The organism is Arthrobacter sp. MOO21, from assembly GCF_057369995.2.
Genome location: NZ_CM170671.2, coordinates 2891167 through 2947355, shown reverse-complemented (window position 1 = coordinate 2947355; position 56189 = coordinate 2891167). Strand labels below are relative to the sequence as shown.

52 protein-coding genes, 1 tRNA gene and 2 pseudogenes (2 of these 55 only partly in view) are annotated in these 56189 nt (G+C 65.5%); 19 read left to right on the top strand and 36 right to left on the bottom strand.

Annotated features, from left to right (window positions below):
• The 9 genes in view from rplP to rpsJ are tightly spaced (at most 38 nt apart) and all read right to left on the bottom strand, a layout consistent with a single transcriptional unit that may run on beyond the window.
• Positions 1–49: the start of a 50S ribosomal protein L16 gene (rplP, locus tag AC2JAJ_RS13695; RefSeq protein WP_043454603.1), read on the bottom strand. It extends 368 nt beyond the left edge of the window; the window shows 49 of its 417 coding nt (coding positions 1–49); its start codon is at positions 47–49; its stop codon lies beyond the left edge, outside the window.
• Positions 50–880: a 30S ribosomal protein S3 gene (gene rpsC / locus AC2JAJ_RS13690; RefSeq protein WP_221386469.1), complete on the bottom strand. Its 831-nt coding sequence runs from the start codon at positions 878–880 to the stop codon at positions 50–52.
• Positions 881–1246: a 50S ribosomal protein L22 gene (gene rplV / locus AC2JAJ_RS13685; RefSeq protein ID WP_009358304.1), complete on the bottom strand. Its 366-nt coding sequence runs from the start codon at positions 1244–1246 to the stop codon at positions 881–883.
• A 38-nt stretch (positions 1247–1284) separates the two neighbouring features.
• On the bottom strand, positions 1285–1566 hold the full coding sequence (gene rpsS, locus AC2JAJ_RS13680) for a 30S ribosomal protein S19 (RefSeq protein WP_003803803.1): 282 nt from the start codon (positions 1564–1566) through the stop codon (positions 1285–1287).
• 12 nt (positions 1567–1578) lie between these two features.
• Entirely contained in the window at positions 1579–2418 is an 840-nt protein-coding gene (rplB, locus tag AC2JAJ_RS13675; RefSeq protein ID WP_221386468.1) for a 50S ribosomal protein L2, read from the bottom strand.
• A 29-nt stretch (positions 2419–2447) separates the two neighbouring features.
• Positions 2448–2753, bottom strand: a complete 306-nt coding sequence (gene rplW / locus AC2JAJ_RS13670; protein ID WP_009358306.1) for a 50S ribosomal protein L23 — start codon at positions 2751–2753, stop codon at positions 2448–2450.
• Positions 2750–3370, bottom strand: a complete 621-nt coding sequence (rplD, locus tag AC2JAJ_RS13665) for a 50S ribosomal protein L4 (protein ID WP_221386466.1) — start codon at positions 3368–3370, stop codon at positions 2750–2752. Before rplD ends, rplW begins: the two co-directional genes overlap by 4 nt.
• A gap of 4 nt (positions 3371–3374) precedes the next feature.
• Positions 3375–4025, bottom strand: coding sequence for a 50S ribosomal protein L3 (gene rplC / locus AC2JAJ_RS13660; RefSeq protein ID WP_013601833.1), 651 nt, complete (start codon positions 4023–4025; stop codon positions 3375–3377).
• 17 nt (positions 4026–4042) lie between these two features.
• Positions 4043–4351, bottom strand: coding sequence for a 30S ribosomal protein S10 (rpsJ, locus tag AC2JAJ_RS13655; protein ID WP_003803825.1), 309 nt, complete (start codon positions 4349–4351; stop codon positions 4043–4045).
• 396 nt (positions 4352–4747) lie between these two features.
• On the opposite strand from rpsJ, the gene AC2JAJ_RS13650 reads away from it, so the two are divergent.
• Complete coding sequence (locus tag AC2JAJ_RS13650; protein WP_221386939.1) at positions 4748–6205, top strand: GH1 family beta-glucosidase; 1458 nt, start codon at positions 4748–4750, stop codon at positions 6203–6205.
• A 34-nt stretch (positions 6206–6239) separates the two neighbouring features.
• Here the strand turns inward: AC2JAJ_RS13650 and AC2JAJ_RS13645 are convergent, their stop codons facing one another.
• The 10 genes from AC2JAJ_RS13645 to AC2JAJ_RS13600 form a co-directional block, all read right to left on the bottom strand.
• On the bottom strand, positions 6240–7490 hold the full coding sequence (locus AC2JAJ_RS13645; RefSeq protein ID WP_486415472.1) for an Nramp family divalent metal transporter: 1251 nt from the start codon (positions 7488–7490) through the stop codon (positions 6240–6242).
• A gap of 108 nt (positions 7491–7598) precedes the next feature.
• Positions 7599–7724 carry a hypothetical protein gene (locus tag AC2JAJ_RS13640; protein ID WP_260323617.1) on the bottom strand — a complete coding sequence of 42 codons (126 nt, stop codon included), beginning with the start codon at positions 7722–7724 and terminating at the stop codon, positions 7599–7601.
• A 29-nt stretch (positions 7725–7753) separates the two neighbouring features.
• Positions 7754–11941 carry a hypothetical protein gene (locus tag AC2JAJ_RS13635; protein ID WP_486415473.1) on the bottom strand — a complete coding sequence of 1396 codons (4188 nt, stop codon included), beginning with the start codon at positions 11939–11941 and terminating at the stop codon, positions 7754–7756.
• Positions 11942–12092: 151 nt separating this feature from the next.
• On the bottom strand, positions 12093–13283 hold the full coding sequence (gene tuf / locus AC2JAJ_RS13630; RefSeq protein ID WP_013601835.1) for an elongation factor Tu: 1191 nt from the start codon (positions 13281–13283) through the stop codon (positions 12093–12095).
• A 258-nt stretch (positions 13284–13541) separates the two neighbouring features.
• Entirely contained in the window at positions 13542–15656 is a 2115-nt protein-coding gene (fusA, locus tag AC2JAJ_RS13625) for an elongation factor G (RefSeq protein ID WP_486415474.1), read from the bottom strand.
• Positions 15657–15725: 69 nt separating this feature from the next.
• Positions 15726–16196: a 30S ribosomal protein S7 gene (gene rpsG, locus AC2JAJ_RS13620; protein WP_003803829.1), complete on the bottom strand. Its 471-nt coding sequence runs from the start codon at positions 16194–16196 to the stop codon at positions 15726–15728.
• Between the two features lies 1 nt (position 16197).
• Complete coding sequence (gene rpsL, locus AC2JAJ_RS13615) at positions 16198–16572, bottom strand: 30S ribosomal protein S12 (RefSeq protein ID WP_009358312.1); 375 nt, start codon at positions 16570–16572, stop codon at positions 16198–16200.
• 387 nt (positions 16573–16959) lie between these two features.
• Positions 16960–20859, bottom strand: coding sequence for a DNA-directed RNA polymerase subunit beta' (locus AC2JAJ_RS13610; RefSeq protein ID WP_221386462.1), 3900 nt, complete (start codon positions 20857–20859; stop codon positions 16960–16962).
• 98 nt (positions 20860–20957) lie between these two features.
• Positions 20958–24467, bottom strand: a complete 3510-nt coding sequence (gene rpoB / locus AC2JAJ_RS13605) for a DNA-directed RNA polymerase subunit beta (protein ID WP_141942688.1) — start codon at positions 24465–24467, stop codon at positions 20958–20960.
• A 302-nt stretch (positions 24468–24769) separates the two neighbouring features.
• A complete protein-coding gene (locus AC2JAJ_RS13600; protein ID WP_486415475.1) occupies positions 24770–25225 on the bottom strand; it encodes a hypothetical protein in 456 nt (151 codons plus the stop codon).
• Between the two features lie 230 nt (positions 25226–25455).
• Between AC2JAJ_RS13600 and AC2JAJ_RS13595 the strand changes: the two genes are divergently transcribed.
• The gene (locus AC2JAJ_RS13595) at positions 25456–26655 is read left to right on the top strand and encodes an acetyl-CoA C-acetyltransferase (protein ID WP_486415476.1); all 1200 of its coding nucleotides are present in this window, start codon (positions 25456–25458) and stop codon (positions 26653–26655) included.
• Positions 26655–27215, top strand: a complete 561-nt coding sequence (locus tag AC2JAJ_RS13590) for an aminoacyl-tRNA deacylase (protein ID WP_486415477.1) — start codon at positions 26655–26657, stop codon at positions 27213–27215. The genes AC2JAJ_RS13595 and AC2JAJ_RS13590 overlap by 1 nt, the downstream gene beginning before the upstream one ends.
• Here AC2JAJ_RS13590 and rplL read toward each other — a convergent pair.
• From rplL to AC2JAJ_RS13545, 9 genes are all read right to left on the bottom strand, one after another.
• The gene (gene rplL, locus AC2JAJ_RS13585) at positions 27208–27585 is read right to left on the bottom strand and encodes a 50S ribosomal protein L7/L12 (RefSeq protein WP_018769123.1); all 378 of its coding nucleotides are present in this window, start codon (positions 27583–27585) and stop codon (positions 27208–27210) included. The genes AC2JAJ_RS13590 and rplL overlap by 8 nt on opposite strands.
• 78 nt (positions 27586–27663) lie before the next feature.
• Positions 27664–28245, bottom strand: a complete 582-nt coding sequence (gene rplJ, locus AC2JAJ_RS13580) for a 50S ribosomal protein L10 (protein WP_221386458.1) — start codon at positions 28243–28245, stop codon at positions 27664–27666.
• A gap of 295 nt (positions 28246–28540) precedes the next feature.
• Positions 28541–29659: a GNAT family N-acetyltransferase gene (locus tag AC2JAJ_RS13575; protein ID WP_486415478.1), complete on the bottom strand. Its 1119-nt coding sequence runs from the start codon at positions 29657–29659 to the stop codon at positions 28541–28543.
• A gap of 7 nt (positions 29660–29666) precedes the next feature.
• A complete protein-coding gene (locus tag AC2JAJ_RS13570) occupies positions 29667–30764 on the bottom strand; it encodes a GNAT family N-acetyltransferase (protein WP_486415479.1) in 1098 nt (365 codons plus the stop codon).
• Positions 30765–30903: 139 nt separating this feature from the next.
• Positions 30904–31611: a 50S ribosomal protein L1 gene (gene rplA / locus AC2JAJ_RS13565; RefSeq protein ID WP_461856115.1), complete on the bottom strand. Its 708-nt coding sequence runs from the start codon at positions 31609–31611 to the stop codon at positions 30904–30906.
• A gap of 179 nt (positions 31612–31790) precedes the next feature.
• The gene (gene rplK, locus AC2JAJ_RS13560; RefSeq protein WP_003803853.1) at positions 31791–32222 is read right to left on the bottom strand and encodes a 50S ribosomal protein L11; all 432 of its coding nucleotides are present in this window, start codon (positions 32220–32222) and stop codon (positions 31791–31793) included.
• Positions 32223–32350: 128 nt separating this feature from the next.
• The gene (gene nusG / locus AC2JAJ_RS13555; RefSeq protein ID WP_473696659.1) at positions 32351–33145 is read right to left on the bottom strand and encodes a transcription termination/antitermination protein NusG; all 795 of its coding nucleotides are present in this window, start codon (positions 33143–33145) and stop codon (positions 32351–32353) included.
• Between the two features lie 113 nt (positions 33146–33258).
• Entirely contained in the window at positions 33259–33543 is a 285-nt protein-coding gene (secE, locus tag AC2JAJ_RS13550; RefSeq protein ID WP_221386453.1) for a preprotein translocase subunit SecE, read from the bottom strand.
• 83 nt (positions 33544–33626) lie between these two features.
• A tRNA-Trp gene (locus AC2JAJ_RS13545) sits at positions 33627–33699 on the bottom strand.
• A gap of 275 nt (positions 33700–33974) precedes the next feature.
• On the opposite strand from AC2JAJ_RS13545, the gene AC2JAJ_RS13540 reads away from it, so the two are divergent.
• The gene (locus AC2JAJ_RS13540; protein ID WP_221386452.1) at positions 33975–35192 is read left to right on the top strand and encodes a pyridoxal phosphate-dependent aminotransferase; all 1218 of its coding nucleotides are present in this window, start codon (positions 33975–33977) and stop codon (positions 35190–35192) included.
• A gap of 83 nt (positions 35193–35275) precedes the next feature.
• Here the strand turns inward: AC2JAJ_RS13540 and AC2JAJ_RS13535 are convergent, their stop codons facing one another.
• Together AC2JAJ_RS13535 and AC2JAJ_RS13530 are read right to left on the bottom strand one after the other, a co-directional pair.
• Positions 35276–35959 (bottom strand): LuxR C-terminal-related transcriptional regulator, encoded by a 684-nt coding sequence (locus tag AC2JAJ_RS13535; RefSeq protein WP_486415480.1) that lies wholly within the window; start codon positions 35957–35959, stop codon positions 35276–35278.
• On the bottom strand, positions 35956–37299 hold the full coding sequence (locus tag AC2JAJ_RS13530; protein WP_486415481.1) for an ATP-binding protein: 1344 nt from the start codon (positions 37297–37299) through the stop codon (positions 35956–35958). Before AC2JAJ_RS13530 ends, AC2JAJ_RS13535 begins: the two co-directional genes overlap by 4 nt.
• Positions 37300–37423: 124 nt before the next feature.
• On the opposite strand from AC2JAJ_RS13530, the gene AC2JAJ_RS13525 reads away from it, so the two are divergent.
• The 5 genes and pseudogenes from AC2JAJ_RS13525 (at position 37424) to AC2JAJ_RS13505 (ending at position 41621) form a co-directional block, all read left to right on the top strand.
• Positions 37424–39109, top strand: a complete 1686-nt coding sequence (locus tag AC2JAJ_RS13525; RefSeq protein ID WP_486415482.1) for a PspC domain-containing protein — start codon at positions 37424–37426, stop codon at positions 39107–39109.
• 1 nt (position 39110) lies between these two features.
• Positions 39111–39365, top strand: a complete 255-nt coding sequence (locus AC2JAJ_RS13520) for a hypothetical protein (protein ID WP_221386448.1) — start codon at positions 39111–39113, stop codon at positions 39363–39365.
• A 3-nt stretch (positions 39366–39368) separates the two neighbouring features.
• Positions 39369–39623 (top strand): PspC domain-containing protein, encoded by a 255-nt coding sequence (locus AC2JAJ_RS13515; RefSeq protein WP_486415483.1) that lies wholly within the window; start codon positions 39369–39371, stop codon positions 39621–39623.
• Between the two features lie 227 nt (positions 39624–39850).
• Positions 39851–40877 (top strand): annotated as a pseudogene (locus AC2JAJ_RS13510) (ATP-dependent 6-phosphofructokinase).
• Positions 40878–40904: 27 nt separating this feature from the next.
• The gene (locus tag AC2JAJ_RS13505) at positions 40905–41621 is read left to right on the top strand and encodes a GNAT family N-acetyltransferase (RefSeq protein WP_221386445.1); all 717 of its coding nucleotides are present in this window, start codon (positions 40905–40907) and stop codon (positions 41619–41621) included.
• Here the strand turns inward: AC2JAJ_RS13505 and AC2JAJ_RS13500 are convergent.
• The 6 genes from AC2JAJ_RS13500 to AC2JAJ_RS13475 form a co-directional block, all read right to left on the bottom strand.
• A complete protein-coding gene (locus AC2JAJ_RS13500; protein ID WP_473697657.1) occupies positions 41583–43163 on the bottom strand; it encodes a DHA2 family efflux MFS transporter permease subunit in 1581 nt (526 codons plus the stop codon). The two genes, AC2JAJ_RS13505 and AC2JAJ_RS13500, sit on opposite strands and share 39 nt — an antisense overlap.
• Entirely contained in the window at positions 43164–43583 is a 420-nt protein-coding gene (locus AC2JAJ_RS13495; protein ID WP_221386443.1) for an ankyrin repeat domain-containing protein, read from the bottom strand. It abuts the gene before it with no gap.
• Positions 43583–44665 carry a CAF17-like 4Fe-4S cluster assembly/insertion protein YgfZ gene (gene ygfZ / locus AC2JAJ_RS13490; protein ID WP_221386442.1) on the bottom strand — a complete coding sequence of 361 codons (1083 nt, stop codon included), beginning with the start codon at positions 44663–44665 and terminating at the stop codon, positions 43583–43585. Before ygfZ ends, AC2JAJ_RS13495 begins: the two co-directional genes overlap by 1 nt.
• A gap of 22 nt (positions 44666–44687) precedes the next feature.
• The gene (locus AC2JAJ_RS13485) at positions 44688–45410 is read right to left on the bottom strand and encodes a flavodoxin family protein (protein ID WP_473696653.1); all 723 of its coding nucleotides are present in this window, start codon (positions 45408–45410) and stop codon (positions 44688–44690) included.
• A gap of 18 nt (positions 45411–45428) precedes the next feature.
• Entirely contained in the window at positions 45429–46037 is a 609-nt protein-coding gene (locus AC2JAJ_RS13480; protein ID WP_221386440.1) for a nitrobindin family protein, read from the bottom strand.
• Positions 46038–46212: 175 nt separating this feature from the next.
• Positions 46213–46980, bottom strand: coding sequence for a permease (locus AC2JAJ_RS13475; RefSeq protein ID WP_486415484.1), 768 nt, complete (start codon positions 46978–46980; stop codon positions 46213–46215).
• Between the two features lie 340 nt (positions 46981–47320).
• On the opposite strand from AC2JAJ_RS13475, the gene AC2JAJ_RS13470 reads away from it, so the two are divergent.
• From AC2JAJ_RS13470 to AC2JAJ_RS13425, 10 genes and pseudogenes are all read left to right on the top strand, one after another.
• Positions 47321–48019 carry a winged helix-turn-helix transcriptional regulator gene (locus AC2JAJ_RS13470; RefSeq protein WP_018769102.1) on the top strand — a complete coding sequence of 233 codons (699 nt, stop codon included), beginning with the start codon at positions 47321–47323 and terminating at the stop codon, positions 48017–48019.
• Between the two features lie 34 nt (positions 48020–48053).
• A pseudogene (mshD, locus tag AC2JAJ_RS13465) lies at positions 48054–49026 on the top strand (mycothiol synthase).
• A gap of 128 nt (positions 49027–49154) precedes the next feature.
• Positions 49155–51404 carry an RNA degradosome polyphosphate kinase gene (locus tag AC2JAJ_RS13460; protein WP_486415486.1) on the top strand — a complete coding sequence of 750 codons (2250 nt, stop codon included), beginning with the start codon at positions 49155–49157 and terminating at the stop codon, positions 51402–51404.
• A gap of 11 nt (positions 51405–51415) precedes the next feature.
• Positions 51416–52384: an NUDIX hydrolase gene (locus tag AC2JAJ_RS13455; RefSeq protein ID WP_486415487.1), complete on the top strand. Its 969-nt coding sequence runs from the start codon at positions 51416–51418 to the stop codon at positions 52382–52384.
• 42 nt (positions 52385–52426) lie between these two features.
• Positions 52427–53230, top strand: coding sequence for a thymidylate synthase (locus AC2JAJ_RS13450; protein ID WP_486415488.1), 804 nt, complete (start codon positions 52427–52429; stop codon positions 53228–53230).
• The gene (locus tag AC2JAJ_RS13445; RefSeq protein ID WP_486415489.1) at positions 53227–53811 is read left to right on the top strand and encodes a dihydrofolate reductase; all 585 of its coding nucleotides are present in this window, start codon (positions 53227–53229) and stop codon (positions 53809–53811) included. The genes AC2JAJ_RS13450 and AC2JAJ_RS13445 overlap by 4 nt, the downstream gene beginning before the upstream one ends.
• Before the next feature lie 4 nt (positions 53812–53815).
• Positions 53816–54034: an NF038396 family protein gene (locus AC2JAJ_RS13440; RefSeq protein ID WP_221386433.1), complete on the top strand. Its 219-nt coding sequence runs from the start codon at positions 53816–53818 to the stop codon at positions 54032–54034.
• A gap of 104 nt (positions 54035–54138) precedes the next feature.
• Positions 54139–55104, top strand: coding sequence for a hypothetical protein (locus AC2JAJ_RS13435; RefSeq protein ID WP_473696650.1), 966 nt, complete (start codon positions 54139–54141; stop codon positions 55102–55104).
• A 19-nt stretch (positions 55105–55123) separates the two neighbouring features.
• Positions 55124–55786 (top strand): hypothetical protein, encoded by a 663-nt coding sequence (locus AC2JAJ_RS13430; protein ID WP_473696649.1) that lies wholly within the window; start codon positions 55124–55126, stop codon positions 55784–55786.
• Between the two features lies 1 nt (position 55787).
• Positions 55788–56189: the 5' portion of a hypothetical protein gene (locus AC2JAJ_RS13425; protein WP_221386430.1), read on the top strand. It continues 33 nt past the right edge of the window; the window shows 402 of its 435 coding nt (coding positions 1–402); its start codon is at positions 55788–55790; the stop codon falls past the right edge of the window.

Below are 56189 nucleotides of genomic sequence, written 5' to 3'. Positions count from 1 at the left end.
GACCCGGGTGGTGCTGCTTACGGTGCTTGACTCGACGTGGGATAAGCATTTAAGCCTGTCCTCCTTCTGCAGCAGCAGGTGCTGCTTCAACTGCCGGTGCTTCGGCAGCAGGAGCTGCCTCGGCGGCCGGGCGGTCGTTGCGACGGCGGCGGTCACCACGGTCAGCGCCACCCGGGCGGCCCGGACGGTCACCACGGTTACCGCGGGACGGTGCGGAAGCAGCCTGTGCGGCCAGTTCCTTGGCGGTGACGTCACCCTTGTAGATCCAGACCTTCACGCCGATGCGGCCGAAGGTAGTCTTGGCTTCGTAGAAGCCGTAGTCGATGTTCGCGCGGAGGGTGTGCAGGGGCACACGGCCTTCACGGTAGAACTCCGAGCGGGACATTTCAGCGCCACCCAGGCGGCCCGAGCAGGCGATACGGATGCCCTTGGCACCTGCACGCTGTGCGGACTGCATGGCCTTCTTCATCGCACGGCGGAATGCCACGCGGGAAGTCAGCTGCTCTGCAACGCCCTGGGCCACAAGCTGGGCTTCCATCTCGGGGTTCTTGACCTCGAGGATGTTCAGCTGGACCTGCTTGCCGGTGAGCTTTTCGAGCTCGCCGCGGATGCGGTCTGCTTCTGCTCCACGGCGGCCGATGACGATGCCGGGACGGGCCGTGTGGATGTCCACGCGGACGCGGTCACGGGTGCGCTCGATCTCAACCTTGGCGATACCGGCGCGCTCCATGCCCGTGGACATGAGCTGGCGGATGCGGATGTCTTCGCGGACGAAGTCCTTGTACCGCTGGCCGGCCTTGGTGCTGTCAGCGAACCAGTGCGATACGTGATCGGTGGTGATGCCGAGTCGGAACCCGTGCGGGTTTACTTTCTGTCCCACTTAGCGAGCCTCCTCTTTCTCCGGGGTAGCGACTACCACGGTGATGTGGCTGGTGCGCTTCTTGATCTGAAATGCACGACCCTGGGCACGCGGCTGGAACCGCTTCATGGTCGGGCCTTCATCAACAAACGCTTCGCTGATGATGAGGTCACCTTCGTCAAACGCCACGCCGTCGCGGTCCGCGAGGACCCGGGCGTTGGAGATTGCCGACTGAACTACCTTGAATACCGGCTCCGAAGCTGCCTGGGGGGCAAACTTCAGAATTGCCAGAGCCTCATTCGCTTGCAAGCCACGAACAAGGTTGACGACGCGCCGGGCCTTCATAGGCGTTACGCGGATGTGGCGCGCAATTGCCTTGGCTTCCATTGCTTTCCTTCTCTCGTCTTTGACGTAAACGCAGGCGCCTAGCGGCGCTTGCCCTTACGGTCGTCCTTGACATGGCCGCGGAATGTCCGCGTGGGAGCGAATTCGCCGAGCTTGTGCCCGACCATCGACTCAGTGACAAACACCGGGATGTGCTTGCGTCCGTCGTGTACGGCGATCGTGTGTCCGAGCATGTCGGGGATGATCATCGAACGGCGGGACCAGGTCTTGATGACGTTCTTGGTGCCCTTTTCGTTTTCCCTGGCTACCTTCACAAAGAGGTGCTGGTCAACGAAAGGACCTTTTTTCAGGCTGCGTGGCATGTGTCCAGGCTCCTATCGCTTGTTCTTGCCAGTACGACGGCGACGAACAATAAGCTTGTCGCTCTCTTTGTTGGGGCGGCGGGTGCGGCCTTCACGCTTACCGTTCGGGTTGACGGGGTTACGACCACCGGAGGTCTTACCCTCACCACCACCGTGCGGGTGGTCAACCGGGTTCATGGCGACACCACGGACGGTCGGGCGGACGCCCTTCCACCGCATACGGCCGGCCTTGCCCCAGTTGATGTTCGACTGCTCGGCGTTGCCGACCTCGCCGATGGTTGCGCGGCAGCGCACGTCAACGTTGCGGATTTCGCCGGAGGGCAGACGCAGCTGGGCGAAGCGGCCTTCCTTGGCAACAAGCTGGATGGATGCGCCGGCGGAGCGGCCCATCTTGGCGCCGCCGCCCGGACGCAGTTCAACTGCGTGGACAACGGTACCCACCGGGATGTTGAGCAGGGGCAGGTTGTTACCGGGCTTGATGTCAGCACCGGCACCTGCCTCCACAACGTCACCCTGGGAGAGCTTGTTGGGGGCGATGATGTAACGCTTGGTGCCATCAACGTAGTGCAGGAGGGCGATGCGAGCCGTGCGGTTCGGATCGTACTCGATTTCGGCAACGCGGGCGTTGACGCCGTCCTTGTCGTGGCGACGGAAGTCGATCAGACGGTACTGGCGCTTGTGGCCACCACCCTTGTGACGGGTGGTGATCTTACCGGTGTTGTTACGGCCGCCCTTCTTGGGCAGGGGACGTACCAACGACTTTTCCGGCGTCGACCGCGTGATTTCGATAAAGTCCGCTACGCTCGAGCCACGACGGCCCGGGGTAGTCGGCTTGTATTTACGGATTCCCATAATTTATTTCCTCGTTAAAGTGGTCTCCGCTACGAGAGCGGACCGCCGAAGATGTCGATGGTGCCTTCTTTGAGGGTGACAATCGCACGCTTGGTGTTCTTGCGGGTACCCCATCCGAATTTGGTGCGCTTGCGCTTACCGGCACGGTTGATGGTGTTGATCGATTCGACCTTGACGGAGAAAATCTTCTCCACGGCCAGCTTGATCTCGGTCTTGTTCGAACGGGGGTCCACCAGGAAGGTGTACTTGCCCTCGTCGATCAGGCCGTAGCTCTTTTCCGACACGACGGGTGCAAGCACGACGTCGCGGGGATCCTTGATGGTGGCTGCACTCACTTGGCATCCTCCTCGTTCTTAGCTGCCTTAGCGGCAACGAATGCGTCGTAAGCAGCCTTGGTGAAGACAACGTCATCAGAGACGAGAACGTCGTAGGTGTTCAGCTGGTCTGCGTACAGAACGTGAACGCCGGCGAGGTTGCGCACGGACAGTGCAGCCACGTCGTTGTCGCGCTCGATGACGACCAGCAGGTTCTTGCGCTCGGAAACACCCTTGAGCGTTGCCAGAGCGGTCTTGGCGGACGGCTTGTCGCCTGCCACCAGCTCGGAGACAACGTGGATGCGGCCGTTGCGGGCCCGGTCAGACAGTGCGCCGCGCAGAGCAGCAGCAATCATCTTCTTGGGGGTGCGCTGGCTGTAGTCACGCGGGGTGGGACCGTGGACAATGCCACCGCCGGTCATGTGCGGAGCACGGATGGAACCCTGACGGGCGCGACCGGTGCCCTTCTGCTTGAACGGCTTGCGTCCTGCACCGGAAACTTCAGCGCGGGTCTTGGTCTTGTGGGTACCCTGGCGAGCAGCAGCGAGCTGGGCAACGACAACCTGGTGCAGCAGCGGCACGTTGGTCTGGACGTCGAAGATCTCTGCAGGCAGGTCAACCTGGACAGTGTTAGCCATTGGACTAGGCTCCCTTCACGGCGGTGCGTACGAGGACGACCTGGCCGCGGGCGCCGGGGACGGCACCCTTGATAAGGAGCAGCGACTTCTCGACGTCAACCGCGTGGACCGTGAGGTTCAGCGTGGTGTGACGAACGGCGCCCATGCGGCCGGCCATTTTCATGCCCTTGAAGACGCGGCTCGGGGTGGATGCGCCACCGATTGAACCGGGCTTACGGTGGTTCTTGTGGGCACCGTGGGAAGCGCCAACGCCGTGGAAGCCGTGACGCTTCATAACACCGGCGAAGCCCTTACCCTTGGTGGTGCCGATGACGTCGATCTTCTGGCCGGCTTCGAAGACCTCTACGGAGAGCTCCTGGCCCAGCTCGTACTCAGCAGCGTCTGCGGTACGGAGTTCGACGACGTGACGGCGAGGCGTGACGCCTGCCTTTTCAAAGTGACCAGCCAGCGGCTTGGTGACCTTGCGGGGATCGATCTGGCCGTAGCCGATCTGAACGGCGACGTAGCCATCGGCCTCAGCGTTGCGCAGCTGGGTGATGACGTTCGAGTCTGCCTGGACCACAGTGACGGGGATGAGCTTGTTGTTCTCGTCCCAGACCTGGGTCATGCCGAGCTTCGTGCCCAGCAGGCCCTTTACGTTACGGGTTGCGGTCATAGTTTCTCAGCACCTCCCTACAGCTTGATTTCGATGTTCACGTCGGCCGGCAGGTCGAGACGCATGAGCGAGTCAACAGCCTTCGGCGTGGGATCGATGATGTCGATAAGACGCTTGTGCGTGCGCATTTCAAAGTGCTCGCGGCTGTCCTTGTACTTGTGCGGAGAGCGGATGACGCAGTACACGTTCTTCTCCGTGGGCAGCGGCACGGGGCCCACTACCGTTGCGCCTGCGCGCGTGACCGTCTCAACGATCTTCCGTGCTGAAACGTCAATGACCTCGTGGTCGTATGACTTCAGCCGGATGCGGATTTTTTGTCCCGCCATGTCGCCTGACTCTCTTTCAGTCTGTGCTTCCCCTGGTTAGGGCTGCCCTGTTCACTTACTCGTTGTATGGCTGCCGAAGCATTTGAGGTCGTAACCACCATCCGCCGCACAAACTGAATCCGGATAAATCCGGGTTCCTCACCTTGCCGGCGCAACCGACCCCCGCGGTCGGGCGTGTCGCGCTCAACACGCATACAAATCCGCAATTCCATTGGGGTGGGTTATGTTTGGTCTTCAACTTGGACCCTGCATCCGGCATTATCCGGATCGGGACGCGAAGAAGCGCTTGAACAACTCATCTAGTATGCCGGAAATCCGCGGCAGATGCGAATCGGTGCTGGCAGGGGCCGCGGGGCGGCCATTGCCGTGGCCGCGAACGCGCTGGATGATAGGGGCATGACCCTGGAAGGCACCGAATCCGTGACGGAACTGGCCGGGCGCGTGCCGGCGTCGTTCACCCTGGGCGTCGCGGCAGCGGCGTTCCAGATAGAAGGCGCAGTCACAGACGGCGGCCGGGGGCCGTCCGGCTGGGATGCTTTTGCCGAGAAGCCAGGTGCGATTATTGGCGGGCACTCCCCCGCCGTAGCGTGCGACCACTACAACCGGCTGCCGGAGGACGTGGCCCTGCTCAAGGAGCTGGGCGTGGACTCGTACCGGTTCTCGCTGTCCTGGCCGCGCATCCAGCCTGACGGCCAGGGCAGCCTCAACAGCGAGGGCCTTGATTTCTACGACCGCCTGATCGACCAGCTGCTCGAGGCCGGCATCTCCCCCATGGCCACCCTTTACCACTGGGACACGCCGCTGCCGCTGGAGCACCGGGGCGGCTGGCTGCACCGGGACACCGCCGAACGGTTCGGCGAGTATGCCCGGGCGGCAGGTGAGCGGTTTGGTGACCGGGTGGCGCAGTGGGTGACCCTGAATGAGCCGGTCTCCGTCACCCTGAACGGCTACGCCCTGGGCGTGCATGCCCCCGGCCGGAAACTGATGTTCGACGCCCTTCCCTCGATCCACCACCAACTCCTTGCCCACGGACTCGGGGTGCAGGCACTGCGCGCCGCCGGAGTGGCAGGCGGCATCGGTGTGACCAACCTGCATGCGCCCGTCCGCCCCGCCAGCCGCAAACCCGGCGACAGGCTGGTGGCACACCTCTACGACCTGCTGATGAACAGGATCTATGCCGACCCGGTCCTGCTGGGACGCTACCCGTCGCTGCCGCTGTATGCACGGCCGTGGCTCCGCTCCATGGGCCGGATTTCAGATGCGGACCTTCGAACTATCCACCAGCCGTTGGACTTCTACGGGCTGAACTACTACTTCCCGGTCAAGGTGGCACTGGGCCCGGGCATAACCCCGATTCCGGCAAACACCCACCAGGAATTGGCCCGGCTGCCCTTCCATGAGGTGGGGTACCCGGACCACGGCAGCACGGGGTTCGGCTGGCCGGTAGCGCCGGAGTACCTCGGGACGCTCCTTGCCGAGATGCGCGACCGCTACGGCGACGCCCTTCCGCCGGTGTACATCACCGAAGGCGGGGCCAGCTTCCCCGAGCCGGACCGCGTCTCCGGAACGCTGGAGGACGACGACCGCGTGGGTTACCTGGCATCGCACCTTCGTGCCGCGCTGGATTCCACCGCGCCTGGCGGCGCTGCAGAAGGCGTGGACCTGCGGGGCTACTACGTGTGGACCCTGATGGACAACTTCGAATGGGCCGCCGGCTATTCGCAGCGCTTTGGCCTGGTGCACGTCGACTTCGAGACCCTGGAACGGACACCGAAGCGGTCCTTCTACTGGTACCAGGCGCTCTCCCGGGCCAGGGGCGCCGGGGCCGCCTCCGGGAGCGCCGCGGCCGGATAGGGCGCTGCGGCCGGATAGCGCGGGGGCCGCCTGGTCAGGATTGCCCGAGCACGGTGAGGAAGATCAGGACGCAGTTCAGGCCGACGATCAGCGTGGCGCTGGTCCATCCCGCGATGCGCAGGGGCCGGGAGTCCGTGTGGATTCCCATGATTTTGCGGTCGCCCGTCAGCCGGATCAGTGGCACCAGGGCGAACGGGATACCGAAGCTGAGGAGGACCTGGCTCAGGACCAGGGCGAGGGTTGGTTCAATGCCCGCTCCCAGCACCAGCAGCGCCGGAATCAGGGTGACGAGCCGGCGGGTCAGCAAGGGGACGCGCAGTTTCAGCAGTCCGCCCATGATGGTGGCACCGGCGTAGCATCCCACGGACGTGGAGGCCAGCCCGGATGCCAGCAGGCCTATGGCAAACACGACGCCGATGACGGGGCCCAGTGCCGACGTGACGGCTGCGTGCGCCCCGGCGATGGTGTCGGTGCCTTCGACGCCGCGGAGGCTGGAGGCGGCGAGCAGCAGCATGGCGATATTCACGACGCCGGCGAGCAGCAGGGCGCCGGCGACGTCAAAGCGGGTGGCACGGATCAGCCGCGTCCTGACTGCCGGGTCCTCCGAGAAGCCGTGGCGGTCCCGGGCCAGGGCTGAGTGCAGGTAGATCGCGTGGGGCATGACCGTGGCACCCAGCATGCTGGCAGCCAGCAGGACGGTGTCCGTTCCCTCGAACCGGGGCACGAGGCCGGCCAGGGCACTGCTTCCATCGGGCGGACTGACAAACAGGCCACTGACGAACCCGACGGCGATCACGCCGAGCAGGGTCAAAATGGCCAGTTCGAACGACTTCTGGCTGCGATGGGACTGCAGGGTAAGCAGCAGCATCGATGCCACGCCAATGATGACGCCACCCGTCAGCAGGGGGAGGCCAAAGAGCAGGTTGAGGGCAACGGCTCCGCCGATGACCTCAGCCATGTCCGTTGCGCCGGCAACGATCTCTGCCTGCGCCCAATAGGCACGGCGGCCGCGGGTGCCCAGCCGTTTGCCCAGGATCTCCGGCAGGCTCATCCCGGTGGCGAGCCCCAGCTTCGCGGACTGGTATTGCACCAGTACGGCCATGGCATTTGCCGCGACCAGGACCCAGACGAGCAGGTAACCGAAGCTGGCCCCTGCCGTGAGGTTGGCGGCAACGTTGCCTGGATCGACGTAGGCGATGGCCGCGACAAAGGCGGGTCCGAGCAGCAGGAGCCGGGACCAGACCCTGGATGAGGCGGGGCGCGCCTGCATTGTTGAAACAGCCATCAGTGGTCCTCGTCGTCGGGGGCGGTGATATGACGAGGATACCGTTAATTTAGGCGCACCGAAAACTCTGTTGCAGGCTTACCGGCAGATGTGTGTCCAGGGAGTGGGCTACATGTTTTTGTTGGCCCTGTTAATCCGCTTGGCACGGTCAATTTCGTGGCGGAAATACCTCTTGGTCCAGAACACGCCTGCCACTACGGCAACCGCGATAATCAGGAAAATCAGCCATCCCATGATGAGCTCCTCTCAGTGCTGCAACAGTATCAGGGGCGGGTTCCGGCGCGGCCTTGGCCGCCCTCCCCACCCGGGTTGTCCGTGCTGCGGTTCAGCCGCCAGACGGCGAAGGCAATGAGCCCGACGGCGATAAGTGCCAGCAGCGCGAAGGTGTACTGGCGCATGGCCCACAGAATGCAGGCGGCCACGCCGGCGGCACCCCACCGGACGAAGATCCGGTCCCCGAGCGCCAGTCCAGCGGCGAGCAGTATGGCAAGGCATGCCAGGACCCACAGCTGCTGGCCGCCGCTGCCCCCGAAGAGGACCCCCAGTCCGGACACTGTGAGCAGGCCTGCGGACGCAGCAGCGAGCGACCTGCCGATTGCCGCATGGCCGCCCAGGTAGCGGAGGCCGGAAAGGACAGCGCCCAGCACGACGTACCACTGCGCCACCCAGAAACCGTCCGGGAGCCGTGCCCCGAACCGGGCAACCCCGCCGCCTGCCCCATCGAGCTGGAAAATCGCCGCGCGCTGGATGAACGCGACAAGAAAAGCAACCCCCACTTCCGCCACCGCACGGCGGGCCCTTGGCGGTGCTTCCCTGGAGGCAACCGCAACGACGAGGACAAAAGCGGCAGCTGCCGTCCAGGCCGTCGCATCCCATGGCAGTCCGGCCAGCGCGGCGGCAGCGAAGCCGAGGAGGGCCGCCCCTGCCAGCGCCCGGGCCCGGACGTTTGCGGCTCCTTGGCCGCCCGCAACACGTCCCGCGAAAGAAATGAGCCGGACGCAGTACATCACCGCTGCCGCCGCACCGGGTCCTGCCAGCCACGGGAGGTATGTCCCCCAGGCACCCTGGTGGTCCCCGAAAGCAACCGATGCGGCCATGAAGGCACCCGCAAGGAATGCTCCTGCCGCAGGTGCGTACAGGACGGCCCACCCTTCCACATGGGAAGCGGTAAAGCACACCGCCGCCAGCGCCAGGACCGCAACACCGGGAACCCAGTCCGCGGCAAGTTGTCCAAGCAGCAGTGCGGCAGCCACGAACGATCCTGCGGAAACGAGCCACAGCCAGTGTTCCGCGCCGGCTCCGGTTCCGATCCGCTGGTGCAGCATGCCGGCTCCTGTTGCCGCAAGACCAAGCAGAATCAGCATCAGGGACGTCCCCGTATACGAGAGGACAGGTTCGTCGCCAAAGGGCGGCAGAGGGCTGAGGGAGAGCACGGCGCCCAGGACTGCGTAGTGCCCCAGGTAGAGCGCACCGAGTGCTGCAAACAGACGGCGGGCGGCGACGGCCGAAGCCAGCAGCAGTGCGAATTCCAGGTAGAGCACCCAGCGCCCGCCGCCGCTGTGCGGGTCCGCCGCGTGCTGAACGGCATAGGCAACTGGCAGCAGCGCCTGGCCCGCAAGCGTGATCCAGACAGCAGCCTGCTGGAACGGAACCTCTGCCAGCCGCAACCGCATCACCCAACGGATGACGTGCTGCGCGGCCAGAACCAGGGACAAGGTGACCGAGACCGCGGTGGGCGAGGCGGTGAGGTCGTAGCTGAACACCCCCGCCAGGCATGCGGTCAGGGCCCGCGCAGCCACGAAGTACCAGCCCTTGGCAGCCCGCCCGGCTGAAGCCACGACCATGACTCCGGCGAACACGGCGTAGACGCCCAGCACGATTTCCAGCAGCGGCGCGTCGTTGGCGGAAAGGCCGGCCAGGACCAGGAAGGTCACAGGTGCATACCACACGGTGCCCGCCCCGCGCCTTAGCACGTAGCCGGCCCACGCCGCGGAGACGGCGGCCACTCCCACGATGAGCGGGTGCTGCCAGTTCCCGGCGGACAAGAGGCTTCCTATCAGGGGACCTGCGGCTGCACAGGATGCCAACTGCAGGAGAAGGACCACCCCGGCGTCGATCCGGACACCCCGGGGAGCCTGTCCGTGGATGAAAGCGCGCAGCGGAAAGACCAACTGTGCTCCCAGCGCGGTGGCCAGCACCACGGCCGGGTCAAGCATTTCACCGGCAATGATGGGCCTCCCGGAACCCTCCGCAAGCTGTTCAAAGGCCGTGAGGACCAGTAGGGTGCCGGCACCGCGGGACATCCACCAGTAGCTCCAGCGGTGCTGGACGGCCGGCAGCCTGAGGGCACAGGCAGCAAGGTATGCCAGCAACATCAGCAACGCGAAGTTGCCGCTCTCCAAGCCGAGAACCTCGAAGGCGAAGGCAATGAGCAGGACAGCAACAACGGGCGGCAGGAGTTCGCCCACGGTGGGGTGCCAGGCATCGTCCCGGCCCACGCGCGGCAGCAGCGCAAGCCCTGCCGTCAGCGTTGCTGCCAGCTGAATGAAGGTTGCCGCCAAGGTCAGCGAAGCGCCTGGCCCGGTGTCTGCAGCAGAAAGGCTGTAAAGGCTGGCTACTCCGAGGACCATGTACCCCGCCAGGGTCGCCTGCGGCGCGAGGGTGCGCCGCCCGTACCGCTCCAGCGCAGCCGAAAGCAGCTGCTGGGCTACGGCAGCCAGCACCAGGCTGAACCATACGGCACGGTCCTGGCCAGGGCCGTCGGTCACCGCGGCAACCGCCGCCGGTGCCGCCAGGGTGGCAGCCGCCCGGGCGCCGAACACCATCAAATGCCGGAGGGCTCCTTCAGCCAGGCGGCCACGTACCAGCCAGAACAGGCCGGCGGCCGCCAGCAGCCCGGCCAGAGTGCCTTCTCCGAGCTGGTGGCTGAAGATTCCGGCCAGCACCAATGCCGCGGCGGGAGCTGCCTCGGCGCTTCCACCCAGCTTGGCAGCGATGACAGCGCCCGTTACCAGGGCAAGGAGGAACACCATCCGGAAAGGCAGCTCCTCCGCCTGCACGTCGAAGGAAAACATGGCCCCAACCAACTCGTTCATTGCGTAGGCAGCGGTAAACAGAAGCTGCGCAACGAATGTTGACGACGCATCAAGCCGCCACCATCGCCGCGCAGGCCGGGCATCGCCGTCGGACGGGTGCGTGGGTGGCGGGCCGGCCGGAGGTGCCGGCGCGCCGGGCTCAGGACCCACTTGGGCGGAGGGCACGGCACTCCGGAACCAAACATCGAGGCGGCGCGCGCCGAACGCAAGCGCGAACGATTGAAGGGCCAGCAAGCCAGCCACCGTCAGCAAAGCGTCACTCCCCTGCCCGGTCATGGCCCAGATGGTGGTGGCCGCCGCAACAGTAAGCGCGGCCCGCGCACCGTAAAAGTAGCGGAGCCGGGACCGGCCGGAGGAAACGGCCGCCAATAGGGCGAAGTAGACCCCGCATAAATCAAGGATGAGCGCGTACTCGGCCTTGGCCAGGAGCACCGGGAAGAACGTTGCCACCATGGCAACCGCCGGAACCAGGTAGGGGTGAAGCGTGGCAAGTGGCCGCACATAAACCGGCGGCAGCCAACCGGGACGCACCATGGAAAGAACCGTGACGGACACGGACCCGGCAATCATGACGACGAAATACCAGACGAGCGCCGCGCCCAGCACAGACACTCCCGACCATGCCGACGACACCACGAACGTCAATGAGAGGTAGACCAGGATCCGGCTTTCCAGGCGCAGCGCGGCAGCTGCATACGCGGCCGTTCCAACCAGCGACGTGGCCAGCCAGGCCCCGGGCCCGTTGTGCCACGCGAAGTTGTACAGCGCCAGCCCTGCGACGGGAACAAGCGCAAGCCCTGTGCCCGTGAAAGCCACGGCGGCGGGCCGAAGCCGCTCCACCCGGGCGTGGAGGCCAAGGCCCAGCCCGTAGAACAACCCGGCTACGACCGTGACCCCGGCGAACCGCAGCAAGGGCGGGAGCCCCGTTCCGATGAACAGCGCAGCCGCCGCGACCAGGAGAAGGCTGGCCACGTAGAGGGTCACGTTGATGTTTTGGCGGTCCCTGCGTTCGCGGCGCGCCTGCTGCTCCGCCGGTGACAGTGCGGGCCGGACCGGAGGCTTGGGCGGGCGGGCGGCAGCGGGTCGGGCCGCCGGCCGCGTGGTGGCGGCGGGCGCCGCGTGAATGGCGGCCGGATCCCGGGGCTGCGGCTGCGAACGCTGCGGAACCGCACGTGGTGGTGCCGCAGCCGGTGGCCAGGATGGAGCCGGCAGGGTTGCGGCATGGGGTGGAGGCGCCACCGGATGCTGTTCCGTCGGACCCGGTGCGGCCTGGAGATCGGCCATCCTCGCCATGGCGTCCATCCAGCCCTGCAGGTGCCCGGCACGGTACCCCGCCTCGTACGCTTCGTCAGTCACGCCTGACCCCCTCCAAGATAAGCAGCACCATTCCGCAATATGTCCAACGACTTTAGTAAAGATAGCAAAAGAAAACCCCGCTGCATGCAGCAGCGGGGTTTTCTGTGGATTACCTGCGGCCGAAGCCCGGCAGATCCGTGATCAGCAAGTACTACTTGATGATCTTGGTAACGCGTCCCGAACCAACGGTGCGGCCGCCTTCGCGGATTGCGAAGCCGAGGCCCTCTTCCATAGCGATGGGCTGGATGAGCGCAACGGTCATCTCAGTGTTGTCGCCAGGCATAACCATTTCCGTGCCCTCAGGCAGGGTGATGACGCCGGTTACGTCCGTGGTACGGAAGTAGAACTGCGGGCGGTAGTTGGAGTAGAACGGGTTGTGACGTCCGCCTTCGTCCTTGGAGAGGATGTAGACGTTGGCCTCGAAGTCGGTGTGCGGGGTGATGGAACCCGGCTTGACGACAACCTGGCCACGCTCGACATCGTCGCGCTTCAGACCACGGAGCAGGAGGCCACAGTTCTCGCCGGCCCATGCTTCGTCGAGCTGCTTGTGGAACATCTCGATACCGGTAACCGTGGTCTTCTGGACCGGGCGGATACCGACGATCTCGACCTCGGAGTTGATGGCGAGGGTTCCACGCTCGGCGCGGCCCGTCACAACGGTGCCACGGCCGGTGATGGTGAAGACGTCCTCGATCGGCATCAGGAACGGCTTGTCGCGGTCACGTACGGGGTCCGGAACGGACTCGTCGACAGCAGCCATCAGGTCCTCAACGGACTTGACCCACTCGGGGTCGCCTTCCAGGGCCTTCAGGCCGGAAACGCGAACGACCGGAGCGTTGTCGCCATCGAAGCCCTGCGAGCTCAGGAGCTCACGAACTTCCATTTCGACGAGGTCGAGGAGTTCTTCGTCCTCAACCATGTCAGCCTTGTTCAGCGCGACCAGCAGGTAGGGAACACCAACCTGGCGGGCGAGCAGAACGTGCTCGCGGGTCTGAGCCATCGGGCCGTCGGTAGCGGCAACCACGAGGATTGCGCCGTCCATCTGGGCAGCACCGGTGATCATGTTCTTGATGTAGTCAGCGTGGCCGGGGGCGTCAACGTGTGCGTAGTGACGCTTCTCGGTCTGGTACTCCACGTGGGAGATGTTGATGGTAATACCGCGCTGACGCTCTTCGGGTGCAGAGTCGATCGACGCGAAGTCACGCTTCTCGTTGAGATCCGGGTACTTGTCGTACAGCACCTTGGAAATGGCGGCCGTCAGCGTCGTCTTACCGTGGTCAACGTGACCAATGGTGCCGATGTTGACGTGCGGCTTAGTCCGCTCGAACTTTGCCTTTGCCACAGGTTCCTCCTAGAACGTTTTCAAATAACTTGCCCTCCAGCCGCGCTTGTCGCGGTAGAACTCAGGCAAGTCTACTTGGGGGCTTTGGATTGGTGAAATTGCAGATTCAGGAACTAATACTAATCCGCTGAGCCTGTTCGTGCAGCGGCCGAAACCGGCTTTCCGGATGACTCCGACCGGCCCGGCCGCATGCACCGGGTGCGTTGGCCCGTGGAGGCCTGCACACCCGAGGTGTTCGCTTTGAAAGTCCGGAAAGGACTACTCGCCGCGGGACTTCTGGATGATCTCGTCGGCAACTGCCTTCGGGACCTCGGCGTAGCTGTTGAAGGTCATGGAGTACACAGCGCGGCCCTGGGTCTTGGAACGCAGGTCGCCGATGTAGCCGAACATGCCGGACAGCGGCACGTGGGCACGGACAACCTTGACGCCGGCTGCATCTTCCATGGACTGCATCTGGCCACGGCGGGAGTTGAGGTCGCCGATAACGTCACCCATGTATTCCTCAGGGGTGCGCACCTCGACATCCATCAGCGGTTCAAGCAGGACAGGGTTCGCCTTGCGCGCAGCTTCCTTGAAAGCCATGCGGCCGGCGATCTTGAACGCCATTTCCGAGGAGTCAACATCGTGGTAGGCGCCGTCAAGCAGCGTTGCCTTGATGCCGACAACAGGGTAGCCAGCCAGGACGCCGTCGTTCAGTGCGTCCTGGATACCAGCGTCAACAGACGGGATGTATTCGCGCGGAACGCGGCCACCGGTGACCTTGTTCTCGAACTCGTACAGCTCGCCCTCGGCGGTGTCCAGCGGCTCGATGGCAATCTGGACCTTTGCGAACTGGCCCGAACCACCGGTCTGCTTCTTGTGCGTGTAGTCGTGCTTCTCGACTGCGCGCTTGATGGTTTCGCGGTAAGCAACCTGCGGCTTGCCAACGTTGGCCTCAACCTTGAATTCGCGGCGCATGCGGTCCACCAGGATGTCCAGGTGGAGCTCGCCCATGCCGGCGATGATGGTCTGGCCGGTGTCTTCGTTGAGGGACACCTGGAAGGTGGGGTCCTCAGCGGAGAGCTTCTGGATGGCGGTGGAGAGCTTCTCCTGGTCACCCTTGGTGTTCGGCTCGATGGCCACGGAGATCACGGGCTCGGGGAAGCTCATGGACTCCAGGACGATCTGGTTGTTGGCATCGCACAGGGTGTCACCGGTGGTGGTGTCCTTCAGGCCGATGGCTGCGTAGATGTGGCCAGCGGTGGCTGCCTCGACCGGCATTTCCTTGTTGGCGTGCATCTGGAACAGCTTGCCGATGCGCTCCTTCTTGCCCTTGGTGGAGTTGACCACCTGGGCGCCGGATTCCACGTGACCGGAGTACACGCGGATGAAGGTGAGCTGGCCGAAGAAGGGGTGCGCCGCAATCTTGAATGCCAGAGCGGAGAACGGCTCGTCGGCTGACGGCTTGCGGGTCAGTTCCTTCTCTTCGTCCTTCGGATCGTGACCGATCATCGGAGGAACGTCGAGCGGGTTCGGCAGGTAATCAACAACTGCGTCAAGCATCGGCTGGACGCCGCGGTTCTTGAAGGCGGAGCCACAGAACACGGGGTACAGCTCGGAGTTGATGGTCATCTTGCGGATGCCGGCCTTGAGCTCGTCGATGGTGAGCTCTTCACCTTCGAGGTACTTCTCCATGAGTTCCTCGGAGGCCTCGGCAACCGTCTCAACGAGGTTGGCGCGGTATTCTTCGGCCTTCTCCTTGAGGTCCGCGGGGATCTCCTGGATTTCGTACTTGGCACCCATGGTCACATCGCCCTTGGCGTCGCCCGGCCAAACCAGGGCGCGCATGTAGAGCAGGTCGACGACGCCGACGAAGTCGTTCTCGGCACCGATCGGCAGCTGCATGACCAGCGGCTTGGCGCCGAGGCGGCTGATGATGGTGTCTACGGTGAAGTAGAAGTCAGCACCGAGCTTGTCCATCTTGTTGACGAAGCAGATACGCGGAACGTTGTACTTGTCAGCCTGGCGCCAAACAGTCTCGGACTGCGGCTCAACACCTTCCTTGCCGTCGAACACGGCAACTGCACCGTCGAGGACGCGCAGGGAGCGCTCAACCTCAACCGTGAAGTCCACGTGGCCGGGGGTGTCGATGATGTTGATCTGGTTGTTTTCCCAGAAGCAGGTCACGGCGGCAGACGTGATGGTGATGCCGCGTTCCTTTTCCTGTTCCATCCAGTCGGTGGTCGAAGCGCCGTCGTGCGTTTCGCCGATCTTGTGGTTCACACCCGTGTAGAACAGGATGCGCTCGGTTGTGGTGGTCTTGCCGGCATCAATATGGGCCATGATGCCGATGTTGCGGACCTTATTAAGGTCGGTAAGCACGTCCTGTGCCACGGGGTCTCCTTTTGGGATGGACTACGCGTTCGCCGCCGGCTCGGTTCAGCCGGCGGCGTCCGGGGAGTATTACCAGCGGTAGTGTGCGAAGGCCTTGTTGGACTCGGCCATCTTGTGGGTGTCTTCGCGACGCTTCACAGCGGCACCGAGACCGTTGGACGCATCCAGGATTTCGTTCTGGAGACGCTCGGTCATCGTCTTTTCGCGGCGGGCCTTGGAGTAGCCAACCAGCCACCGCAGGGCGAGGGCGGTGGAGCGGCCCGGCTTGACCTCAACCGGAACCTGGTAGGTGGCGCCACCAACGCGGCGGCTGCGGACCTCAAGCGAAGGCTTGACGTTGTCCATGGCCTTCTTCAGGGCTGCAACGGGGTCGCCGCCGGACTTGGCGCGTGCGCCTTCGAGTGCACCGTAGACGATGCGCTCGGCCGTGGACTTCTTGCCGTCAACGAGCACCTTGTTGATGAGCTGGGTTACCAGCGGGGAACCGTAAACCGGATCCGAAACGAGCGGCCGCTTGGGGGCCGGACCCTTGCGAGGCATATTACTTCTTCTCCATCTTTGCGCCGTAGCGGCTGCGGGCCTGCTTACGGTTCTTCACACCCTGGGTATCAAGGGCGCCACGGACGATCTTGTAGCGGACACCCGGGAGGTCCTTCACACGACCACCGCGAACGAGCACAATGGAGTGCTCCTGCAGGTTGTGGCCAACACCGGGGATGTAGGCGGTAACTTCCACGCCGCCGTTGAGGCGCACACGTGCCACCTTACGCAGAGCCGAGTTCGGCTTCTTCGGGGTGGTGGTGTAGACGCGGGTGCAGACACCGCGGCGCATGGGGCTGCCCTTAAGCGCGGGAGCCTTGGTCTTTGAGACCTTAGGCGTGCGGCCCTTGCGGACCAGCTGGTTAATCGTAGGCACTCTCGTGTTCTCCGTTTTATCCGGAGTGGCTGTTTCCGGCCACTCTCCTGTTGCGTTGCCCCGCCGCCCGGGCCTTGAAGAAGCTCTCCAGGGCGGCGAAGGCGAAGCCTTAATAGTCGGATCGCACACCGGGGCGGGACGTAATTTCCCGCAGTTCCCTAGGCATGCAAAAATGTGGCATACGTTGCACAAGAACCCTGCAAACCGGAAACGTCGCTCTGGTCCAGCCTTTCAGCTGATACCGGCGCACTCATCCACTGCCACAATAACAATTGGTAACCAGTCTAGCATGGACAGGCTCCATGCCTTAATCGGCGGGTTAAACGAAGGGATGGTCCCCCACCTTGCGGTGCGGGACCATCCTCGTCAGGCGTCAACCGTCAGTGGTTACCGGAAGTCGTTGCCCAGGTCGTAGTCATCCAGCGGGATGGCGTGGAACTCAGGTGCTCCGTCGCCGCCCAGGGTGTCGTACGAGAAGTCACTGAACGCGCTGGGGCCGGTGAACAGGTTGGCCTTTGCTTCTTCAGTGGGCTCCACGGTGACCTCGGTGTAGCGCGGCAGGCCCGTGCCGGCCGGGATCAGCTTACCGATGATGACGTTTTCCTTCAGGCCCAGCAGCGGATCGCTCTTGCCTTCCATGGCCGCCTGCGTCAGGACGCGGGTGGTCTCCTGGAAGGATGCTGCGGACAGCCAGGACTCGGTGGCCAGCGACGCCTTGGTGATGCCCATGAGCTCAGGACGTCCGGAAGCCGGAGTCTTGCCCTCGGACACAACGCGGCGGTTGGCATCCTCGAAGCGGCTGCGCTCGGCGAGCTCGCCGGGCAGCAGGTCCGATTCGCCGGACTCGATGACCGTGACGCGGCGCAGCATCTGGCGGACGATAACCTCGACGTGCTTGTCGTGGATACCGATGCCCTGGCTGCGGTACACGCCCTGGACCTCGTCCACCAGGAACTTCTGTGCCGCACGCGGACCCATGATGCGCAGGACCTGCTTGGGATCGACCGGGCCGTTGATGAGCTTCTGGCCGACGGTGACGTGGTCGCCGTCTTCGATCAGCAGGCGTGAACGGCGCAGGACCGGGTAAGCGATCTCTTCCGATCCGTCATCCGGGGTGATGACCAGGCGCATCTGGCGCTCGGACTCTTCGATGGTGATGCGGCCGGCTGCTTCAGCAATCGGGGCAACACCCTTCGGAGTACGGGCTTCGAAGAGCTCCTGGATACGGGGCAGACCCTGGGTGATGTCGTCGCCGCCGCCGGCGGAGACAGCACCACCGGTGTGGAACGTACGCATGGTCAGCTGGGTACCGGGCTCACCGATGGACTGTGCGGCGATGATGCCCACGGCCTCGCCGATGTCCACGGTCTTGCCGGTGGCCAGCGAACGGCCGTAGCACAGGGCGCAGGTGCCGACGCTGGACTCACAGGTGAGTACGGAGCGGACCTTGACCTCGGTGATGCCTGCCTTGAAGAGCTCGTCGATAACGACGTCGCCGCAGTCGGTGCCGGCTGCCGCGAGGACGTTGCCTTCGGAGTCCACGACGTCGACAGCCAGCGTACGTGCGTACGCGCTGTTCTCGACGTTCTCGTCCAGGACGAGCTCACCGTTGGAGTCGGCGACGGCGATCGGCGTGACCAGGCCGCGTTCGGTGCCGCAGTCCTCTTCACGGACGATGACGTCCTGCGAGACGTCCACCAGGCGACGGGTCAGGTAACCCGAGTTGGCGGTACGCAGGGCGGTGTCGGCCAGACCCTTACGGGCACCGTGCGTGGCGATGAAGTATTCCAGCACCGACAGGCCCTCGCGGTAGGAGGACTTGATGGGGCGCGGGATGATCTCACCCTTCGGGTTGGCCACCAGGCCACGGATACCCGCGATCTGGCGGACCTGCATCCAGTTACCACGTGCACCGGAGGACACCATGCGGTTGATCGTGTTCATCGGGGACAGGCTCTCGCGCATCACCGAGGCGATGTCGTTGGTGGCCTTGTTCCAGATCTCGATCAGTTCCTGGCGGCGCTCGTCGTCGTCGATCAGGCCCTTGTCGTACTGGCCCTGGATCTTGGCGGCGCGCTCTTCGTACCCGGCAAGGATTTCCGGCTTGGCGGCCGGAACTTCGATGTCGGAGATGGCGACGGTGACGCCCGAACGGGTGGCCCAGTAAAAACCGGCATCCTTCAGGTTGTCCAGCGTGGCAGCGGTGACAACCTTCGGGTAGCGCTCGGCGAGGTCGTTGACGATGCGGGACAGTTCGCCCTTGTCGGCTACGGCCTCAACCCACGGGTAGTCCTCGGGCAGGGTCTCGTTGAAGAGGACCTGGCCCAGGGAGGTCTGGACGAGCGCGGGCTGGCCCGGCTCCCAGCCTTCGGGTGCTTCCCAGCCGGCGTACGGAACGAAGCCTTCGAGGCGGATCTTGACCTGCGAGTTCAGGTGCAGCTCGCGGGCATCGAACGCCATGATGGCTTCCGAAACCGACCCGAAGATACGGCCTTCACCGGCTGAACCCTTGCGCTTGGTGGTCAGGTGGTAGAGGCCGATGATCATATCCTGCGACGGCAGGGTGACCGGGCGTCCGTCAGAGGGCTTCAGGATGTTGTTCGAGGACAGCATCAGGATGCGGGCCTCAGCCTGGGCCTCGGGGCTCAGCGGCAGGTGGACTGCCATCTGGTCGCCGTCGAAGTCGGCGTTGAACGCGCCACAAACCAGCGGGTGCAGCTGGATTGCCTTGCCTTCAACAAGCTGCGGCTCGAACGCCTGGATGCCCAGGCGGTGCAGGGTGGGTGCACGGTTGAGCAGCACCGGGTGTTCGGTGATGATCTCTTCGAGCACGTCCCACACCTGCGGGCGGTAGCGCTCCACCATCCGCTTGGCCGACTTGATGTTCTGGGCGTGGTTGAGGTCAACCAGGCGCTTCATCACGAACGGCTTGAAGAGCTCCAGGGCCATCTGCTTGGGCAGGCCGCACTGGTGCAGCTTCAGCTGCGGGCCGACGACGATGACCGAACGGCCGGAGTAGTCGACGCGCTTGCCGAGGAGGTTCTGGCGGAAACGGCCCTGCTTGCCCTTGAGCATGTCGCTCAGGGACTTTAGCGGACGGTTGCCCGGTCCGGTGACCGGACGGCCGCGGCGGCCGTTGTCGAAGAGGCTGTCAACAGCTTCCTGAAGCATGCGCTTCTCGTTGTTGACGATGATCTCCGGAGCACCCAGGTCAAGCAGGCGCTTGAGGCGGTTGTTGCGGTTGATCACGCGGCGGTACAGGTCGTTGAGGTCGGAGGTCGCGAAGCGGCCACCGTCCAGCTGGACCATGGGGCGCAGTTCCGGCGGGATCACCGGGACGGCGTCGAGGACCATGCCAAGCGGGCTGTTGTTGGTGGTCAGGAACGCGTTGACCACCTTCAGGCGCTTGAGGGCACGGGTCTTGCGCTGGCCCTTGCCGTTGGCGATGACGTCGCGCAGGGCTTCGGACTCGGCCTGCATGTCGAAGTTCTCAAGGCGCTTCTTGATGGCCTCGGCACCCATGGAGCCTTCGAAGTACATGCCGTAGCGGTCGCGCAGTTCGCGGTACAGGCCTTCGTCGCCTTCGAGGTCGGCGACCTTCAGGTTCTTGAAGCGGTCCCAGACCTGCTCGAGGCGCTCGATGTCGGCGTCGGCACGCTTGCGCACGTTGGCCATCTGGCGGTCGGCGGAGTCGCGGGCCTTCTTCTTGTCGGCAGCCTTGGCGCCTTCGCCCTCGAGGCGGGCGATTTCGCCTTCGAGGTCGCGGGCGATCGCGGCGATGTCGGCGTCGCGGTTGTCGATCAGCTGCTTCTTCTCGATGTCGTGCTCAACCTGCAGGTTGGGCAGTTCCTCGTGGCGGGCAGCCTCGTCGACGCTGGTGATCATGTAGGCGGCGAAGTAGATAACCTTTTCGAGGTCCTTCGGTGCCAGGTCAAGGAGGTAGCCCAGGCGGGACGGAACACCCTTGAAGTACCAGATGTGCGTGACGGGAGCGGCGAGCTCGATGTGGCCCATGCGCTCACGGCGGACCTTGGCGCGGGTGACTTCGACGCCACAGCGCTCACAGATGATGCCCTTGAAGCGCACGCGCTTGTACTTGCCGCAGTAGCATTCCCAGTCCCGGGACGGGCCGAAGATCTTCTCGCAGAAGAGGCCGTCCTTCTCGGGCTTGAGCGTGCGGTAGTTGATGGTTTCCGGCTTCTTAACCTCGCCGTACGACCAGCCGCGGATGTCTTCCGCGGTGGCGAGGCCGATCTGCATGAGGCCGAAGGAGGATTCGCTGGACATATGGTCCCTGTTCTCTCTTGTTCTCTAAATTCTGAAGTCTTGGGTGCGGGATGAGGAAGGAGGACGACGGCGGGCGCGGCCCGCCGTCGTCGGACTCCTTAGACCTCTTCTACGGAGCTGGGCTCTGCACGAGACAGATCGATGCCCAGTTCCTCCGCAGCCGTGAAGACTGCGTCATCAGAGTCACGCATTTCAATTGTGGTTCCGTCCGTGGAAAGCACTTCCACGTTCAGGCACAGCGACTGCATTTCCTTGATCAAGACCTTGAAGGATTCGGGAACGCCCGGCTCGGGGATGTTCTCGCCCTTGACGATGGCTTCGTAGACCTTCACGCGACCGTGGATGTCGTCAGACTTGATCGTGAGGAGTTCCTGGAGCGTGTAGGCGGCGCCGTAGGCTTCGAGCGCCCACACTTCCATTTCACCGAAGCGCTGGCCACCGAACTGCGCCTTACCACCCAGCGGCTGCTGCGTGATCATGGAGTAGGGACCGGTGGAGCGTGCGTGGATCTTGTCGTCCACCAGGTGGTGGAGCTTCAGGATGTACATGTAGCCGACCGAGATCGGATCCGGGAACGGCTCGCCGGAGCGGCCGTCAAACAGGCGGGTCTTGCCGGAGGAGTTGATCAGGCGGTCACCGTCGCGGGTCACGTTGGTGGAGTCCAGCAGGCCTGTGATTTCCTCTTCGCGGGCACCGTCGAACACCGGCGTGGCAACAGTGGTGGGACCACTCTCGCGCGGCAGGTTCGGCAGCTGCTTGACCCACTCGGGCTCGCCCTCGATCTTCCAACCGGTCTTGGCAACCCAGCCGAGGTGCGTTTCGAGCACCTGGCCCACGTTCATACGGCCCGGAACACCCAGCGGGTTCAGGACGATGTCGACGGGGGTGCCGTCGGCAAGGAAGGGCATGTCCTCGACGGGGAGGATCTTGGAGATAACACCCTTGTTGCCGTGGCGGCCGGCGAGCTTGTCGCCGTCGGTGATCTTGCGCTTGGCGGCCACGTAGACGCGGACCAGCTGGTTGACGCCCGGGGGCAGCTCGTCGTCGTTGTCGCGGTCGAAGACGCGCACGCCGATGACCGTGCCGGACTCGCCGTGCGGAACCTTCAGGGACGTGTCACGCACTTCGCGGGACTTCTCGCCGAAGATGGCGCGCAGCAGGCGCTCTTCCGGGGTCAGTTCGGTTTCACCCTTCGGGGTGACCTTTCCGACCAGGATGTCCCCTGCTTCAACCTCGGCACCGATGTGGATGATGCCGCGCTCGTCCAGTCCTGCGAGGACTTCCTCGGACACGTTGGGGATGTCACGGGTGATTTCCTCGGCACCAAGCTTGGTGTCGCGGGCATCGATCTCGTGCTCCTCGATGTGGATGGAGGAAAGGACGTCCTCGGCAACGATGCGCTGCGAGAGGATGATGGCGTCCTCGAAGTTGTGGCCTTCCCATGACATGAATGCCACGAGCAGGTTCTTGCCCAGTGCGAGTTCACCCTGGTCCGTTGCCGGGCCGTCGGCGATGATGCCGCCGACTTCCAGGCGCTGGCCCTCGTTGACGAGCACACGGTGGTTGTAGCAGTTGCCCTGGTTGGAGCGGGCGAACTTGTTGATGCGGTAGTTGGTCTCGGTGCCGTCGTCGTTGAGCATGATGACGAGTTCGGCGGAAACCTCGGTGACCACACCGGCCTTCTTGGCGATGACAACGTCACCGGCGTCGACGGCGGCGGCGCGCTCCATGCCGGTGCCCACGAACGGAGCCTCGGAACGGACCAGCGGCACAGCCTGGCGCTGCATGTTGGCACCCATGAGTGCGCGGTTGGCGTCGTCGTGCTCGAGGAACGGGATCAGGGCGGTTGCCACGGACACCATCTGGCGCGGGGAAACGTCCATGAACTCGACGTCCTCGGCCGGAACCAGGACAGGCTCGCCTCCACCACCACGGGCACGGACCAGGACGGTGTCCTCGGCGAACTTGTTGTTCTCGTCCAGCGGCGCGTTGGCCTGGGCGATCAGCACCTCGGCCTCGTCGTCGGCCGTCAGGTACTGGACGTCGTCGGAAACAACGCCGTCCTTGACCAGGCGGTACGGGGTCTCGATGAAGCCGAACGGGTTGATGCGTCCGTAGGATGCCAGCGAACCGATCAGGCCAATGTTCGGGCCTTCAGGGGTTTCGATGGGGCACATACGTCCGTAGTGGGACGGGTGCACGTCACGGACTTCCATGCCGGCGCGGTCACGGGACAGACCGCCGGGGCCCAGGGCCGAGAGGCGGCGCTTGTGGGTCAGGCCCGAGAGCGGGTTGTTCTGGTCCATGAACTGCGACAGCTGGGACGTTCCGAAGAACTCCTTGATGGCTGCAACCACGGGGCGGATGTTGATCAGGGTCTGCGGCGTGATGGCCTCGACGTCCTGGGTGGTCATCCGCTCGCGGACAACGCGCTCCATGCGGGACAGGCCGGTGCGGACCTGGTTCTCGATGAGCTCGCCGACGGCGCGGATACGACGGTTGCCGAAGTGGTCGATGTCGTCGATTTCGACGCGCAGGTCCACTTCCTGGCCATCGCGGGTGCCCTTGATGGTCTTCTCGCCGGCGTGCAGCGCGACGAGGAACTTGATCATGGCAACAATGTCTTCAACGTGCAGGACAGAGGCTTCCTTGTCGCCAAGGGAGCGGTCGATGCCCAGCTTGCGGTTGATCTTGTAGCGGCCAACCTTGGCCAGATCGTAGCGCTTGGAGTTGAAGTACAGGTTGTCCAGCAGGGACTGGGCAGCCTCGACGGTGGGCGGCTCGCCCGGACGCAGCTTCCGGTAGATGTCCAGCAACGCGTCTTCGCGGGTCTCGGTGGCGTCCTTCTCCAGGGTTGCCCGCATGGAGTCGTACTGGCCGAACTCTTCGAGGATCTGGCCTTCGGTCCAGCCCAGGGCCTTCAGCAGGACGGTGACCGACTGCTTGCGCTTGCGGTCAAGGCGCACGCCGACCTGGTCGCGCTTGTCGATCTCGAGCTCGAACCAGGCGCCGCGGGACGGGATGATCTTGGCGGTGAAGATGTCCTTGTCGCTGGTCTTGTCAGCGGCGCGCTCGAAGTAGGCGCCCGGGGAACGGACCAGCTGGGAGACGACGACACGCTCGGTGCCGTTGACCACGAAGGTGCCCTTCTCGGTCATCAGCGGGAAGTCGCCCATGAACACGGTCTGCTGCTTGATTTCGCCCGTGTTGTTGTTCATGAACTCGGCCTTGACGTACAGCGGAGCCGAGTACGTTGCGTCCCGGTCCTTGCACTCGGCCATGGTGTACTTGGGGTCGGCGAACTCCGGATCGGAGAAGCTCAGGGACATGGTGCCCTGGAAATCCTCGATCGGGGAGATCTCTTCGAAGATGTCCGACAGGCCGGACGTGGTGGCGACGCTGAGATCGTTTTCTTCGACAGCCTTTGCCACGCGTGCCTGCCAGCGCTCATTGCCGACCAGCCAGTCAAAGCTGTCTGTCTGCAGGGCAAGCAGATTCGGAACGTCAAGAGGTTCGTGAATCTTTGCGAATGAGAGCCGGCGAGTGGCACCATCAGTGCTGTCGGCGGTGTTAGCGGTTTCGTTATTAGAGGTGCTCGAGGCGACCAAGAGGGATCCTTCCACAGACCTTCAGGCGTTTTCAGATCTCCCCCGCTGTGCACCCTGCGAAGTGACTCCGCAGCGCTACCATCCGGTTCCGCTATATGACCCGGGGCCCGAGCTCGCTATGCTGTGACGTTGTTACGGCACGTTAATAGCCAGCTGCCAGGCAAAGCCCACCGCTATATGAAGGCTGAAGGTAAACAGGGAAGACGCAAATATCTACGATACGGCAAAACAACCTATGTGTCTACCCCACATCGGCCCGGATTGCAAGCACTGGTTTTCCCGGACTGCTTCCGGAGTGGCCGCTACAGCCGCAGGGTAACGCCCTCCGACGTGCATGCTGCGGAGTTCGCGAAGACAGCATCCCTGACGGCATCCTGGGATTCCTGTGCCGGCCTGCCGCCGGACCCGGCGGCGGAGGAGTGGTCGATGGCAAGAAGGCTGAGGGAGGCAAACAGGCCCTGGAGGTCGCCGGTTACGGTGTCCTTGGCATCCTGGGCCTTGAGGTAAACGTCCTCATAGCCTTTGGCATCCGTAGGCGAAACGGCGGCATAGTCCGCCACCAGCTTGTTGAACAGCTCGCAGGCTTCCCTGGTTCCGGTTGCCTTCGCGGTGGCACCCGACGTGACAGGGCTGCTGCTTTCGGCAACCGCGGACGGGGCCGCCGCCCGGGAGGAATCCGCCGGGGCCGGGGCAGACACAGAACAACCCGCCAATGCGGCGCTGGCGGCAACAGCCGCCGCGGCAATGCCCCTCTTCATATCTTTGCTCCGTCCGTCAAGACTGCGGACTTGGCGTCCCCCTGCAAATACTTCCGCCGTCCACCCTACGCAAACGGCCGCCGCCGTGCACACCGCCGACGATGGGGACCTCTCCCCCGGGTCGCTGCAGGCCGGAATGCCGCCGCCCGCCCGGGCGTTTGAATAGATGGGTGACCAGGGTCACGATAGCCTTGGTGGCTTACACCGGAACCGGAGCGAAAGAGATAACCATGGGCAACTCTCCTGACAGCACCGACGTTGTCATCCTCGGGGCAGCGCGTACCCCGCAGGGCCGCATCAACGGGCAACTGGCGAGCCTGACGGCGGTGGACCTCGGGGCCCACGCGATCAAGGCTGCGCTGGCAGCAAGCGGCGTCGACGCCGCCGACGTCGAAACCGTGATCATGGGCCAGGTCCTCCAGGCCAGCGCCGGCCAGAACCCGGCGCGGCAGAGCTCCATCGGGGCCGGCATTGGCTGGAACGTGCCCGCGGTGACGGTGAACAAGGTGTGCCTCTCGGGGCTGACCGCAGTAATCGACGCGGCACGGATGATCCGCGCCGGCGAAGTATCGGTGGCGGTCGCCGGCGGCCAGGAATCGATGAGCCGGGCGCCACACCTGCTGCCCGGATCACGCCAGGGCTGGACCTACGGCTCCATCCAGGCGCTCGACGCTGCCGCCCATGACGGGTTGACCGATGCCTTTGATGGGCAGTCGATGGGGCTCTCCACCGAGACACGGAACCTGACGCTGGGCATCGACCGGACTTCGCAGGACAACGTCGCGGCGCAGTCGCACCAGCGGGCTGCCCTGGCGGCGAAGAACGGAACGTTCGACGGCGAGATCGCACCGATCAGCGTCAAGCAGCGGAAGGGCGACCCCGTGGTGGTGGACACCGACGAAGGCGTCCGCCCCAACACCTCGGTGGAGTCCCTGGCCGGCCTGCGGGCGGCATTCGTCACCGACGGCACCATCACGGCCGGCAATTCCTCTCCCCTGTCCGACGGCGCCGCCGCCCTGGTACTCGCCTCCCGTGGATACGCGGAGGAGCACGGGCTGGACTACCTGGCCGTGGTCGGCAAGCCGGGCCAGGTGGCGGGTCCGGACAACTCCCTGCATTCCCAGCCCTCGAACGCCATCATGGACGCGCTGGCAAAGGCCGGCTGGGCCACGGGCGACCTCGACTTCATTGAGGTCAATGAGGCGTTCGGCTCAGTGGCGGTCCAGTCCCTCAAGGACCTGGACTACCCGCTGGAGAAGTGCAACATCCATGGCGGCGCCATCGCCCTGGGCCACCCCATCGGTGCCTCCGGTGCCCGGCTCGCAGCCCATGCCGCCCATGAACTGAAGCGCCGCGGAACGGGCAAGGCTGCGGTGTCCCTTTGCGGCGGCGGCGGGCAGGGCGAAGCGCTCCTGCTGTACCGCGACTGATGGCGGGCGTATCCGGAAACGGGACGGACTGCGTCGGGCGGGAACGCTTCCTGGCCGACGCCGCGGCGCGCGGCCTGCGGGTGGACGTGGTGGAACGTCCGGCTGCGAAGAGCCTCGAGGAGGCCGCCGGCATCCTGGGCATCAGCCCCGCGGACATCGTCAAATCCCTCGTGGTCAAGCACAAGGACGGGACGTTCCTGTTCGCCCTGGTGCCCGGGGACCGGCAGATCTCCTGGCCCAAGCTGCGGGCCCTCCTGGGGGTCAACAAGCTCTCCCTGCCGCCGGCCGATGTCGCACTTGAGGCGACCGGTTACGAGCGGGGCACCATTACCCCGCTGGGGAGCACCACCGCGTGGCCGGTTTACGCTGACGCCACCATCACCGGACGCCGGATCTCCATGGGCGCCGGCGCCCACGGCTACAGTGCGTTCGTCGACGCCGACGCCCTGACCGAGGCGCTGGACGCCGTCGTCGCGGATATTTCGGACCCGCCTGAAACGCAGGAAACCCCGCCCACCGGAGTGGACGGGGTTTCCTGGGGAAAAGGCGTTGTTACTTGAGGGTAACGGTGGCGCCTGCAGCCTCGAGCTGCTCCTTGGCCTTCTCGGCAGCTTCCTTGTTGGCGCCTTCGAGGACAGCCTTGGGGGCACCGTCAACCAGGTCCTTGGCTTCCTTGAGGCCGAGGGAGGTGATGGCGCGAACTTCCTTGATGACTGCGATCTTCTTGTCGCCGGCAGCTTCGAGGATGACGTCGAAGTCGGTCTTCTCTTCAACCTCTTCAGCAGCTCCGCCACCGGCGGGGCCGGCAACTGCAACAGCAGCGGCGGTAACTTCGAAGGTCTCTTCGAAGAGCTTGACGAACTCGGAGAGCTCGATGATGGTCAGTTCCTTGAAAGCTTCAATGAGCTCTTCGTTGCTGAGCTTCGCCATGGTAGGCGTCCTTCCTGTTGTTGGTGTCCGAACGGCGTGGAGCCGGACCGGCACCGGAGTCTGGTGGGGTAAAGAGAATTAGTTCTCTTCGGCAGCGGGAGCTTCGGCGGCAGCGTCAGCTTCAGCGGCAGGGGCTTCTTCAGCGGCGGGCGCTTCGGCAGCTGCCGGTGCACCGTTCTCTTCTTCAAGCTTGAGGCGCAGTGCGTCGATGATGCGTGCAGCTGCGGCGGCAGGTGCCTTGAGGACGCCTGCAACCTTGGCGAGCTGCAGCTCGCGGGACTCGAGGGCAGCCAGTGCGGCAACCTCGCTGGCGTCCAGTGCCTTGCCCTCGAAGTAACCGGTCTTGATGACCAGCTGCTTGTTGGCCTTGGCAAAATCCGTCAGGCTCTTGGCAGCGGCAACTGCGTCACCCTTGATGAACGCGATTGCAGTGGGGCCGGCAAGCTGGCCGTCGAATGCTTCGACGCCGGCTTCCTTGGCTGCAATGGCGGTCAGGGTGTTCTTGACGACCGCGAACTTGGTGTCCTGGCCGAGAGAAACACGCAGCTGCTTGAGCTGTGCAACGGTGAGCCCGCGGTATTCGGTCAGGACAGCGGCGTTCGATTCCTTGAAATCGTTAGTGATCTCAGCTACTGCTGAAACCTTGGTAGGCGTTGCCATAACCCTCCTTCCGGGGATAGTGCCGGTATTCGACGGTCCCCGCTCCGGAGAGCTAAAACTAAAAACGCCCCGCGCAGATGCACGGGGCTTGGCTCAACACGGCTTGACCGTGGAGCTTTGCTTCGTTCACCTGCGCCGGCCGCCCTGCGTTGAGGGTCCTTCGTCCGGAAATCCACTGGAGTCCCCCGCGCACAACTGCAGAGTTGAGCCATGTTCAGGAGAGTGGATTTCCAACAACCGACGGTCTTTGGTACGTCCAGCTTACGCGAGGGCGCACCATCCGCCAAATCGGGGCTCAACTGGTGCTGGTGTGCAGCTTGGGAAGCTCCTTCTGCCAGATGCCCGTCACCCCGGCCGTCTGGAAGCCGAGCTGCTTGTTCACCGTCAGGAGGTACCGGTTTTCGGGCGCGTTCCAGGTGTAGATGATCCTGGCGTCCGGGAACTGCTCGGAGAGCCGCTCCATGTTGGCCACCTTGATCAGCAGGCCCAGCTTGTTGCCACGGTGTTCCTGCAGGACCAGGGTGTCGTCCTGGAACACCACATCGGTGCGGTGCGCCAACACGGTGATGGTGGTCAGCCCCACCAGGGATCCGCTGGCGAGGTGCTCGACGGCGGTGACCACCGTCCGCCTGCCCTGCGCAATGGCGACGTCCTCCGCTTCACGCAGGATGCCGCCGTCGAACACCATGTCCTGCTCCACCGGCACATCCATGGACGGGTCCACGCCCGCGCCGGCCTGGTTCTCCAGCGTGGCCACCGCTTCCAGCCAGCGGTCCGGGCAGCGGTCCGTCCAGTGGTGCAGGCGGTACCTGCCGTGGTTGGCTTCCTCGGCCTCGGCCTGGAGGTCGGCCACGAGCTTGCTGTCCAGCGGCAGGGCGCAGGCGCTGAACTGCTCGATGTGCTGCAGCGTGTAGCCCATCTTCCGGGCGAACTCCACCTCGCGGCTTTCCAGCGGCACGAAGCCCTGCCCGGATCCGGGGACGAGCAGGGCCTGTTCGAATTCGTGCAGTGACGCCCCGGGATGGTTGGTGTCCACCAGGATCATGGTGCGCCCCTCGCCCCGCGCCAGGTGTTCGGCGGCCTCGAGCAGCCTCCGCCCGACGCCCTGGCGCTGGAACTCGGGCAGGATGTCCAGGGTGAACTCGGCGAGGTCCAGGTGGTCGGTCAAGGGAAGCGCGATGTCCACGGTGCCCACGATGGCGCCGTCGACCTTTGCCACGAGGATGAGCTGGCGCTCATAGGGATCCTCGAACTCAAGGAGCTTCTCCAGGGGGCCGTAGGCGAGGTCGTCGCTCCCCCACGTCTGCATCCGTACCTTGCGGCCCACTTCGACGGCGGCCAGGAAGTCCGCTGCGGCAGGCGAGTCCAGTGAGTCGGGGATCCAGAGTTGCTCGATCTTCACGTCTATTGCCATTCGGGCATCATCCCAGCCGTTTCTGCCACTCACCTTCATAGCCTGCGGGCTTGAATCCAAGGGCGGTATTTATCGCCAGCATATGCTGGTTTTCGCTGGCATTCCATGTCAATATCGAGCGCGCCAGCGGCCATCTTGCCTGTGCCGTTCGGAGGTTCCAGAGCTTGACCAGCAACCCGAGCCGGTGTCCCCGATGCGACCCGGTCACCAGGGTGTCCTGCTGCAGCACTGCCCCGGGAACCTCCGGCCGCCAATGAAGGACGGTGTAGGCCACCAGTTCGCCGGTGGCCCGGTGCCTCGCCGCCGCCACGAGGGCCTGCACCCCGCTGCGGGCGAGCATGTCCTCACCGCGGCGGACCCTGTCCGCGTCCCAGGCTTCGCCTTCCCAGTCCATCCCGGCGGTGGGCGCGTCGAGGCTCATCCGCGCGTTCAACCGGGCATAGTTGTCCACCAGGTCCGCCGGGCAGGCATCGGCCCACCCCACCAGTGCGTAGTCCCGGGCATGGTGGGCCGCTGCACTGGCCAGCTCGGCCAGCCGGTCCGGGGACACAGGCAGGGCCAGGCTGCTGGACGTCTCCACCTGTTCGAGCTCATAGCCGGCGGCAACGGCGAAGGCGGTGGAAGGTTCATCCGAGGGCAGGCTTCCCGCCCCGGACTTGGCCGGCAGCAACGCCCGGCCCCCGTCCATGGACGCGGCCGGGAGTTCGAAGTAGCCGTCCAGGGACGTGCGGTTGTTCCTGCGCGCCACGGACTCCGCGTGGCGCAGCAACTCCCGGCCCACGCCGCCCCTTCGGAAGGGCGGCGCCACCAGGACGCCGATCCCGGCGGTGGCCAGGTTCTCCCGGAGCGGCAGCGTCACCGAACACATCCCCGCCGCTTCCCCGCCAATCCGGCCTACGAAGAGGTGCCGTGCCTCGTAGTCCGTGCCGCGCCAGTGCTCCACTTCCTCGGCAAGGGTGTATCCACGCTCCAGGTTGCCCCACGTGTCCAGCTCATGGGCCTGCCGCATCGCCAGGCAGTCACGGAAGTCCCGGAACGACCCGCTTTCAGTCGCGGATGAAGGGACGACGACGGCGGAGATCACCAGGGCGTTCTGCTTCGTCATGGCCCCAGCCTAGCCAGCCGTGGGCTGCCGTCGGGGAGCGCGGGCAGGGAAATTGTCCGGGTTAACGCGGGAAGGGACCGCCGGCAGCAAGCCGGCGGTCCCTTCCTGTGCGCCCCGAAGGCGCGGAATGCTGTGAGGACTAGGCCTCGATGAGCACCTTGGTGACGTTGGGGTCGACAGAGATGCCGGGACCGAACGTGGTGGCAACGGTGGCCTTCTGGATGTAGCGGCCCTTGGCGGCGGAGGGCTTCAGGCGAAGAACCTCTTCCAGTGCTGCTGCGTAGTTCTCAGCAAGCTTGACGGCGTCGAAGGACACCTTGCCGATGATGAAGTGCAGGTTGGAGTGCTTGTCGACGCGGAAGTCGATCTTTCCACCCTTGATGTCGTTGACGGCCTTGGTGACATCGGGGGTCACGGTGCCCGTCTTCGGGTTCGGCATCAGGTTACGCGGACCGAGGACCTTACCGAGGCGGCCAACCTTGCCCATGAGGTCAGGGGTGGCAACGGCGGCGTCGAAGTCGGTCCAGCCGGCGGCGATCTTTTCGATCAGGTCGTCGGAACCAACGAAGTCGGCGCCGGCTGCGATTGCGGCCTCAGCCTTGTCACCCGTGGCGAAAACCAGGACGCGGGCGGTCTTACCGGTGCCGTGCGGCAGGTTGACGGTGCCGCGGACCATCTGGTCGGCCTTGCGGGGGTCGACGCCGAGGCGGAACGCGACCTCAACGGTGGCGTCGAACTTGGACGGGTTGGTGTCCTTGGCCAGCGTCACTGCCTCGAACGGTGCGTAGTGCTTCTCCGCGTCGATCTTGGCGGCTGCTGCCTCATATGCTTTGCTGCGCTTTGCCATGCTGCTTATTTCTCCTTGTGCAGTTGTGGTCTGCGGACCGCGCTGGGCCCTGCCACAGTCGGTGATCCGGTTTCGTTATCCGGCCCGGATGCCCGACATTTCAATTTTTGTGTTGCCGGTGTATCCGGCGGTGCCACCCGTCGTCGTCAAATGCCCGACGCTGGACAGCGGTAGGGGTATTAGCCCTCGACGGTGATGCCCATGGAGCGGGCGGTGCCGGCGATGATCTTCGCTGCGCCTTCGAGGCTGGTGGCGTTGAGGTCTTCCATCTTGGTGGAGGCGATCTCGTTGACCTGGGCCTGGGTCAGCTTGGCAACCTTGACGGTGTGCGGGGTGGCTGAACCCTTGGCAACGCCTGCAGCCTTCTTGATGAGCTCTGCAGCCGGCGGGGTCTTGGTGATGAACGTGAAGGAACGGTCCTCATAGACCGTGATTTCCACGGGGATGACGTTTCCGCGCTGGGCTTCCGTCGCAGCGTTGTACGCCTTGCAGAATTCCATGATGTTGACACCGTGCTGGCCAAGCGCAGGACCGATCGGCGGGGCCGGGTTGGCGGCACCTGCCTGGATCTGCAGCTTGATGAGGCCGGTGACCTTCTTCTTGGGAGCCAATGTAGGGTCCTTCTCTCAATAACGTCCTGGGGCACAGGAGCGTGCCTCAGGTTTTTGGCCACCATGGCAAGGCGGCCGGCCGTTCCGGTGCCGCTAAGCGGGCAGCACCGGGACGAATTCTAGGATTCTCAGATCTTGCTGACCTGGTTGAACGCGAGGGTGACGGGCGTCTCGCGCTCGAAGATGGAGACCAGCACCACGAGGGTCTGGGACTCGGGCTTGATCTCGGAGATCGTGGCCGGAAGGGTCTCGAAGGGGCCTTCCTTGACGATGACGGACTCGCCGACCTCGAAGTCCACGGACACGGGGGCCTGGTTCTGCTTGTTGACCGGCTTGCCCTTCTCGGCCTGCTCTTCCTCGAAGACAGGGGCGAGCATGGAGAAGACCTCGTCCAGGCGCAGCGGCACGGGGTTGTGGGCGTTGCCCACGAAGCCGGTGACACCGGGGGTGTGGCGGACGGCGCCCCAGGAGGCGTCGGTCAGGTCCATGCGGACCAGGACATAGCCGGGGATGCGGACGCGGTTGATCACCTTGCGCTGGGCGTTCTTGATCTCCACGACTTCTTCCATGGGCACCTGGATCTCGAAGATGTAATCTTCCATGTCCAGGGTCTGGATGCGGGTTTCAAGGTTGGCCTTCACGCGGTTTTCGTAACCGGCGTAGGAGTGGATGACGTACCAGTCACCTTCCTGCCGGCGCAGCTTGGCCTTGAATTCCTCAGCCGGATCTGCAGCCGCAGTGGCCGCGGCTGCTGCGAGGGCATCGGCGGGCTCTTCGTCGCCGTCGGCTTCTGCGGCGTCGGAGGCGGCGTCGTCGGATTCGGGCGCGGAGGACTCAACCTCGGACTCTTCACCGGCTTCTGCCGTGACGTCCTGGGACTCTTCCAGCCCAGTCTCGGTTACCTCGAGCTCCTGCTCAGACACTTGGTCTCCTGCTTCCTCATTGCCTAACATGCCTATTTAAATGGCTCAATTCCGCACACCGCGCCCCGTTCCGGATTCCCGGGCGGAACACGCGGCCTGCGGACCGCGCAGCCTTAGCTGTCCGTGGAGCCGGTACCGCCGAAGATCCAGCTGACAGCGGTTCCGAAACCTATGTCCAGCAGGCTGACGATGACCATCATGATGGCCACGAACACCAGCACCACGAGCGTGTAATTGACCAGTTCCTTGCGGGTGGGGGCAACGACCTTCTTCAGTTCGCCGATGATCTGGCGGACAAAGAGTGCAATGCGGGCGAAGAAGCTTGCCTTGGCTTCCTTCTTAGCTGGGCGGCCCTTGGAGCTGCTGGCAGCTGTTTCGGTCACCTGATCCTCGCTCATCCTTGCAATGGTGGATTACCCGGCCCTGATCAGAACCATGGTTGCTGCGCGTGCCTCCGGGCTTTCGCCCGGGGCACCTTGCGCAGGGCAGACAGGACTCGAACCTGCAACCTGCGGTTTTGGAGACCGCTGCGCTACCAATTGCGCCACTACCCTATGGAGTGAAACCCACGTTGGACGGCCTGCCACCAGTTTGCACTGGGGCGCACGCCATCATCCGTGTTTCAACACCGGTGAACCAGTCTACGCAAGAACTTCGCGTTCGTCGAACCAGCCCGTCCCGGACCTCCTGCGGCGCGGCCTGAGCTGTACTGCCCGGGCAGTCACAAATCAAAACCGTCACCCCGGAGGGTCCGGTGAACAGCATAGAGTAGAACTCGTCGAATCCCACATTCCAGCCTTCGGGCTGCAAAGCGAAGAACGGACCTGCCATGTCTGCCGCCCGCGTTTCCCAGCGCATTTCCGCAATTGCCGAATCCGCAACCCTTGCCGTTGATGCCAAGGCGAAGGCGCTGAAGGCTGCTGGCCGGCCGGTGATTGGATTCGGGGCGGGCGAACCGGACTTCCCCACCCCGGACTACATCGTCCAGGCGGCCATCGAGGCGGCATCGCAGCCCAAGTACCACCGCTACTCCCCTGCCGGCGGCCTGCCGGAACTGAAGAAGGCCATCGCCGAGAAGACGCTCCGGGACTCCGGTTACGCCGTCGACCCTTCCCAGGTGCTGGTGACAAACGGCGGCAAGCAGGCCGTCTACAACACCTTCGCCACCTTGGTGGACCCGGGCGACGAGGTCATCGTCCCCACCCCGTTCTGGACCACCTACCCGGAGGCGATCCGGCTGGCCGGCGGCGTTCCGGTGGAGGTTTTCGCTGGCCCCGAACAGGACTACCTGGTGACCGTTGAGCAGCTGGAGGCCGCCGTCACGGACAAGACCAAGATCCTGCTGTTCGTCTCACCCTCCAACCCCACCGGCGCGGTGTACTCGCCGGAGCAGGTGGCAGAGATCGGCAAGTGGGCTGCCGCCAAGGGCCTGTGGGTCGTCACCGACGAAATCTACGAGCACCTGACCTACGACGGCGTGCCCTTCACCTCCATCGCCACCGCCGCCCCGGAGCTCGGGGACAAGGTGGTCATCCTCAACGGCGTTGCCAAGACCTACGCCATGACCGGCTGGCGCGTGGGCTGGATGATCGGCCCCGCCGACGTCATCAAGGCGGCCACCAACCTGCAGTCGCACGCCACCTCCAACGTCTCCAACATCATGCAGATCGCCGCACTGGCCGCGGTCTCCGGCCCGCTGACTGCGGTCGACGAGATGAAGGTGGCCTTCGACCGCCGCCGCAAGGCCATCGTCGCCGGCCTGAACGCCATTGAAGGCGTGGAATGCCCGACGCCGAAGGGCGCCTTCTACGTGTACGCGGACGTCCGGGGGCTGCTGGGCAAGGAGTTCCCGACGGCGACCGGCACCGCCACGCCGCAGACCTCGGCTGAGCTGGCGGCCCTGATCCTGGATGAGGTTGAGGTGGCAGTGGTTCCCGGCGAGGCATTCGGTCCGTCCGGCTTCGTGCGCCTCTCCTACGCGCTGGGCGACGACGACCTGGCCACCGGCGTCCAGCGCCTGCAGGAGTTCCTGGGCAAGGCCCAGTAACACCCCCCCGCACCCGATGCTCTATCACTTTTGGGTCCTAAAGAGGCATTTTAGGAACCAAAAGTGATAGAGCATCTTTGGTTTTAGAGGAGGCGGCGCTCGGCGGCCCACTTGGTGAGTTCGTGCCGGCTGGAGAGCTGGAGCTTGCGCAGCACCGCGGATACGTGGGTTTCCACGGTCTTGATGCTGATGAAGAGTTCCTTGGCCACTTCCTTGTAGCTGTAGCCCCGTGCGATCAGCCGCATGACCTCAAGTTCGCGGGCGGAGAGCCTGTCCAGTTCGTCGTCGGCGATGTCCGCCGGGGCGGTGCCGAAGGCGTCCAGGACGAACCCTGCGAGCCGGGGCGAGAACACAGCGTCCCCGCCCGCCACCCGGAACACGGCATCGGTGATCTCGGCCCCGGAGATCGTCTTGGTGACGTACCCGCGGGCACCGGCACGGATTACGGCCACCACGTCCTCGGCCGCGTCCGAGACGCTCAGGGCCAGGAAGCGGGTGGTGGGCAGGAGTGCGGCGGAACCGGCGATGACTTCCCGTCCGCCGCCGCCGAGGCCGCCGGGCAGGTGCACGTCCAGGAGCACGACGTCGGGCCGCTGCTGGGCGATCACGGCGATGGCCTGCTCCACGGTCGCGGCTTCCCCCACCACCTGGATGCGGGCGTCGAGGTCGGCTTTGAGCCCGGACCGGAAGATTGCGTGGTCATCCACGATCACCACCCTTACCGGGTTGGCCGGCCGGCTGGTTCCTGTCCCCTGCGTCGTGCTCATGATTTCCCTTCCGCGCCCTGGGCCGCTGCCGCGGGCAGCCGCAGGCGCACCTCCGTGCCGTCGCCCGTGCTGAGGATCTCAGCGGAGCCGCCGTGCCTGTTCATCCTGCCAATAATCGATTCGCGGACGCCAAGCCTGTCCGCCGGGACGTCCGCAAGCTCAAAGCCCGGGCCGCGGTCCTTGATGAAGACCTCGGCCTGCCCGTCCGACGCCTCAAGGTAGACCGAAACGGTTCCGCCACCGTGCCGGGACGCGTTGAGCATGGCCTCCCGGCAGGCCTGGACGAGGGCCTCGCGGGCCTCCGTCATGGCGGCGTCCCCCACGCTGACCACCTCGACGGCGTTGCCGAGGAGGTCCTCCACCTCGGCGGCCACCGCCTTGATCCGGTCCGAAAGCTGGCCGGTTTCGCGTCCATGGTCCTGGAAGAGCCAGCCGCGGAGCTCGCGTTCCTGTGCGCGGGCCAGCCGGACGACGTCGTGCTCGTTGCCGGCCCGGCGCTGGATCAAGGCGAGGGTCTGCAGCACGGAATCGTGGAGGTGGGCGGCGATCTCGGCCCGTTCGGTCTCCCGGATCCGGCCCGCCCGTTCAGCTTCCAGGTCCCGCCAGAATTTCAGTGCCCACGGCAGCAGCACCAGGACCACCCCGCCGAGGACGGCCACCGAAGCCAGCAACGCCAGCCAGGTCTGCTCCCAGGAGCCCGAACCGGACACCATCACCAGGACCCCGGCCACCACCAGCGCCAGGCCTGCCGCCAGGCGGCCCCACCCGCCGGCCTGGTCAGCCTTGGTCTTGTCCACCAGCCCGGCCCGCCGCGTCTCGTCCAGCTGCATCCAGGCGATCGAAGCTCCGCCCAGGACGGCGGCGGCTGGTATCAGCGTGCCCAGGGAGACGTCCACGCCAAGCATCTGCGCAATCATGATGCCGGCGACGAGGAGCAGCCCGCACCCGAGCAGGATTTCCTTGCCGTACCGCACGCCCCCGGCGCGGAACCACGGGACCGTCCCCGCCTCCCCCGGCCCGGGCGCCACGGGCCCCGCGGCACCCGGCCCCATGCCGGCGTCGTGCGCTGTCCCGGGTCCGGCCACCTGGCTCACCGCCGGGGCAATCGGCGACGCCGGGCGGCGGGCACTGCGCCGCGCGGCCTCATCCGCGGTGGGCACCATGATCCACAGCCAGGCGTAGAACAGCAGGCCTGCACCGCCGGCGAGCGCGGCCAGGACCATGCCCAGGCGGACATTCCTGACCGGCCAGCCCAGGTGCAGTGCCAGGCCGGAGCATACGCCGGCGATGACGCGGTCGCTGCTCCGCGCCAGGGGCGGGCGCGCCGGGAGGGTTGTCATGGATCAATCCAAGCACGGATCAGGGTGCCCCGGACCGCATACGGGCGCCAATCCGGGGCAGCTCAGGGACCGTTCAGGGTTTCCCCCAGTAGAGCGAAGACGAGGGGGCGGGAAGGATCGAAGTATGAACTCGCAGACCCCCTCCCCCAACGACGACGGAACGTCCACCGGGCCGCTGCCCGGCCCGGACAACCAGCAGCCCACGGAGCCGCTGCCGTCTTCTGCCGCACCTTCGCCGGACCCTTCGACGGGTCCTTCCGAAGGCCGTCCCGCCGGCCCTGAGTCCCCAAGCCCCGGCCAGGAAAGCGCCGAACAGCCAGGCGCCGGGCAGCCTCCCGGCCAGGGCTACCCGTACCGGCCCATTCCTCCTGCCACGGCCGCCCCGACCGACTTCTACGGCTGGATCCGCGGGCACGGCATCTACCGCGGCAATGACCGCTGGATTGGCGGCGTGTCCAGCGGCGTCGCCCACCGGCTGGGCGTGGACCCGATCATCATCCGGGGCGTTTTCGTAGTGCTCACCGTCCTGGCCGGCATCGGCGTGCTGCTCTACGGCCTGGCGTGGGCCTTCCTCCCCGAACCGGACGGCAGGATCCATGTCCAGGAAGCCGGGGCCGGCCGCTGGTCCAGCGGCATGACTGGCTCCCTGATCGCCACGGTACTGGGACTCACCGGCCTCGGCGGCGGATTCTGGGGCTGGAACCGGAATGGCTTGGGCGGACTCCTGTGGACCGTCTTCTGGGTGGCCGGCGCCATCTTCCTGGTGTACTACCTCTCGCAGCGCAACAAGGGCCCGGCCCACGCGGCCGCCGGCCACGGCACGGCGACGACCGCCGGCGGAGTGTTCCCGGCCGAAAGCACACGTACCGAACGTCAGGGAACCGAACGCCCGGGAACGGAGCCCACCACAGCCTCCTTCGCGGGCACGGACACAAAGCCGGCAGGGACCTTCCCGGGTGCCCCTTCCTACGGAAGCAGCTATCCGGGCGGCGCGGGCGCGGCGCCACTTGGCGGCAGCGGGTACGGCGCGGGTTCCTCCGCGGTGGGCCCGGGCGTCGGCGCCCCGTTCGGCAGCCCCGGCGGCCCGGGCGGGGCAACCCCCGGCGGGCCCGGCGGCCCGGGCGGCGGCGCCCCGTTCGGCAGCAGCCCGGCACCCTGGGTCCCGCCCCAGCCCCACAAGCCGCGCCCGGCCGGCCCCGGCGCGCCCGCCGTCGCCATCGCTGCCGGCACAGCGCTGCTGGTGGGCGGCGGACTCAAGGCCCTGGACGCGGCCAACATCATCGACCTCGGCAGGTCCGGCAACGCCATCGTGTGGGCCAGCGCGGCAGCCGTCCTGGGTTTGGGCATCCTGATCTCCGGACTGCGCGGCAGGACCTCCGGTGTCCTGAGCCTCTTCGCCGTGATCGCCCTGGTCTCCGGCGGTGTGTCCAACGTGGTGGATGACGGCCGGATGCGGTTCACCGAGGTGGACTGGAGCCCCGCAAGCGTCGAGGAGGCCCGAAACGGCATCGACATCACCGCCGGGCGCGGAACTGTCGACCTCACGGGCGTCTCCCCCGGCACCCCGCTGACCTCCGACGTCGTGGTTCCCTTGGACATCACTGCCAGCAACGTGACGGTAGTGATCCCGGAGAACGTCCCCGTGGACATCAAAGCGGACATGACCATGGGGAACCTGAATGAAGCAAGCGGCCAGCGCGGCGGCACCACCACCCGCGAAAGCAGCTACAACACCGGCCAGCCAGGCAGCCACCTGGTGGTGCAGATCGACGGAACCTTCAGCAACGTCACCATCCAGGAAGGTAACTGACATGGACAACAGCAACATTCCGACGGCGGGCCAGGACCCTGCAGCACCGGCACCGGCCCGCGTGGGAACCATCGTGTGGGGGCTCATCGTGCTGGCGCTGGCGGCACTGATCATTGTGGCGCAGCTGGGCGTTATCTCGCTCAACGGCACCTACGTGCTGATCGGCCTCATGATCGGTGCGGGTGTGGCGCTGGTGGCCGGTGGACTGCTCTCAGCCCGCAAACGTGACAATGAACCAACTACAGGGAAGTCTTGAACCATGGATAAGTTCTTCAGTATCGTCAGGGGCTTTGGCCTGAAGCGCGGCCCGGAGCGATGGCTTGGCGGAGTCTGCGGCGGCATCGCCGCCAAGCTCAACGTCGACGTCGCGTTTGTCCGCATCGCCTTCCTGCTCTTCGCCCTGCTTCCCGGACCGGCCTTCGTTTTCTACGTCCTGGCCTGGGTGGTCCTTCCGGACCAGCGCAACGAAATCCCGCTGCAGACGTTCCTGGACCGCCGATCCCTCAACAGCTGAAAAGCCTGCCCTCCAGGACACCAGGCCCCGCTCCGTTGACTAGTTCACACGGGGCGGGGCCTTTTCCTGTCCCGCGCCTTTTGTCCCCCGCCGACACCTGCCGGGTCGTGATGCGCGGCACCGCAATGTAACCGGTTTGTGTCGTACCCCACACCCCGCACTACACTTCTAGGTGAGCTCAGCGTGGCGCTCTGCCTGTAAACCTTCTCTCCAGGATTTGAGCAAACATGAAAATTGGAATCCTCACCAGCGGTGGCGACTGCCCCGGACTGAACGCCGTCATCCGCGGTGCAGTACTCAAGGGCATTGCCATCCATGGCCACGAATTCGTCGGATTCCTCGACGGCTGGCGCGGCGTGGTGGAGGGCGACATCATCGACATCCCCCGCACCATGGTCCGCGGCATCGCCAAGCAGGGCGGCACCATCCTGGGCACCTCCCGCACCAACCCGTTCGAGAACGGCGGCGGACCCGAGGCCATCAAAGCCCACATGGACCGGCTGGGCATCGATGCCATCATCGCCATCGGCGGTGAGGGAACCCTCGCCGCCGCCAAGCGCCTGACCGACGCCGGGCTGAAGATCGTCGGCGTTCCCAAGACCGTGGACAACGACCTCGACGCCACCGACTACACCTTTGGCTTCGACACCGCCGTGCAGATCGCCACCGAAGCAATCGACCGGCTTCGGACCACCGGCGAATCGCACCACCGCTGCATGATCGCCGAAGTCATGGGCCTGGCACGTGGGGTGGATCGCGCTGCACGCCGGCATGGCCGCCGGCGCCCACGCCATCCTGATCCCCGAGCAGAAGGTCAGCATCGAGCAGATCACCGAATGGGTGAAGGAAGCCCACCACCGCGGCCGTGCGCCCCTGGTGGTCGTCGCCGAAGGCTTCGTCCCCGAGCACATGGAAAGCCCGCACTCCGAGCGCGGCCTGGACACCTTCGGCCGTCCGCGCTTGGGCGGCATCGCCGACCAGCTGGCGCCGGAACTGGAGGCCCGCACGGGCATCGAAACCCGGGCCACGATCCTCGGCCACATCCAGCGCGGCGGCGTCCCGTCAGCGTTCGACCGCGTCCTGGCCACCCGCCTGGGCATGGCCGCCATCGATTCCGTGGTGGAAGGCTACTGGGGCACCATGGTGGCGCTGAAGGGGACGGACATCGAACACGTGGCCTTCCAGGAGGCCCTGGGCCAGCTGAAGACCGTCCCGCAAAAGCGGTATGACGAAGCCGCGGTGCTGTTCGGCTAAGGAGGCCGCCCGCCCTAGGCTGGGACCATGACACTCGATCCCGGTTCCGCTGCCATCATCCAGCTGGCATGGGCGCGCCGGCTGGGCTTCGACGACGACGTGTTCGGTCCGGCACTGGTCTCCGGCGAGCGGATTGTGCGCGCTGACGAAACGGCCCGGACGGTGGAGTTCGTCCGGCTCTTCGGGACGTCGGCACTCGTGGCCCCGCAGGAGGTCATCGACGCCGCCGCGGACATTCCCGATGAACAGATGGCCCAGCACGTCACGCTGCTGACCCTGACCAGGTCCCGCGGCGGCCACGGGCTCGGAGCCGCCGCACTGTTCTTCGCCGACGACCTCCCGCTGCAGCAGCCCTCCGAAGAACTGACCGTTTCGCACGGCAACCCGGAGGCGATCGAACTGGAGGGCCGCTGCCCGCCCGATGACGTCAACGAAGTGGGCTTGTCGGACCTGGAAAACCGGTACACGATCGTCCATGAGGTGGATGGCCGGCGGGTTCCCCTGGCCTGCGGGGCGTACGGGGAGTGGGAGGGCCTGCTGGCCAACATGGGCGTCCTGGTGGATCCGGAGTGGCGGCGGCGCGGCCTGGGCTCCCTGGCAGCCTCGATCGCCGCCCACGAAGCCCTGGCGGCGGGCCTCACGCTGCAGTGGCGCGCCGACGTCAGCAACACCGGCTGCCTCGCACTGGCCCGGAAGCTGGGCCTGTCAGCCGGCGGAATCCAGACCAGCGTCCACCTTCGCTGACGCCGCGCCCTGGCCGGGAGCAGGCCAGCCCTGGATGGGCTGCGGTTTGGCGAAGAACAGGGCCACCGCCGCTCCCACCAGGATCACCCCGGCGGGCAGCAGGATGGACTGTCCCATCGCCGTCGAGAACCCGCCCTGCAGGACCTCCGGCAGGGTGCCGCCCATCGCCATCCCCTCGCCCGCGGATCCCCCCGGCCCGCCGGCGGGCAGCTCGGCCGCAAGACGGGACTGGATCAGCACGGCAATCGCTGCGCTGCCCAGTACCGCGCCGATCTGGCGGGTGGTGTTGTAGACGCCCGAGCCTGCACCCGCCTGGCGCGGCGGCAGGTTCCTGGTGGCCGTGGTGCTCAGCGGGGCCCAGATGCCGGCGTTGGCGAAGCCGAGGACGGCGCTGGGCAGCAGGAACAGCAGGATGGGGGTGTCCGGGCGCATGAGCGCCGAGTTCCAGAGCAGGGCCACGGCCATGAGCACCAGTCCGGTGGCGGTGATGTACTTCGGGTTGACCCGGTCCACGAGCTTGCCCACCACCGGTGCCAGCCCGCCGGAGATCAGTGCCATGGGCACCATCATCAGAGCGGACTGGGTGGGGGTGAGGCCGCGGACCAGCTGGTAGTAGAAGATCAGCGGCAGGCTGAAGGCGGTTACCGTGAAGCCCACCGTGGTGATGCCGATGTTGGCCAGCGAGAAGTTCCGGTCCCGGAACAGCCCCAGGGGCAGGAGCGGCTCACCCTTGTTGTACCGCTGCCACACCACGAAGACCGCCAGGACTGCGATGCCGGCGATGATCAGGCCCCACACGGTAATGGGCCCTGTGATGGTGCCCCAGTTGTAGGTCTCGCCCTCCTGGATGCCGAACACCAGCAGGAACAGGCCGGCGGCGCTCAGCAGGACGCCAGGGATGTCGAAGCGGTGCGGATGGGTGGCCAGGGCCGGCACGTTGCGCAGCGCCAGGATGAAGCCCACGACGCCGATGGGCACGTTGATGAAGAAGATCCACTCCCAGCCCAGGCCGTCAACCAGGACGCCGCCCAGGATGGGCCCCACAAGGGTGGCCATGCCGGCGGTGGCGCCCCAGACCGCCATGGCGGGCCCGCGGCGGTCGGGCGGGAAGATCCGGGTGATCACGGCCATGGTCTGGGGGGTCATGATGGCGGCGCCCAGCCCCTGCAGCACGCGTGCCGCGATCAGGACCGCCACGTTGCCGGACAGACCGCACCAGAGGGAAGCCAGCGTGAAGACCACCAGCCCGGCGAGGTACAGGCGTTTGGGTCCGAACCTGTCGCCCAGCCGCCCGGTGATGAGCAGCGGGACGGCATAGGCCAGCAAATAGGCGCTGGTCACCCAGATCACGGAGTTGATGTCGGCGTCCAGGCCCTCCATGATGCGGGGGTTTGCCACGGAAACGATGGTGGTGTCGATCAGGATCATGAAGAACCCGATCACCAGGGACCACAGGGCAGGCCAGGGCTTTGCTACGTTTTCCACTTGGTCATCCTTCAGTGGTTTGGGAGGTGCGCGGCTGGGCCCGGGAAGGGCTGGCAGCTAGCCCAGCAGGTCCAGGATCTCCGCGCGGGCGAACATCTGCGCGGCGGCACGGGCCGAGGGCGCACCGGCATCAGGATCGGCACCGGCGGCCAGCAGGACCCGGGCCACGTCCGCGTATCCCTTGAATGCCGCCCCGGCGAGCGGGGTCTGGCCCCGGTCGTTGGCGGTGTTTGCGTCGGCGCCGTGCCGCAGGAGCAGTTCAACGGTGCCGGCGTGGCCGTGGTAGGCGGCCAGCATCAGCAGTGAGTCGCCGGCGGCATTGGTCAGGGTGGCGGGAGCCCCGGCGCCGAGGTAGGCACCCAGCATCCCGTCGTTTCCTTCGCGGGCAGCCTCGAAGAGCGTGTGGGCCAGGGCGACGGCGTCGTCGTCGTGCTGTCCCCCAGCGCCCGCGCCGGCGGTACCGGTTTCTTCTGTCATCAGCGTGGCCCTTTCAGGAATCCGGTTTGCCGCCCCACAACCTGGCCGGCGTCCGGGGCAACGATGAGTTCCTGGGCGGCGGTGTACGGTTCGTCCCCGTCCAGGACCGTCAGTATTTCATCCGGGGCCACTGAGCGCTTTATGACCGCCAACGCAACGGGTCCCATCTCGTAATGCTGGGCCACCGACGTCACGGATCCCACCTTCCGCTCCCCGGCCATCACAGGGCTGCCCGGCTGCGGCAGCGTGTGCTGGGAACCGTCCAGCTGGAGGAAGACCAGGCGTCGCGGCGGGTGGCCCAGGTTGTGCACCCGGGCGATGGTTTCCTGGCCCTTGTAGCAGCCCTTGGCCAGGTGCACGGCGGTCCGGAGCAGGTCCAGTTCATGGGGAATGGTCTTGTCATCGGTTTCGGCCCCGATCCGGGGACGCCAGGCGGCAATGCGCAGTGCCTCGGCTGCGAGCACGCCCGCCAGCGCGCGTCCGGCGACGGCGTCCTCCAGCTTGTCCGCCGGGAGCAGGTATTCGAACCACGGCCGTTCCAGTCCCGGGTGGGACTCCTCGGGGACGGTGGCATAGGAGTATCCGCCGGCGCCCACGTGCGGCCACGGGTCCTGCCAGGCAAGGTAGCCAGACCAGTCAGGAACGGCCCGGGTGCTGCCCACCACGGCCCAGTCGGCGGAGACGTCGGCGATGTCCACCCGCAGCATGAACTTCATCCGGTTCAGGTATTCCGCCAGGGGTGCAGCCTCGGCGGCCTCGACGATCAGCCAGGTGGTCCCGCCGTCGTCAACGACACGGGCGTCAAAGTCGATGCGCCCCTGCACGCTCAGCAGCAGCAGTTCGCTGGACTCGCCCGGCTTCAGCGCGGCGACCTGCTGCGAAGACAGGGTGTTCAGCCAGCTGAGCCGGTCGGGCCCGGTGACGGTGACCACGCCCCGGTGGGAGAGGTCGACGACGGCGGTTCCGGCGGCGAGTGCGCGCTGCTCGCGCAGCGGCTCACCGTAGTGGGCGGCGACGCCGGCGTCCGGGCCTGCGGCCTCGACGGCGCCCGGACGCGACAAGAGAGGGCTGGGGGTAGTCATATGAAGTAGAAGTCTACGGGGGTCAGCGGTATTCCGGGTTTTCGAAATCGAAGCGGGTTCCGGCCGACCACTCCCGGGGCAGGTTTCCGTAGGCGGGGTAGCCGCCGGCGTCCTTGAGGATCCTGGCCAGGTGCAGCAGGTTCCAGGTCATGAAGGTGGTGTTCCGGTTGGTGAAGTCGCTTTCCGGGCCCCCGGACCCTTCATCCAGGTAGCTGGGGCCGGGGCCCACGGGCCCGATCCACCCGGCGTCGGCCTGCGGCGGGATGCTGAAGCCGATGTGTTGCAGGCTGTAGAGGATGTTCATGGAGCAGTGCTTGATGCCGTCCTCGTTGCCGGTGATCAGGCAGCCGCCGACCTTCGGGTAGAACGCCCATTGTCCTTTGCCGTTCAGTTCACCGGAATGGGCGTAGAGGCGTTCGATGAGCTTCTTCGTCTGGGAGGAGTTGTCCCCGAGCCAGATGGGACCCGCCACCACCACGATGTCGGCTTCCTGCACCGCAGGATAAAGGTCCGGCCACTCGTCCGTGGCCCAGCCGTACTGCGTCATGTCCGGGTACACGCCGCTGGCGATGTCGTGGTCGACAGTGCGGATCACCCGGGTGGTGACGCCCTGTTTTTCCATGATGCGGCGGCTGATCCTGATCAGGCCGTCCGTGTTGGATGTCTGGGGCGACTTCTTCAAGGTGCCGTTGAAGAACACGGCCTTGAGATCGCTGTAGTTCCTGGCTGTCCCTGCATCTTCCACGGCGGCGCTCCTTTGGGGTCAGGAAACCTTCTTCAGGAAGGCGGAGGCGTGGGCCTCGAGTCCCTTCCCGGTTTCTCCTCCTGTTGCGACGTCCCAGCGCCACAAAAGGTTCCCGTCCACCAGCCCGAAAATCCGGGTGGCGGCGCTGTAGTCCTTGGAATGGCTGCCCCGCATGACCATGTCGGTGGTCAGCTGGATCTGCGGGCCTTTGATCTGGCCGTAGTACAGCTCGCTGATCCCACCCGGGTGCGCTATGGATACGGAGATGTCGAAGCCGCCATCCTTGTTGCGGAGGGCTTCCACCTCGTCAGCACTTTTCAAGACCGGGACGATGTCTGCGGGCACCAGGCCGGGGCCGCCGTCGGCATCCAGCTGTTTGCGCTCCAAAGCCCAGAAGCCCGTCTCCACGGTGAGAGGCCGCAGGCGCGTGCCTTCGTCGTCGGTCAGCCAGCTCTCGGCGCGGTACTGCAGGTAAGGCAGCCCGTTGTGGGTGAAGGAGACATGCTGCTCGAAGTGCTCCGAGTCCTCGTCGCCGCTGCCGAGCCGGCCGCGGCCCTCCCACTCACCAATGAGCCAGGAAAGGGGCACGAGTTCGGGCGTCAGGTCTGTGGGAATCTCAATGGGCATTGGTATTACCTCGAGATACTGCCGGGTGCTCCGGAAGCGGGTTGTCTACTTCTGGCCCTTGAACAGGCGGTAGACCACGAAACCGGCGAACCAGGCCATGGACAGGCTCGCAATACCGAGCAGGACGAGGAAGAAGATTTCAAAAGCAAGTACGGACATGATGCCATCCTAACCGTTAGTAGATGAGTAGTTTGTCTATGAAGTAGGCAAGGGACCCCACCGCCGAGACGGGCGCGAGGCCCATGCTCAACGCAGCAAGGATATTCAGGGGCGCGCCGCGAAGGGTGGCGAGCCTGCGGAAGCTGGCCAGGACCGCGCCGACGACGACGCCGAAGATGGCGGCCGGCAGCACGGCAATGTCCGACAGCACCAGCCCCGCGAGCGGCCCCGCCAGTCCGGCAAGGACAATGCCCAGCGGCGCAACAATGCTGTCCGGCCACCGGATGAGCCCGGCGAGCAGGGCCACGGCCGCACTGATGGCCGCCACCAGCAGCATCTCGCGGACACCGTTGAACCGGGCGCTGGCAATCCAGCCGGCTCCGAGGCAGGACAGCAGTACGCCCACGCAGCATCCGAGCGTGGATTCCAGGCGCTGGGCCTGGCCAGTTCCGCGGATCAACTGCACCACGAACACGGCCATCATTCCCAGGGCCACGAAAGCCGGAGTCCAGTCGAGGTAGCCCGGGGCCGGGGCTGCGGCCGCGGCGACGGCGGCGCCGGCACCGGGCAGGGCGATGACCGCGGCCAGGGTCTTCTTCGCCGGAATCCTCAGGAAGTGCGGCCAGCCGAGGCCCACTGCGGCGGCGATCAAGACGCCCACCGCGGTGAGGACCTGCGGTGAGGCGTAGACGGCGGCGATGATGGCGATGAGTCCGGCGATCCCGACGACGCCGATCACCCAGGAGCCGAGCGAACGCACTGGGGCCTGCAGATCCGCCGTCATGCGGGGCCCGGCCTGTGCTTCGTCTGTGCACTCACTGCGCTGATTTCCCATCCTGGCGTCGGCCCGAAGGGCGGTCGGCCCCCTCATGGCAGGGCTGGTCCGCCCTGGTCCAATCCTGCCCTATATGAACCGCATATGTCGCAAAACGGGCTCCTCCCGGGCGTGGATCTGTGGTCCGGAACGCACTGCCGGGTATACTCAAGGTTCAGCTAAGCTCCCTGCTGAGGTGGCTGGCCGGCGGCGTGCTGACGGTCCAGGAACCTCCCGCAGGAAGCCAGTACCGGCCGGTGAGAATCCGGTTCAGTCGCCCAATGATGCGCGGACGGCCCTTGGAGGAACAATGTCGCACATCCTGTTACTGACCAACAGCACCGGTTCTTCGGTGGACATCCTGCCTGCCTTGGAACTGCTGAACCACCGGGTCCATATCCTCCCCGCCGAACCCACCGCCCTCCTGGAGACCGACCCCTGCGACATCGTCCTGCTGGACGCCCGCAAGGACCTGGTAGGGGCACGCTCCCTCACGCAGCTCCTGAAAGCCACCGGCCTCAGCGCTCCCCTGGTGCTGATCCTGACCGAAGGCGGCATGGCGGCCGTGTCCTCGGCCTGGGCGGTGGATGACATCGTCCTCGATTCCGCCGGTCCCGCCGAGGTGGAGGCCCGGATCCGGCTCTCGGTCGCCCGGGCGGTGCCCGAACAGGAGGACGCTCCCAGCGAGATCCGCGCCGCCGGCGTCATTATCGACGAGGCAAGCTACACCGCCCGCGTCAACGGGGCACCCCTGAACCTGACCTTCAAGGAGTTTGAACTCCTTAAATACCTGGCCCAGCACCCGGGCAGGGTGTTCACCCGCCAGCAGCTGCTCACCGAGGTGTGGGGCTACGACTATTACGGCGGCACCCGCACCGTGGACGTCCACGTTAGGCGCCTGCGCGCCAAGCTTGGCGCTGACCACGAAAACCTGATCAGCACGGTCAGGAACGTGGGTTACCGCCTCACCCTGGTCCGGCAGCAGGAAGATGAGCTTACCGAGGCCTGAGCGCGGATCCGCCGCCGGCGTATAGCCTTGCCTCATGACTCCAGCGCACCCGCAAAAGTGGCCCGTCCAGGTTGTCCGAGGCGGAGTTGACCCGCAGCTCCTGAAGGACTGCCGCGACCTGCTCGCCGCAGCCGAGGAATCAGACGGCAACCCCTCCATCTCCGAGCAGACGCTCGTGACCATGCGTGCCGGAAACTCCGCCGGGCACACGCTGCTGACCCTGGCCCTGTACGCCCCGGACGAGGATTCGGATCCGGCCACCGGCGAAGACCTGGCCGGGTTCGCCGTCGTGGTGGAAGAGCCGGACGGCAGTGGCATCCTGGAGATCGCCGTCCACCCGGCCTACCGCAACCAGGGAGTCGCGGACCGCCTGGTGGGTGCTCTCAAGGAAGCCCGCGGCTTTGACGGGCTGAAGGCCTGGTCCCACGGCAACCATGAAGCGGCTGCCGAGCTTGCCGCGCGGTACGGCTACGCTCCCGTGCGCGAGCTGTGGAAGATGCGGATGACGACGGCGGACACGGACCTGCCCGACGCCGGCCTTCCCGGACGGGGTCTCCATCCGCACCTTCGTGCCGGGCCAGGACGAGGAGGCCTGGCTGGCAGCCAACAAGGCCGCGTTCGCCCACCACCCGGAGCAGGGAAACCTGACCCGGGCTGACCTTGAGGCACGGATGGCGGAGGACTGGTTCGACCCCGCCGGCTTCTTCCTGGCCGAGGACCGGGACGGCCGGTTGCTGGGCTACCACTGGACCAAGGTCCACCCCCGGCACGGTGCGCACCCTGCAATCGGTGAGGTCTATGTTGTGGGCGTGGCGCCGGAGGCCCAGGGCATGGGGCTGGGCAGGGCGCTGACCATCACCGGCATCAGGCACCTCCGCGATTCCGGCCTGTCGGCAGTCATGCTCTATGTCGATGCGGACAACTCTGCCGCCGTTTCGCTCTACCGCCGGCTTGGTTTCAGCCGCTGGGACATGGATGTCATGTACGGCCCGGCCGCTGCAGGCTGATGGCCCGCCCGCAGGAACACTTTGCGGGCCAAAGACGGGGGCCGGGGGCCTGTGAATGCTTGTAAGGTTGAAATCGAACCGTGCGGGGCGGATGCGCCGGCAGCACACCGGCAGGTAAAGGAGAAGTCATGAACCCGGAACCGTCCGGAACAGCCACGCCAGAGGATGTTGCAGTGCCGGTGCGCGCCCGATTCGGTTCTTCCGAGGTACCGGCGTCACGGGCCACCCAGGACCGCATCGACATCCCGGAGTTCGCCCCGAACCTGCAGCCCGAAGGCGACATCCGCCCGGACCGGTTCCTGGACCGGGAACTGAGCTGGCTGGCCTTCAACGCACGGGTGCTGGAACTGGCTGAGGACCCCACCCTGCACCTGCTGGAGCGGGTCAACTTCCTGTCGATCTTCGCGTCCAACCTGGATGAGTTCTTCATGGTCCGGGTGGCAGGCCTGAAGCGCCGCATCGCCACGGGACTTGCGGTGCCGTCCCCCGCAGGCCTGAGCCCGGTGGAGGTGCTGGAAAGGATCAGCGAGGCTGCCCACCGGCTGCAGGAGCGGCACGCGCAGGTCTATGCCGACCAGATCCGGCCCGCCCTGGCCTACGAGCACATCCACCTCATGCAGTGGGAAGAACTCGACGACGCCGCCCAGCAGCAGCTCAGCGTGATGTTCGCCGAAAAAGTGTTCCCCATCCTCACCCCGCTGGCCGTCGACCCGGCCCACCCTTTCCCGTACATCTCCGGGTTGTCGCTGAACCTCGCCGTCGTGGTCCGGAACCCGGTCAGCGACAAGGAGCTCTTCGCCCGCGTCAAGGTGCCGGACCAGCTTCCCCGGCTGATTTCCATCGACGGTCCCCGCGCCGGCGCCGTGCCGGGCCGGGTGGCCCGGTTCATCTCCCTCGAGGATGTCATCGCCGTCCACCTGGACAAGCTGTTCCCGGGCATGGAGGTGCTGGAGCACCACAGCTTCCGCGTCACCCGCAACGAGGATGTCGAGGTGGAAGAGGACGACGCCGAGAACCTCCTGCAGGCCTTGGAAAAGGAACTGCTGCGCCGCCGCTTCGGGCCTCCGGTCAGGCTTGAGGTCACCACGGACATCAACCCGAACATCCGGTCGCTGCTGATCCGCGAACTGGGCGTTGAGGAATCCGAGGTGTACTCGGTGCCTGCTCCCCTGGACCTGCGCGGCCTGTCCGTGATCGCCGGGATCGACCGCGCGGACCTGCACTACCCCAAGCACATGCCGCACACCTCGCGGTACCTGAACGAGTCCGAAACCTCCAAGGCAGCGAATGTCTTCGCCGCCATGCGCCGCCGGGATATCCTGCTGCACCACCCGTACGACTCGTTCTCAACCTCGGTGCAGGCTTTCCTGGAGCAGGCCGCCGCGGACCCGAAAGTGCAGGCCATTAAGCAGACCCTGTACCGGACTTCCGGCGACTCCCCCATCGTCGACGCCCTGATCGACGCCGCCGAGGCCGGCAAGCAGGTTTTGGCCCTCGTGGAGATCAAGGCCAGGTTCGACGAACAGGCCAACATTTCCTGGGCGCGGAAGCTGGAACAGGCCGGGGTGCACGTGGTGTACGGCATCGTGGGCCTGAAGACGCACTGCAAGCTCTCGCTGGTGGTGCGCCAGGAGGTGGACGGGCTGCGCCGGTACTGCCACATCGGCACCGGCAACTACCACCCCCGCACCGCGCGCTACTACGAGGATCTGGGCCTGCTCACCGCCAACGACCAGGTGGGCGAGGACCTGTCCAAGCTGTTCAACCAGCTCTCCGGCTATGCCCCCAAATCCACGTTCAAGCGGCTGCTGGTGGCGCCACGGTCCGTGCGGTCCGGGCTGATCGACCGGATCGAAACGGAGATCCGCAATGCCCGCGCCGGCGTGCCCGGACGCGTGCAGATCAAGGTGAACTCCATGGTGGACGAAGCCATCATCGACTCCCTGTACCGAGCCTCCCAGGCAGGGGTGAAGGTCGACGTTGTGGTGCGCGGAATCTGCTCGCTGCGCCCCGGCGTTCCGGGCCTGAGCGACAACATCACCGTGCGCTCCATCCTGGGCAGGTTCCTGGAGCACTCGCGCGTGTTCGCCTTCGCCAACGGCGGGGACCCCGTGGTGTATATCGGATCCGCAGACATGATGCACCGCAACCTGGACCGCAGGGTGGAAGCCCTGGTCCAGCTGGCCAGCCCCGACGACATCGCGTACGTCCTTGACCTCATGCAACGCTACATGGCGCCGGAGACGTCGAGCTGGCACTTGGACAACGAAGGGAACTGGATACGGCACCACCTGTCTGAGGACGGGAAGCCGCTTGAAGACGTCCAGTCCTGGCTTCTGGCCTCCCGGCCCCGCCAGCGCAGCCTGAGCCGGCGATAAGGACCCCCGCATTGTCGAGCGACGCACTCGTAGCTGACCAGACAGACCATCCCGGGGAACCCATAGCGGTCGTCGCTGCCGGCGCCCTGCCGTGGCGGGTCACCAAGGAGCGGCTCGAAGTCCTCCTGATCCACCGGCCCCGGTATGACGACTGGTCCTGGCCGAAGGGGAAGATCGACGACGGCGAGACCGTCCCTGAGTGCGCCGTACGTGAGGTGCGCGAAGAGATAGGCCTCGACGCCCCGCTGGGTATCCCCCTGCCGCCGATCCATTACCACGTGGCGTCGGGCCTGAAGGTGGTGCACTACTGGGCGGTGAAGGCGAATGGCGCCCGCTTGGTTCCGGACGGCAAGGAGGTGGACAGCGTCATGTGGTGCAGCCCCGAAAGGGCCGCTTCGCTGCTGTCCAACCCGTCCGACGTCGTACCCCTTGAATACCTGCGCGAAGCCCACGTCCGCCGCGAGCTGGACACCTGGCCGCTGATCGTCCTCCGGCACGCCAAAGCCAAGCCCCGGTCGTCCTGGAGCAAGGCCGAAGGGGAGCGTCCGCTCGCCGCCACCGGAACACGGCAGGCGCAGGCAGTGGGCCGGATGCTGCAGGTGTGGAAGCCTTCCCGGGTGGTCACCAGCCCGTGGCTGCGCTGCGTGGCGACGGTGGCGCCCTATGCCAAGGCGTCAGGGGCGAAGGTGAAGCTGGTGGAGGCGCTGACGGAGCACCGGCACCACCGCAGTCCGAAGAAAACGGCGGGCGTGGTGGAGGCGCTGTTCGACAAGCAGCGGACGGTGGTGGTCTGCACGCACCGGCCCGCGCTTCCCACCGTGCTCCGGCAGGTGGCCGAGCACATGCCGGCCAGGCTGGCCAGCCTGCTTCCCGCGAAGGAACCCTACCTGGCGCCAGGGGAAGCCGTGGTGTGCCACGTGGCCAACGGAGGCAAGCACAAGATCGTGGCCGTGGAGCAATTCAAGCCGTTTGACGACTAGGTGCTTCGCAGTTCGCCAGTGCAGGCCAAGTAGACTTGGGGCGTGAGCATCCCAACGCCCTATGAAGACCTCCTGCGCGATGTCCTGGCCAACGGCACCCATAAATCGGACCGCACGGGCACCGGAACCACCAGTGTTTTCGGCCGCCAGATCCGCTTCGACCTCTCCGGGAGCTTCCCGCTGATCACCACAAAGCGGGTCCACTTCAAATCCGTGGCAGTGGAACTCCTGTGGTTCCTGCGCGGCGAAACCAACATCAAGTGGATGACGGACCAGGGCGTCACCATCTGGAACGAATGGGCAGACGAGGACGGCGACCTGGGCCCGGTCTACGGCGTGCAGTGGCGCAGCTGGCCCACCCCGGACGGCGGCCACATCGACCAGATCGCCGAGCTGGTGGAGAACCTGAAGTCCAACCCGGACTCGCGCCGCCACATCGTCTCTGCCTGGAATGTGTCCGAACTCAACGACATGGCGTTGCCGCCGTGCCACGCGTTCTTCCAGTTCTACGTGGCCAACGGCAAGCTCTCCTGCCAGCTCTACCAGCGCTCGGCGGACATGTTCCTGGGCGTGCCGTTCAACATCGCCTCCTATGCGCTGCTCACCTGCATGCTTGCCCAGCAGGTGGGGCTCGAACCGGGTGAATTCGTCTGGACCGGCGGTGACGTGCACATCTACGAAAACCACATGGACCAGGTCCTCAAGCAGCTGGAGCGCGAGCCCTACGAATATCCGCAGCTGAGGATCAACCGCAAGCCGGCGTCGATCTTCGACTACACCGTTGAGGACTTCGAAGTGGTGGGCTACCAGCACCACCCCACGATCAAGGCTCCGATCGCCGTATGAGCACCGAAAATTCCACGGATCCACAGTCCTTCACTGAGGAGCTGGCCGCTTCGGTGACCGGCGTCGGCCTGGTATGGGCCCAGACCTCCGACGGCGTCATCGGCAAGGACGGGGACATGCCTTGGCACCTGCCGGAGGACCTGAAGCACTTCACCCGGCTCACCACCGGGCACCCGGTCATCATGGGACGCAAGACCTGGCTGTCCTTCCCGGACAAGTACCGCCCCCTTCCCGGGCGCACGAACATCGTGATCACCCGGCAGAAGGACTGGGCCAACACGCCTGAGGCGGAGGGCGCCGTCGTGGTTCCTTCCCTGGACGATGCCCTCCTTGAGTCGCAGTTTGTCGACGGCGGCGAGACGGTATGGATCCTGGGCGGCGGCGAGGTCTTCCGCCAGTCAACCGAGCTCGCCAACGTCGCGGTGGTCACCACCATCGACGTGAAGGCCGACGGCGACACGTACGCCCCGGAGCTCGGCACCAGTTGGGAGGCGTCCGCCTCCGTCCCGCCGGACGGCTGGCTGACCGCCGCCAACGGCACGCGCTACCGATTCACCAAATGGTCACGGACCGAGGGCTAGGAACATGCTGAAGAAACCGGAAACCCTGTTCGTCCTGGGCTACATGCTGCTGCCGCTGCTGGCGCTGCTGTCCGCGATCGTGGGGCTGACCATGATCCTGGGCGGCAACAAGATCGCCGGGGCGATCGTGCTGGTGGTGGTGACGCAGGTCTTCGCGTTCGGTGCTTTCTTCGCCCTGCGCGCACGCAAGGCAGCGGTGCTGGAGCAGTCGGACCGGCGCTGATCCTCCCGGCTGCATGGGGAGGCCACCCCATCGCGGCCGGCCGGGTCCTGCCTTAGGCTGGGCCTGCAGCCGTCAGGAGCTGTTCGAATATTGGGGGAAGCCTGGTGACAGGAAACGTTTGGGGCGCCGACGTGGCACAGCTGCGGACGCTCGCGCAGCAGTTCAGCAAGACAGCGGACCTGCTGCAGCAACAGTCGACGCAGCTGAGCAGCCAGATCAACAACAGCCCGGCCTGGAAAGGGCGCGATGCCGAACACTTCCGGTCCAACTGGAACGGCAACCACCGGGCCCTTCTCCAGCAGACCGCGTCCCGGCTGAAGCAGGAATCGAAGCTGCTGCTCAAGAACGCCGACGAGCAGGAGAAGGCCAGCACGGACGGCCCTGCAGCCGATGGAGCACCGGGCACCGGGACGCCCGCCAGCAACAATGGCCCGCGCACGCCGGTTCCGGGACAGGGCAGCAACGACCCGTGGGGTCCGGACTGGCTCACGGATCCCGACTCCCCCTTCCGCGACGGCTGGGACATATACGGCCTCACGAAGGCTTTCCCTAACATACGTGCGGGCCTGTTCGACATTGGTGCCATGCTCCACAAGTCCCGGATCGGTGATTTCCTGGACCCCGCCGCGTGGAAAGCCTTCGAAAACTCCAACGAGTTCAGCAGGTTTTTCAACCTGTCCAACAATTTATTTGAAGGCAAATTCCATGAAGTTCTAAATCTGGCAAGCACCACCCAGGCGTTCAAGTACCTGGATGGCTTCAGCAAGGGCCTGGGCGCTGTGGGCGTGGGCCTGGACGCCTTGGATGCCTTCAACAATTTCAAAGAGGGCGATGTCGACGCCGGCAAGTATTCGTTGTTCAAGGTAGCGGTGGGGGCCGGATCGTTCGCTCCACCACCGGTAGGTACGGCCTGCATGGTTGCCAGTGGCGCACTCGCCTTGTACGACAACGTCCCCGTTATCCACGAGGCGGTGGACAAAGCCAAAGATAAGATCGTGGAAGGGGCAGAGGCCGTTGGCGGTGCCATCAGCGACGGCGTCGACGCAGTCGGCGACTTTTTCGGCTTCTAAGAACTGAGGAGAACAGTCAGTGACTGAAACAAGCACAGCCAGGGGCGCAGCCGCCGGACAAGGTTTCCCGGACGCCATCGGTTTTGGCTTCGCCGAGCTGGCACTTCTTCTGAGCCTGCGTCGAGGCCCTGAAGCAGAGGCATCTGCGAAGGCATTGCGGCTGGTGGAAGAACTGGACAACGCCTCCATGCTCGCTGCCGGCGCCTCCTCCCTGATAGCCCGTGGCGCAGCGACAGCGGAACCCGGTGGTGAACTTTCTGTCGTTGGACCGGTAGCAGCAGTAACGAGCGCTCTGACCGAGGCAGTCAAGCATGTCCAGATTAATCTCCTGACCGTTGACTCCGTGGACAATGTGCTGTCCGTAGAGTCGCCCAAATACCAGATACTCCTGCAGCCCCGTGCGTACCTCAGCTGGTTTGCGATGGCCCAGCGTCCCGACGCCACGCCCGCAGAAGCGAACTTTTACATAATCCGCAAGCACCTTGAAGACCATCCGTCGGGAGGTGCCACCGTCCGGCTCCTGCAAGACGATACGAAGACGCAGCTTCTCGTCAAACGCAGCGGGCCGGGGTGGGCGGTTGGGTACGGCGCCATCGACTCTCCCTCCGCACCCATCCAGGAAATTACAGGCCTCACAGACGACCAGGTCTTGGATCACATCCGTTCAATCCGACAGGACTAAGGTGCAGAACCGCATTCCGGGCAGCAACACGGGCAATGGCTCCAACTCAGACGACCAAGTCCGCGCCGAACACGAAAAGGCGCTGGAGCGCGGCGAAAAGAGAGTCCTGTTTCGCACTGTGAACGGTGACCTGTACAGCTATGCGAAGGACGAACTCGGGGTGGTGAACGCCAGCTCACATCCTCAGGTTAGGTCTGCCTTCGGTTTCCTGGTGCTGGGGGCTGTCTTTGCTGCCGTTGCCGTCGTCTCCATCGTGCTGGTAGCAGGACCCATGACCAGGGGTCAAGACCCGATGTGGGACTCCCTTTTCCTGACCGTGCTGGGAGTCGCGGGCGTCCTTTACGCCGTTCGAATGGCGAAGGTGGCTTCAAGGGCAAAACGCCTGCGGGCGGAACGGGGCGTT

Excerpts from the sequence above, each read along its gene's own strand:
- AC2JAJ_RS13590 (WP_486415477.1), top strand. The coding sequence starts at position 26,655 with ATGGCGGGCGTATCCGGAAACGGGACGGACTGCGTCGGGCGGGAACGC.
- AC2JAJ_RS13600 (WP_486415475.1), bottom strand. The coding sequence starts at position 25,225 with ATGAAGAGGGGCATTGCCGCGGCGGCTGTTGCCGCCAGCGCCGCATTG.
- AC2JAJ_RS13475 (WP_486415484.1), bottom strand. The coding sequence starts at position 46,980 with ATGACGGCGGATCTGCAGGCCCCAGTGCGTTCGCTCGGCTCCTGGGTG.
- AC2JAJ_RS13530 (WP_486415481.1), bottom strand. The coding sequence starts at position 37,299 with ATGACAACCCTCCCGGCGCGCCCGCCCCTGGCGCGGAGCAGCGACCGC.
- rplJ (WP_221386458.1), bottom strand. The coding sequence starts at position 28,245 with ATGGCAACGCCTACCAAGGTTTCAGCAGTAGCTGAGATCACTAACGAT.
- rplB (WP_221386468.1), bottom strand. The coding sequence starts at position 2,418 with ATGGGAATCCGTAAATACAAGCCGACTACCCCGGGCCGTCGTGGCTCG.
- AC2JAJ_RS13445 (WP_486415489.1), top strand. The coding sequence starts at position 53,227 with ATGAGCACCGAAAATTCCACGGATCCACAGTCCTTCACTGAGGAGCTG.
- AC2JAJ_RS13540 (WP_221386452.1), top strand. The coding sequence starts at position 33,975 with ATGTCTGCCGCCCGCGTTTCCCAGCGCATTTCCGCAATTGCCGAATCC.
- AC2JAJ_RS13650 (WP_221386939.1), top strand. The coding sequence starts at position 4,748 with ATGACCCTGGAAGGCACCGAATCCGTGACGGAACTGGCCGGGCGCGTG.
- AC2JAJ_RS13595 (WP_486415476.1), top strand. The coding sequence starts at position 25,456 with ATGGGCAACTCTCCTGACAGCACCGACGTTGTCATCCTCGGGGCAGCG.
- AC2JAJ_RS13480 (WP_221386440.1), bottom strand. The coding sequence starts at position 46,037 with ATGCCCATTGAGATTCCCACAGACCTGACGCCCGAACTCGTGCCCCTT.
- AC2JAJ_RS13505 (WP_221386445.1), top strand. The coding sequence starts at position 40,905 with ATGACACTCGATCCCGGTTCCGCTGCCATCATCCAGCTGGCATGGGCG.
- AC2JAJ_RS13525 (WP_486415482.1), top strand. The coding sequence starts at position 37,424 with ATGAACTCGCAGACCCCCTCCCCCAACGACGACGGAACGTCCACCGGG.
- AC2JAJ_RS13440 (WP_221386433.1), top strand. The coding sequence starts at position 53,816 with ATGCTGAAGAAACCGGAAACCCTGTTCGTCCTGGGCTACATGCTGCTG.
- rplV (WP_009358304.1), bottom strand. The coding sequence starts at position 1,246 with ATGGAAGCCAAGGCAATTGCGCGCCACATCCGCGTAACGCCTATGAAG.
- rplC (WP_013601833.1), bottom strand. The coding sequence starts at position 4,025 with ATGACCGCAACCCGTAACGTAAAGGGCCTGCTGGGCACGAAGCTCGGC.
- rpsJ (WP_003803825.1), bottom strand. The coding sequence starts at position 4,351 with ATGGCGGGACAAAAAATCCGCATCCGGCTGAAGTCATACGACCACGAG.
- secE (WP_221386453.1), bottom strand. The coding sequence starts at position 33,543 with ATGAGCGAGGATCAGGTGACCGAAACAGCTGCCAGCAGCTCCAAGGGC.
- rplA (WP_461856115.1), bottom strand. The coding sequence starts at position 31,611 with ATGGCAAAGCGCAGCAAAGCATATGAGGCAGCAGCCGCCAAGATCGAC.
- rplL (WP_018769123.1), bottom strand. The coding sequence starts at position 27,585 with ATGGCGAAGCTCAGCAACGAAGAGCTCATTGAAGCTTTCAAGGAACTG.
- AC2JAJ_RS13470 (WP_018769102.1), top strand. The coding sequence starts at position 47,321 with ATGTCGCACATCCTGTTACTGACCAACAGCACCGGTTCTTCGGTGGAC.
- AC2JAJ_RS13515 (WP_486415483.1), top strand. The coding sequence starts at position 39,369 with ATGGATAAGTTCTTCAGTATCGTCAGGGGCTTTGGCCTGAAGCGCGGC.
- AC2JAJ_RS13520 (WP_221386448.1), top strand. The coding sequence starts at position 39,111 with ATGGACAACAGCAACATTCCGACGGCGGGCCAGGACCCTGCAGCACCG.
- AC2JAJ_RS13640 (WP_260323617.1), bottom strand. The coding sequence starts at position 7,724 with ATGGGATGGCTGATTTTCCTGATTATCGCGGTTGCCGTAGTGGCAGGC.
- AC2JAJ_RS13575 (WP_486415478.1), bottom strand. The coding sequence starts at position 29,659 with ATGGCAATAGACGTGAAGATCGAGCAACTCTGGATCCCCGACTCACTG.
- AC2JAJ_RS13570 (WP_486415479.1), bottom strand. The coding sequence starts at position 30,764 with ATGACGAAGCAGAACGCCCTGGTGATCTCCGCCGTCGTCGTCCCTTCA.
- ygfZ (WP_221386442.1), bottom strand. The coding sequence starts at position 44,665 with ATGACTACCCCCAGCCCTCTCTTGTCGCGTCCGGGCGCCGTCGAGGCC.
- rplD (WP_221386466.1), bottom strand. The coding sequence starts at position 3,370 with ATGGCTAACACTGTCCAGGTTGACCTGCCTGCAGAGATCTTCGACGTC.
- AC2JAJ_RS13495 (WP_221386443.1), bottom strand. The coding sequence starts at position 43,583 with ATGACAGAAGAAACCGGTACCGCCGGCGCGGGCGCTGGGGGACAGCAC.
- AC2JAJ_RS13535 (WP_486415480.1), bottom strand. The coding sequence starts at position 35,959 with ATGAGCACGACGCAGGGGACAGGAACCAGCCGGCCGGCCAACCCGGTA.
- AC2JAJ_RS13645 (WP_486415472.1), bottom strand. The coding sequence starts at position 7,490 with ATGGCTGTTTCAACAATGCAGGCGCGCCCCGCCTCATCCAGGGTCTGG.
- rpsG (WP_003803829.1), bottom strand. The coding sequence starts at position 16,196 with ATGCCTCGCAAGGGTCCGGCCCCCAAGCGGCCGCTCGTTTCGGATCCG.
- AC2JAJ_RS13460 (WP_486415486.1), top strand. The coding sequence starts at position 49,155 with ATGAACCCGGAACCGTCCGGAACAGCCACGCCAGAGGATGTTGCAGTG.
- AC2JAJ_RS13610 (WP_221386462.1), bottom strand. The coding sequence starts at position 20,859 with ATGTCCAGCGAATCCTCCTTCGGCCTCATGCAGATCGGCCTCGCCACC.
- rpsS (WP_003803803.1), bottom strand. The coding sequence starts at position 1,566 with ATGCCACGCAGCCTGAAAAAAGGTCCTTTCGTTGACCAGCACCTCTTT.